We start from the raw sequence: 56,158 nt of genomic DNA on the forward strand, positions 1-56,158 counted from the left end.
GTCCAGAACACGACTGGCGGGCGGGAGCGGCTTGCCCACCTCTTCGAGCGGTTGGGACGCCTGCAGCAGTAGCTCGTTCAGCGTGACCATCTGCTGCGCAAGCTCTTTGGCGGCCGGGCCGAAGACACCGTTGAGCGCCTTTTCGATCTGGGGGTTCAACGGCCCGAGGGTGCTGCTGAGCGGAGCGCGCAGAGCGGTACTCACCGGCGCACGGTTGTTGGCGACGCCCAGGTTCGTGAGGGCCTCGCTGACCGGACCGTCGAGCGATTGTCCCCCAGGCGCGGTGCCCACCTGGGTGGTCGGCACCGTCGGAACACCGAACAAGGACGGGCCGGTGAGCCCTGCTCCGGAAGTGCCCGCGTTGACCGAACCGAGCGAGTACACGACGGGGACGGGTCCCAGCGACGTCAACAGCAGGCCGACGGTACTGCCGCTGTTGTAAGCGATGCCGTCCGTGCCGACATAGGTCGTCGACGGCGTGCTCTGGCGCGTGTACGACGCCAAGATCGGCGGGCTCACCACCGCCCCGGCAGGTGTGATCACCACCGGCATGGTGACGACTCCGAACGACGAGATACCGGACGGCAGTTCCGCGCCTTCGGCGGCGATCGGAACGGCGACCACGGTCTCGGACCCCAGGTTCGGCAGGCCCGCCGGGAGAGGAACTTTCGACAACGCATCGACCGGCCCGACGACCACGATCGGCGCCGCGGCCAGCAACCCGAGTGACCCGCCCAGCGCGCGGTAGGAACCGGACCCTGCGGGAATCCACGCCGTCAGGGTGGGTGTGGAGACGACGTCGTCGAGCGGCGCGAGGGTGTCGCCGACGAGCTTCTGCACCTCGGGAGGCGCGTCGGAGAGCGACACGCCGGCGACGGTGATCCGGTCGCTGATCCGAGCGACCAGACCGGCGGCGGTGTGGCTGGGCAGCTGGATGAAGGTGCTGCCGAGACTGGTCTTGCCGCTGGCCGCGAACAGCGGCCAGTTGAAGGTCGTCACGAACTCGGTTTGAGTCGCGGTCAAGCCGATCACGTCGAGCACGTCTTCGACCGTCGGGACGCCCGCGATCTGTCGGCCCACCCCTGGCGCCTGGTTGAGCGCGTTGAGCGCGTCGATCACGCTCTTGATGCCCGCGAGCGGCAACAACACGGTGTCGGCTACGGCCTCCACCTCGTCTCCGGCGCCCGGGCTCAGCGTTTCAGCGGTGGCGGCGATGACCATCACCGTGGCGTCCCCCGAAATACCGGGGACGACGTCCAGTCCCGTCGCCGAGGACGACGCCGCGAGCAGCCCCTCTGTGCTGGTGAGGTCTTTCTGCGTGGTGCGCGCGGTGAAGGTCGGCAGCCATCCGCCCGACCATCCCGCGATCGGGTTCCAGAACGCCGCCGCGGCGCCGCCGAAGGCGCCCGCGAAGACCAGGGCGCTGTCCATGGCCCGCGCCCCGTCGGTGACGGTCTGGGTGTAGGGACCGGTGGAGGCGGCAAGCGCGACATCCGCGCTGACAGGGGGTTTGGGTGCGGTCACGGCGACGGTCAAGGCCGTCGCCGCTACGGTGGCGGCGCCGGCGACGGCGAACTTCGAGGGGCGACCCATGTTCCGGTGGTTCCCAGTCATCTGACCAGTCCCTTCAAACCTACTTCACCGAACACCGCTATTGTCAAGATCGTTAATTCAGCCCGCCTACCCACTTTCTCGCGGCTTCAAACCCTGCTTGTGAAGTTCTTCGGATCGTCGGCGCCCGTGATGCGGGCAATCGAGTTAGCTAGGCCGCCACTGGATCACGATTGCGGGGTCTGCGATTCGACGACCGAACGCCGGTTGCGCGGATATCGTCGCGATCATGATCATCGGCCGCCGCGAGTTCATCTGCGGCGCAGGCATGATCACAGCGGCCACATTGCTGTCGGCGTGCGGCGACGGACGTCGAGCAGACGGCGAACATGTCGTGATCGTCGGTGCCGGGTTCGCCGGGCTTGCGGCCGCACGACGACTGGCGGACGCCGGCCGACGCGTCACGGTGCTCGAGGCACGCGACCGTATCGGCGGCCGCACCATGACCGACGCTTCACTGGGTGTGCCGATCGACATCGGCGCGTCGTGGATCCATGGCACGCAAGGGAATCCGGTCACCGAACTGGCCAACGACATCGGAGCCAAGACGGTCGAGACGGACTTCGACGATTTCGTGTTGTTCGACGATCGCGGCGAGGTGGATCCCAGCGCCGCAGCGGGCCTGTCAATGGAGTGGGACAAGATCGCAATCGGCCTGGACGGGCTCAGCGCGGATGCCGGCGACACCGCGTCGGTCGCCGATGGGCTGGCCGAGGTCGCCGACATGAACGACCCACTGATCTCGTGGATCGTGGGCTCCCAGATCACCGGCGAATATGCCGCTGATCCAGTCCAGTTGTCGCTGCGGTGGTTTGGCAGCGAAGGCGAGATGGACGGCCCCGACGTTCTGCTCCCCGGCGGCTACACACAACTGTCGCAGCACCTGGCCCGCGATCTCGATGTTCGACAGCACACCACGGTTCGCCGAATCACGTACGACGACCGCCAGGTGCGTGTCGACACCTCCGCCGGTCCGGTGATCGCCGACCGCGTCATCGTGACCGTACCGCTCGGTGTGCTCAAGGCCAACTCCATCGAGTTCGATCCTGAACTGCCACAACGGAAACGCGACGCCATCGGCCGCCTCGGCTTCGGGCTGCTCAACAAGGTCGTACTGGCGTTCGACCAACCGTTCTGGCCTCGCTCACATCCGATGATCGGACTCGTCGGCAACGATCAACCCGTCAGCGACCTGGTCAACGGTCTTCTGCTGTCGGAAAAGCCGATCCTGATTGGATTGCGCTCGGGTCAGGCCGCATGGTCACGCGAAGCCCTGTCGGACCGGGATGCGGTCGCGCAGGTCATCACCACACTGGGCGCCCCCGAACCGACGGGATCGATCGTCACCCGCTGGGGCACAGACCCGTACAGCCTCGGCGCCTACAGCTTCATCGCGGTCGGATCGGATCCGGACGACGTGAGCGCTCTCGGTGAGCCCGTCGGCGAACGACTCCTGTTCGCCGGAGAAGCCACGAATCCTGAGTTCTTCGGCACCGTCCATGGCGCCTATCTCAGCGGAATACGGGAAGCCGAACGGATTCTGGGTTAACCGCTTGTCCCGCGATCGTCACGGTGGCTGCGTAGGAGTTCGCGCTCGGCGTCCTCGAGTGCGGCGCGCGCCGACCGCAACCGCTCGAGAAGGTCATCGGTCTCGTGCTGGGCCCGGTCGACCGCCCGGGCTTCCTCCATCGACCCGAGCACGATGCCGATGAACAGGTTGAAGATCAGGAAACTCATCGTGACGGCATAACTGATGAAGAACAGGATCGTCCACTGCGAGACCTCCTGCCCCATCGCGATGTTGTCAGGCAGGTTCTCCAAGGTCAGCATCACGAACATCGTCAACATCGCCTGCCCGATGTTGCCGTAGTGCTCCGGATCGTGACCCGCAAACAGGACCCAACCGAGCATTCCGTACAAGAAGACCATCAGCACCGTGGCCGCTGCCAGCGATGCCACGCCGGGAACGCTTCTGCCGACGGCCCCCATGATGACGCGCAGATCCGGCAGGAACCGCACGATGCGAACGATCCGCAGGACCCGCACCAAGCGCAGCACCATGGCGGATTGGCGCAGCCACGGAATGAAAGAGGCGGCAACCACGATGAAATCGAAAACGTTCCACTTGTTCGCTACGTACGCACGGACGTTCCAACCCGCCGCCGTGAACCGGATCACGATCTCCACGACATAGACGGCGAGGATGACGTCGTAGGCGACATCGAACATCCCGTGGTATCCCGCCACCACGCTCTCGAAGGTCTCCAGTCCGAGCACCACCGCGTTGACGAGAATGACCACGGTGATCGCGAGATCGAATGCCGGATGGGCAACGAGGGCCCGGCAGCGTTCGACGATCGGCGGTGCATTCTTGGGCGGCGCGTCTGCCGCGATGCCGGATTCAGGCGAGACGATCTGCACGCTAACTGCATAACAAAAGCGGCTCTGCAAAGAGAGAAAATGGGCGGATCTATTGTCCGGATTGCGAATACTGACACCACGGGACAAGCCGCAATGTTGCAAAGAAAAGTACGTCAGATTCCAGCGGTATGACGCAGCATTCGCACCCCCGTACACCATCCTGAACAGTATGTTTGCTGGACGATCCAGCGCGAGATCAGCCGCGCGGAATCGCAGGGTTTTGTCGGGCGAATTCATTTCAAAACAGCGGCAGAAAATAACCGCCACCGTTACTCTTCCCGGGTGCAACCGACGACTCCTTCGCATTCCAAGAAGCCGGTGAATAGCCGGCGGGTTGCGACCGGCCTCGCCGTCGTGGCGGTGTTTCTGATCGCCTATCTCGGCACGGCGTTCGCCTACTGGTGGTTGTCGGCTTCATCGCAGGAGCTGGAGCCACCGGATCTGCAGAACCGGTCGGAGACGGTGGTGCTGTTCAGCGTGCAGTCACTGAAGACCGTCGACCGCAAGCTCGACGTGAAGGTGTCGGTGATTCCGCAGGACTCTCTGGTCGATTCGCGTCTGGACGTGTTGAACACCGATATCACGGTGCGCATCTTCCCGTTCAACACGTCGGGTGATCTTCGTTGGCCGGCCGGAGAGTCCCCCGGTGAGGAGACCACGAGCCTCGACCTCAGCGGCGAATCCGATATCTGGCCGTTCGACACGTACAGCACGGAGTTCATCAGTGCCGATGTGATGGTCGGCACCGGCGATGAACGTGAATTCGTTCCGGCGCGAGTGGAGTTCGAGGGCTGGGCCGACGGCTGGTCGCTCACACGCACCGATGGACCGCCGTCGGCGGATTCGGTGGGCGGCGGGGACTCGGTGAAGATCACCCTGAAACGGGCGCTCGGACCGCTGACCTTCGACATCGGGATCTGCCTCGTGTTGATCGCACTCCCTGCCCTTGCGGTCTTCACGACGTTCCAAGTGGTGACGGGGCGAAAAGAGTTTCAGCTGCCCTTGCTCACCTGGTATGCGGCAATGCTTTTCGCGGTCGTTCCGCTACGCAATATCCTGCCGGGCGCGCCGCCACCGGGCGCCTGGATCGATCAGCTTCTGGTGCTGTGGGTCATCGTCGCGCTCGTCTCGTCGATGGTCGCCTACGTCGTGCACTGGTATCGGAAGATCCCCTAGCCGGCTCAGATCGGCAGGCTGGTGCTGGTTTCCTTCTCGGCGAATTCCCAGAGCCTTCGGGCGTCGTCGTAATCGCAGGCGACGGCACCCCGGCCGCTCAACGTCGGCGCACCCTTCAGGCCGTACCTGCTGTCGATGCCGACATAACTGCCGGGTGGAATCGGCTCGGTGATGCAGTACAGCGTCGGCGCCGCGCCCGCGTCGAGGTCGTTGGCGAGCACTCGGGCCGCCGCCTTGACCACAGCGTGAAAGGCGGCCATCGCAGGCTTTTCGGAGACGTTCGACAGATTCGACGCCACCCAGCCGGGGTGCGTCAGGAAGCTGGTGATCGGCGAGCCGGCCTCACGCAGCCGGCGGTCGAGTTCGAGGCCCCACAGCATCACTGCCAGCTTCGAGCGGGCGTATGCCGGGAACGCCGACCATTTGCTGGAGCGCAGATGCGGGTCGTCGAAGTTGATGCTCGCCGACTTGTGCGCATCCGAGCCCACGTTGATGATCTTCGACCGCACCCGCCCAAAGAGCAGGTTGCTCAATGCGAACGGCCCCAGGAAGTTGGTGCCGAGCGTGGCTTCGAAGCCGTCCACGGTTTCGCCTCGATGCTGCGCGACCAGGCCCGCGTTGTTGATGAGAATGTCGACGTCGCCATCGAGCAGTTCGGGGAAGGCGCGCACCGACGATTGATCGGCCAGGTCGAGTTTGACCACCGACGTCTCGCCGCCCATCTCAGCGGCCCGCTGAGCGCCCAACTCGAGGTTGCGCACCGCGAGAATCACGTGCGCGCCCGCACCGACCAGCGCCCGCGCCGTCGCCAGGCCGACTCCATTGGTGGCCCCCGTGACGATGATCCGCTTTCCGCCCAGATTGCCGAGCCGGCTCGGCGACCAATTCGTAGCCACCGTGTGAGGTTAGGCGATGCGGCCGGGCCGCATGATCGTTGACACCACACATCGGTGCTGGTTGTCTACTCGCCGATGAGCGACTCCGCCCGCGAGATCGAGAATCTCGTCTACGCCTACGCCGAGCGAATCGATGCCGGCGATTTCGACGGTGTCGGCGCCCTGTTCGCCCACGGCCGGATCCTCGCTGTCGAGAACGGGCCGCCGGACACGGTTTTCGACGGCGCGACCCGGGTGCGGCAGATGTTCGAGATGGCGGTGCGCCTCTACGACGACGGCACCCCCAGGACCAAGCACTTCACCACGAACGTGACGGTCCACGTCGACGAGGACGCCGGGAGGGGCCGCGGCAGCGCCTACTACTGCGTCACGCAGGCCACACCCGAACTTCCCCTACAACTCGTCGTGACCGGCCGATACCGCGACACTTTCCACCGCGTCGACGGCACATGGTGGTTCGACAGTCGCACCATGTTCGTCGACCAGGTCGGCGACACCAGCAACCACCTCAGGTTCTAGAAGCGGGAACTACGTCACCACTTCCACGGCTTGTTCCAGTGCCCTGGGGGTGGGACACCGGGAATGTGGGCGATATGCCCGGGTGGTGGCGGCTTCGGAACGTGGATGTGCACAGGCGGGACCTTCGGAACGTGGACATGCACCGGGCCCGGCGGCTCCCACCACCAGTCGTCGTGCGCCATCGCCTGGCCCGCGCCCACACCGACGGACGCAAACGCCAGCGCACCGGCCATCACCGCTGTGGTCGCAATCTTCTTCGTCACTGTCATCGTCATCGTGATTCCTCTCGGCTGTCTGCCCCGCCGCTGCTTCCGACGCTCGACACTGAGGTCCAACGCGACACGGCCCTCACGACTTCCCCGACAGTCCCCCATCCTGCCACTGCGGCGAGTACGGCCGCCAACCGCCCTACGGCGCGAACTCGTCGACGACGTCAGCGGCCCTACGCAGCTGGTCGACGTCTGAACTGGTTGGGATCAGGTGTATCTCGTCGGTCCCGATGTCCTGGAACCGGCGCAAGACGTCGAGCAGCTCACGTTCACCTCCTGCCCAGCCGGTCGCAGGCGCCATCGCATCGACCACGTCGGCGGGAATCCAGTTCATGTAGCGCCGCAGATGCCGATGCACCTGCTCGCGCGGTTGGTCGCCCTCGCCGATCGCGAACCAGAACGACGTCGCCAGGTGCGGCGCGGGTTTGCCGGCCTGCGCCCAGGCGGTGCGGGCGACATCGAACAACTCGTTCTGCCGGTGGACGTCCAGATCCAGCGTGGTGCCCGCCAGCCCGTCGGCCCACTGGGCGGCGCTGCGCACGGTCTTGGGTCCGATCGTGCCGACCAACAGCCTCGGGCCGCCGGACTGCACCGGCCTCGGGCCGACCGGCAGGACGGATTCGGTGACTTTCTCGCCCGCCCAGACCCTGCGCATCACCGCGACGCGATCAGCCATCCCCCGCATCGTCTGGTCGGCCGGGTCCGCGCCGACCGCGCGGTAGTCCTCTTCCCTACCGCCGACGCCGAAACCGACCGTCAACCGTCCGCCGCACAGCATGTCGCCGGTGGCCAGCGCCTTGGCCAGCATCACGGGATCGTGCAACTGCGGGACCACCACGGTGGTCACGAGACGAACCCGATCCGTCCATGCGGCGACCGCGCCGAGCAACGTCAGCGAGTGCGGGTTGTCGAACGCGATGCGCTCCCCCCAGCACAGCGACGAGAAGGGCCCGTCGTCGATCACCCGGGCCCACGCCTGAAGCGTCTCCGCGTCAAGGTCGGCTTCCATGACTGGCAACGTCATCCCGATTTGCACGACGGCGATTCTGGCACGGCTGGCAGCATGGGGACATGGCGATCACCACTACGTCCGTCGCGCACATCCGCCTGACCGTGACCGACATCGAGCGGTCGCGCGAGTTCTACGAGGCCGTGTTCGGCTGGAGCGTGTTCATCGAACTTCCCGAGGGCGCCGACGCGGCAACCCGCCAGGCGCTCAGCTTCCTGTACGGGGGTGTCATCTACGACCTCGGTGGTGTGCTCGTGGGCCTGCGACCGGCGGGCACCGACTCATTCGACGAAGACCGCACGGGCCTCGACCACCTCGCCTTCCGGTTGACCAGCAAGGACGAACTCGACTCCGCGGAACGACATCTCGACGCTCTCGGCGTCGCGCACGAACCGATCAAGGACATCGGGCCGATGTACATCCTCGAATTCCGCGATCCGGACAACATCGCGTTGGAGCTGACCGCCCCGAAGTGACGCCTCAGGTTAGTCTGCGGATGATGTCGGCCACCGAACCCGGCGCGGCCGCGCGGAATCCGGTGCCCGCCCACACGTTCACCCCGTGCGGATCGCCCGCCCGCACCGCGGCCCCCCGCAGCGGGCTGGTCAGGTAGTGCACCTCGGGATAGCCCAGCGGCGCCTCGTGCTCGTGATCATCGACGAACCGGTTGCGCAGCCCGCGTGCGTACCGACCCGAGAACGCCTTCGTCACAACGGTTTCGGTGAACCCACCATCCTGCAACGCCGCACGGTGCACGGCGCTGCTGCCCGCCTCGTCGGCGAGTAGGAACGCGGTGCCCAGTTGTGCGGCCACCGCGCCCACGTGCCGGACCCGCGCGATGTCCTCGGCGGTCATGAGACCGCCCGCCGCGACGACGGGCACCTCGACGTGTGCGATCACCGACGCCAGCAGTTCCTCCAGCGGGACGCCTGACGGTGGCGCGGTCGGGTCGAACGTGCCGCGATGGCCTCCGGCGCCGGGTCCCTGCACGGCCACCGCATCGACACCGTGCGCGACCGCCTGCTGCGCTTCAGCGAGCGTGGTCACAGTGCCTACCGTGGTGATGCCGGCCGCGCGCAGCAGCCGTATCTCCTCGGCGCTGGGCAAGCCGAAGGTGAACGACGCCACCGCGGGCTTGAGCTCGAGCAGGACGGTGAGCTTGGCCGCCCAGGCATCGTCGTCGAACCGGGGCTCACCGAGCGAGGCGCCGTAACGTTCGGCGTCGCGGGTGAGCGCTTGCGCATAACGCGCGATCGCCTCGGGATCGGCCGCGCTGGGCTGCGATGCGAACAGGTTGGCGGCGACCGGACCGGTTGTCAGCCGCTGCGCTGCGGCGAGGCGTTCGCCGAACACTTCGGCGGTCAGGTAACCGGCGGCGACGAAACCCAGCCCGCCCGCATCGGTGCCTGCGGCGGCGAGTTCCGGTGTGGACGGGCCGCCCGCCATCGGCGCCACGACGACCGGATGTTCGAGGTCGGAAAAGTCGAACGTCACGGCACCATGGTGCATCGTTGTCGGTGCGCCGCCGCGGTGGTTGAGTGAATCGGTATGGCGATCACGTTCAACCACACCATCGTGGCCGCGAAGGACCGCGGGGCATCGGCCCGATTCTTCACCGACTTGTTCGGGTTGCCCGCTGCCAGAGAGTTCGGTCATTTCCTGGTCGTGGACCTGGCCCACGACGCCAGCCTCGACTACGCCCAAGTGGGCCCCGATGAGGAGATCCGCCCGCAGCACTACGCATTCCTGGTGTCCGAGGACGAGTTCTCCGAGATCTATGACCGCATCCTCGCGCAGGGCCTGCAGCACTGGGCGGACCCGCGCGGCATGCGCCCCGGCGAGATCAACCACAACGACGGCGGGCGCGGAGTCTACTTCCAGGACCCGTCGGGCCACTACCTCGAGATCATCACCCGCCCCTACGGATCCGGCGCGGGCTGACCCGCGACATCAGTCGAGTGAGTGGCCGCGCTTGGTCTCTTGTTCGCGGTAGTCGTCGGCGAGCCTGCGGACGTGCCTGGGCAGTGCGTCGGCGGCGACGTCGGCGACGCTCGTCTGCTCGAGCACCGAGCGCATGCTCGCGCGCAGCGCACGCCAGACGTCGGTCAGCGGCGTCGTCGGGCCCGTATAGGGCAGGTCTCCCAGCCCGATGTCTCTCACACTGGCCAGCGGACCGTCGATGCAGCGCAACACGTCGGCGATGCTGATGTCCTTGGCGGGGCGCGCCAACTCGTATCCGCCCTCGCGGCCGCGATGGCTGCGTACGAGACGGTCGGTGCGCAGGGCGGACAGGATGTCGACGAGGAACTGCGGAGGAATGCTCTGGGCCTTAGCCAGGTCGTCGGTGGTGACGAGGACGCCGTCGTCGGCGGTGGCCAGTTGCACCATCGCGCGGACGGCGTACTCCGCTTTGGCCGACATCCGCATTTCACGGATTCTGCCACTGTGTCGTCTCAACCCGGGACTGCGGCGAGCCCTCCGATGTGTCAGTCGCGTTGGGGAGCCGGTTGGTACGTTCGGCAGCTATGGCGGGCGACGGGTGGCTAGCTCTGGTCGACGGGATGCGCGTGGCGGGGGAAACGCTGACCGAATCCACCAAAGGGCTCGACCCGGACGAACAGGCCGACGGCCAGCGGGCACTGACCCGGGCCGTGAACAATCTGCTGAGCCGCCTCGAGGTCGACCGCGACCGGCCAGAACTGGTGCCGTTCAACGGGTGGCGACAGAAGTTCTTCATGGACAACCCCGACTTCCGGTACTGGATCACCGACATCCGCGACGACCGGACCTACCGGATCTCGGGCAACGTCGGGGACTCGGTGTACCAGTCGGTCACGGTGTACAGCGGGACCGGTGTCGCCGACGCGGCAGCGGTCGCGCGTGTGGAGACCGGCGATCTGGAGATCGACTCCGACGGGCACTTCACGGCCACGCTCGCGGACCTGCCGCCGGGGTCCTCGTCGGTGTGGGTGCGCTATGCGCACCTCAGTTCGGATCCGGCAAGCCCGGGTTGGTGCCACATCGATGTGCTCGACGCCGGTGACCCACCCCCCGCGCCCGCCGACCTGAACCGCGCGCTCTCGCGGCTGGGCACCGTGATCGCGAACGTGCCCAAGGTTTTCGAAATGTCGACAGCCGCCGACGTGCAAGCACCCAACGCCGTGCGGCACTGGTCGGCGATGGCCGGCGGTGCGGCCTTCACCGAGCCGGGCATCCACTACGTCCGAGGCGCGTGGCAGTTGGCCGATGGTGAGGCGCTGGTGCTCGAAGGCGAGGTACCGGCGTGCCGGCACTGGAACATTGTGCTGTACAACCGCTTCCTGAACTCGCTGGATCACCGCCACCGCACCGTCACCCGTACCGCGGCGTCGACGACGTTGCGCGACGGCAGGTTTCGGTACGTGCTGGCGGCCGAGGACCCGGGTGTCGACGGGTACGACTGGCTCGACACCGAGGGCCGGCCATTCGGCCTGTTCGTGCTGCGGTTCCTCCGCCCCGACCGAGACCCGGAACTGCCGGCGGTGCGCCGGATTCGACTGGAGGAGCTGCGATGACATGGCGATCGCCGCAGCGCACCGAGCTAGCCGAGAAGATCTACGCCGACGCCGAGAAGGACCGGGCCGAGAACCCGCATCGCTACCGTTTCGATGCGCAGCACGTCGTCGAACGGGCCTGCCGGCGCGGCGAATTCACACCTGAGCAGTTCGCCCCGGGATGGGCCGACGGATTGGATGCCTTTCTGGGCTCGGCCGAGCAGGACGGCAGGCTCAACGCCGTCGGTATCCGGATGGCGCTGCAGTCGGCGACGGGCAGGCTGCTCGCGGGTGCGCGGATCGCGCAATGCCGTGCTCAACGGCGCGATCTGTGTGACGTCGAGTTGAGCCCGCCCATCGTGATCATCGGCGGATGGCGCACCGGTACGACGTTCCTGTTCCGCCTGCTGGGCAACGACCCACGGCTGCACGCACCGCTGCCGGCCGAGCTAGTCGCGCCCTGGCTGTTCGCCGACCCCGACCATTCCGACCCCGCCGAGGTGAGCGCGCCGGCAAGCCAACTGCTGCATACGCTCAACCCGGACATGGCCATCGTTCATCCGTCCGGCCCGTCGCTGCCGGAGGAGTGCGTGCTGGCCATGGGCACCGACCTGCGCAACTGGGGCTTCACCTCGATGATGCGGCTGCCGAGCTACGCCGAATGGCTTGCCGCGCAAGACTTCACCGGCTCCTACGCGCGCTACCGCGAGATGCTGCAACTGCTGGTCCGCCACGACGAGCGCCGGTTCGTCCTCAAGGCTCCCGCCCACACCGCCGAGTTGGACCACTTGATCGAGACGTTTCCGGGGTTGGTGGTTGTGCAGATCCACCGTGACATCGTGTCGACGCTGACCTCGGGGGCAAGCCTGTTCGCGGTGTACCGCAGCACCTACAGCGACGACGTCGACGCGCTCGAGGTGGGCCGCCAGCAGGTCACACAGAGCGAACTGTGGTTCCGGCGAGCCCTCCAGGCGCGCGACCGGACGCCGGCACACGCCGCCACGTTCGTCGACATCGACTACCGCGAGCTGATCTCCTCACCGAAAAAGGCTCTGCAGCAGGTCTATACAGCCGCCGGAATGGAAGCGCCCGATGATCTCGACGCATTCATCGGTGAGTACAACCGCGTTCATCCACACGATGCGAAGGGCCGACACCGTTACACACCGGACGAGTTCGGCCTGGTACCCGATGAGATTCGGGAACGGTTCGCGTTCTGGGCGACGTTTTCGGACTAGCCGACCGCGGTGACCCGCAGCACCGCCTCGGCCAGTTCAGGCCGGCACACCACCAGATCGGGCAGTAGCGGGTCGGGCCGGTTGTATGACAGCGGCGACCCGTCGATTCGGGAGGTGTGCAGCCCGGCGGCGCGGGCGACGGCCACCGGGGCCGCCGAGTCCCACTCGTATTGGCCTCCTGCGTGCACGTACACATCCGAGCGTCCCTGAACGACGGAGGCGACCTTCGCTCCGGCCGAGCCCATCTCGACCAACGTGCCGCCCAGCGCGTCGCGCACCGCGAGCGCGATCGCCGGAGGGCGAGTGCGGGACACCACGATCCGCGCGGTATCGGGTTGCCGCGGCGGCGCCGTGACCGTCGGGGTGGCCAGCGTTATGCCCTGCCCCGGGAGAGCGACCGCTCCGGCCACCAGTTCCCCGGCCTGCCAGAGCGCGACGTGCACCGCCCAGTCGTCGCGTCCGAGTTCGGAGAATTCCCGGGTGCCGTCGAGGGGGTCGACGATCCAGACGCGCTCGGCCGACAACCGCACCGGGTCGTCGGCGCCCTCCTCCGAGAGCACCGCATCACCGGGCCGCTCGGCGGCCAGCGCTTCGGTCAGAAAGTCGTGAGACCGCTTGTCACCAGCTGCTTTCCGTTCGGCGGCCGAGGCGTCGGCGAGCTCTTCCCGGACATCGAGCAGGAGCTTTCCGGCCGCCGCGGCCAGGCGGGCGGCGAGCTCGTGGTCGCTCATCAGCGCAGACTTCTCTTCGCGCAAGCGCTCATCGCCTGGTTTCCAGCAGCTCGATGACCAAGTCGGCGAGTTCCTCTGGATCCCGGTCGGGAGTCAGCCTCAGGTCCGGGTTCTTCGGCCGCTGATACGGGCTGTCGATACCAGTGAAATGGGTGATCTCACCGGATCGCGCCTTGGCGTACAAGCCCTTCGGATCGCGTCGCTCGCAGTCCTCCAGCGGGGTGTCGCAGAACACCTCGAAGAAGTCGAGCCCGGCCTCGGTGGTGACCTTCCGCGCCAGGGCGCGGTGTTCCTCGAGTGGACTGATCGCCGGCACCAGCACAACCTGTCCGGAATCGGCCAGGATCGCCGCCACATGAGCCAGTCTGCGCTGGTTCTCGGCGCGGTCGGCCATCGAGAAGCCGAGATCGGCGTTCAGCCCGTGGCGCAGGTTGTCGCCGTCGAGAACATAGGCCGGAACGCCCTTTTCGATCAGTTTCTGCTCGACCAGCATCGCCACCGACGACTTGCCCGAGCCCGACAGGCCGGTGAACCACACGGTCCTGCCCTTGCTCAGCCGATCCTCGGCCTTGCACAGCGACTCGTGCCTGACGGTGTTGGGGCTCGCGGTGCGGGCGGTCACCTGGGGCAGGATCATTCCTGCGGCGACCGTGCCGTTGGTGTTCGGGTCGATCAGAATGAACGATCCGGTGGTCGCGTTGCGGCTGTACTCGTCGAGCAGCAACGGCTGTTGGGTGCGCAGCGAGATGCGGCCCAGCTCATTGAGTTTGAGCGCGGTGACTTCCTTGTCCCGGTGCAGCGTATTGACGTCGAGGCGGTAGTCCAGCGCCGTGACCCGCGCCCGCGTGGTGCGGGTGGTGTGCTTGACGACGTAGTCGCGGCCCGGTTCGAGGGCGGAGCCGTCGGCCATCCAGCAGACGGTGGCGTCGAACTCCTGGGTCACCCGCGGCTGGTTGTTCGGCCGGGCGATGAGATCGCCGCGCGAGATATCGATGTCGTCGGTGAGACTGATCGCCACCGCCATCGGGGGAAACGCTTCGTCGACCGGTCCGCTGGGCCCCTCGATCCCCGCGATCCGTGACGTCAACCCGGCAGGCAGCACGACGATGTCGTCGCCGACCTTCATCACGCCACTGGCGACCGTGCCCGCATAGCTGCGGTGGTCGTGATGCTCCAGCGACTGCGGGCGGATCACGTACTGCACCGGGAACCGCACGTCGACGAGGTTGCGATCACCGGCGATGTACACCTCTTCGAGATGGCTCAGCAGCGGCGGACCTTCATACCACGGCGTCTTGTCGGATTTGGTGACGACGTTGTCGCCGTTGAGCGCCGACAACGGAATCGTCGTCACGTCGTGGATGTCCAGGCGCGCGGCGAAGTCGTGGAAATCGTCGCGGATCTTCTCGAACCGCTCTCTGTCCCAACCGATCAGGTCCATCTTGTTCACCGCGAGCACGATGTGCCGGATGCCGAGCAGCGATGCCAGGAACGCGTGGCGGCGGGACTGCTCGAGCAACCCGTGGCGCGCATCGACCAGGACGATCGCCAACTGCGCGGTGGAGGTGCCCGTCACCATGTTGCGGGTGTACTGGATGTGGCCCGGGGTGTCGGCGATGATGAACTTGCGCTTGGGCGTTGCGAAGTAGCGGTAGGCCACGTCGATCGTGATGCCCTGTTCACGCTCGGCCCGCAGACCGTCGGTCACCAACGCCAGATCCGTGTAGTCGTGACCGCGTTCCTTGGAAGTCCGCTCGACCGAGGCCAGTTGGTCTTCCATGACGGCCTTGGAGTCGAAGAGCAGCCGTCCGATCAGGGTCGACTTACCGTCGTCGACGGATCCCGCGGTGGCGATCCGCAGCAGCGTCGCGGCGGGCCGGGTGGTGGCGCCGCGTTCGGCGGTGCGAGTCATCAGAAATAGCCCTCTCGCTTGCGGTCTTCCATTCCGGCCTCGGAGATGCGATCGTCGGCGCGAGTGGCGCCGCGTTCGGTGAGGCGCGACACCGCCGTCTCGGCGATCACCTCGGAAACCGTTGCGGCATGCGACTCCACGCAGCCGGTGCAGGTGACGTCGCCGACGGTGCGGAACCGCACGGTCTTCTCGACGATCTCTTCGTCCTTGCGCGGCTGCAGGTACTTGTGCACGGCCAGCAACATGCCGTCGCGCTCGAAGACCTTGCGGCGGTGGGCGTAGTAGATGGACGGCAGCTTGATCTTCTCGGCGCCGATGTAGGACCAGATGTCAAATTCGGTCCAGTTCGACAGGGGAAACACGCGGATGTGCTCGCCCTTGTGGTGGCGGCCGTTGTAGAGGTTCCACAGCTCGGGCCGCTGGGCCTTCGGATCCCATTGACCGAACTCGTCGCGGAAGGAGAACACCCGCTCCTTGGCGCGTGCCTTCTCCTCGTCGCGGCGAGCACCGCCGAACGCGGCGTCGAACTTGTTCTCGCGGATCGCGCGCAGCAGGGTCACCGTCTGCAGCGGGTTACGCGACGGAATCGTCTCGACCACGCGACCGGCGTCGATGTCGTCCTGCACCTTGGCCACGACCAGCCGGACGCCGAACTCCTCGACGAGCTCGTCACGGGTCTGCAACACCTCGTCGAAGTTGTGGCCCGTGTCGACGTGCATCACCGGAAACGGCAGCCGGCCCGGGCGGAACGCCTTGAGCGCCAAATGCAGCATGACGATCGAGTCCTTGCCGCCGGAGAACAACAGCACGGGCCGCTCGAACTCGGCGGCCACCTCGCGGATGATGTGAATGGCCTCGGCTTCCAGCGAACGCAGATGGCTGAGCTCGTAGCGGCCCGCGTTGACCTGCGCGGCCTGTTCGGCCTGTTCGGTACTGGTCATCATATCCTCGTAAAGTTGGTAGAAATGACCATATTTACGATCATTACCCGACATTAGACAACGCGGGCGCCGACGCTGTCAACGCACGTCGCCTTCCTCCGCGACGGTGCGTGTCTGCACACGACATGCCGCCAGAATTCGACGGCTTGCGCACGATCGAGGCTCCACGAACGTGCGCTCAGCGCTTACCCGCGAGGGCATGCTTCGCGTCGCCACGTGCCGTTACTCGACCCATGACCACCACTTCCCCGCCCCGGACGGGTGCCGATGTCATGGCGCGGTGCAATCACAGCCTCGAGCCGACGTCGCGGTAATCGCCGCGCCGTGGCACGAGTTGGTGAACAGAGAGGTCGATGTCGTGACCGTCGACGATGATGCCGTGGCGAAGCCGATCGTGACCGACAAAGTCGGTTAGCGCACACTCGCGGGCGTCGAGCGCGCGCAAAGTGTCGAAATATCGCGGCGTGTCGTGTGCAAACACGCACGCTCGCGGCACAAAGGAGCTGGAGCTACGGGGTGACCTCGGTCAGGCGGCCCGTCGCGACGTCGAAGATGAAGCCCCGCAACGACTCGTGCTTGGTGACGAACGGGCTCGCCTCGATGCGGCGCAACGACTGCCGCACGTCCACCTCCAAGTCGATGAACGACTCGGCCGCCCACTCGGGTTTGATACCGATCTCATCCTGGATCTGCTGCTTGAACCCATCGTCGGTGAAGGTCAGCATGCCGCAGTCGGTGTGGTGGATCAGGATGATCTCTCTGGTGCCGAGCAGCCGCTGGCTGATGGCCAGCGAGCGGATCTCGTCGTCGGTGATGACGCCGCCGGCATTGCGGATGACGTGCGCCTCGCCGTCGCCCAGACCGAGAATCCGGTAAACGTCGAGACGGGCGTCCATGCACGCCACCACCGCGACGTGCTTGCTCGGCGGCAGCGGCAGCGGACCGGAGAACGTCTTCGCGTACTCCTCGTTGTTCTTCAGATATTCGTCAGTCACGGACATTCGTCGACCCTATAACCGCGGCCCGAGCAAGAGGCCCAAGAAAATCAGCCCGATCGAATGAACGACCAGATCACCGGCCGGGCAGGGTCACAACGAAGCGCGTGTCGCCGGGAACGCTGTTCACCTCGATGGTGCCGCGGTGGGCCTTGACCACGGCGGCCACGATCGCCAACCCGAGGCCGGTCCCCCCGTCGCGACGTGACCGCGACGAGTCTCCACGGGCGAACCTCTCGAAGATCTCGGGCCGCAGCCATTCGGGGATGCCCGGCCCGTCGTCGGCCACGGTCAGAACCGCCGACCCGTCGTCGGCCACGCTCAACGACGTCGTCACCGACGTGCCGGGCGGGGTGTGGGTTCGCGCGTTGGCGAGCAGGTTCGCCAACACCTGGTGCAGGCGCGCCTGGTCGCCGACCACGACCACGGGCTCCTCGGGCAGGTCGAGCTGCCACCGATGGTCCGAACCGGCGACGCGAGCGTCGCTGACCGCGTCGAGGATCAACCGGGAAAGGTCGACCGGCTCGCTCTGCAGCGGCCGTCCTGTATCGAGCCTCGCCAACAACAGCATGTCTTCGACCAGCTCGGTCATGCGCCGCGTCTCGGACTCCACCCGGTTCATCGCGTGCGCGACGTCATCGGGGACGGCGTCGCGTTTGCGTTGCGCCAATTCGGTGTAGCCGCGGATAGCGGCCAGCGGAGTGCGGAGCTCGTGGCTGGCATCCGCGACGAACTGGCGCACGCGTGTTTCGCTGGCATGCCGCGCCGACAATGCCGACGCGATCCGGTCCAGCATCCGATTCAGCGCGGAGCCCAACTGCCCAACCTCGGTACGTTCGCTGCCCGGGTCGACTTTCACGATCGGTGTCGGGAGTCGCACCTCCCCGCGGTCGAGCTCGAGATCGGCCACTTGGCGGGCCGCATCGGAAACCCTTGCCAGCGGCGCGAGTTGGCGGCGAATGATCACGATGCCTGCTGTCGTCCCGCCGATCAGCGCGGTCGCCCCGACCACGCAGAAGATGATCGCGACGGTGACCAACGTGTCATCGACGTCGGAGGTGGGAAGGCCGATCACGATGATTTCGCCGCCCCGGGGTGTATTCATCGCGACCACCCGGTAGCGGCCGAGCCCGTCGAGGTCGATGGTCGTCGGCGCGTCTGGTACCACCCGCGCGAGTTGTCGCGCTGCGGCCGTGCTGATTTCGCTGCGGGTGCCGTCTGCGGTGATCACGCCCGCGTCGATCGGGGTGCCGCGCGAGACGACCGCCCCGACCGTGCCGGCGGCCTGCCCCGGCGCGTTGAGAAACGCCGGACCCGGTCCGGCATCGTCACGGATGATCATGCGATGACGTAAGCCCGGACGCGGGAATCCCGGCGGCCCCGGCGGCGGGCCGAACTCGAACAAGCCGGCCGAGCGACGCCCTGTCTCAGCCAAGCGCTCGTCCAGTTGGTTGACCAGAAAGTGTTGCAGCGCAAGGACGGTCCCCATACCGACGGCCGCGCACACCAGCGCAAGCAGCACGATCTGGGATGCGAGCAGCCGAGCGCGTAACGACCACGTCCGCGGCCAGCGCATCCGGGTCGACGGCCCGTCAGCGCGCGGGTTTGAGGACATACCCGGCACCGCGCAGGGTGTGAATCATCGGTTCTCGCCCGTTGTCGATCTTCTTTCTCAGGTACGAGACGTACAACTCGACGACGTTCGAGCGGCCACCGAAGTCGTAACGCCATACGCGGTCGAGGATCTGCGCCTTGCTCAGCACGCGTTTCGGATTGCGCATCATGAACCGCAGCAGCTCGAACTCGGTTGCGGTCAACGCGATCAGCTCACCTCCGCGCGTCACTTCGTGGCTGTCCTCGTCGAGCACCAGATCACCGACCACGATCTTCGCACCGTCGGCTTCTGTGGCCACGCCGGTGCGACGCAGCAGCGCCCGTAGCCGCAGGACCACTTCCTCGATGCTGAACGGTTTGGTGACGTAATCGTCCCCACCCGCGGTCAACCCGGCGATGCGGTCCTCCACCGAATCCTTGGCGGTCAGCAACAGCAGCGGCAACCCCGGGATCTGTTCGCGTAGTCTGCGCAGCACATCGAGGCCGCTCATATCAGGCAGCATCACGTCGAGCACGACCACGTCGGGCGGATTCTCACGCGCCGAGGCGATGGCCGAAGCGCCGTCGGCCGCGGTCGCGATGTCCCAGCCCTCGTACCGCAGGGCCATCGACATCAACTCGGCGAGTACCGGTTCGTCATCGACAACCAGCACGTGTACCGGCGTGCCATCGGCGCGACGCATGACAACCCGACCCGAGTCCTGCTCGTTCACGCCGGGGGTCGCCACGGCTCCATTATCGCGGCCGCCATGAGGACCGGCTGTGTGCTTCCTATGCGCCGGCTGTGAAACCGCCGGGTTCGGTTAGCCGGTCGGTGCGGGCTCCGCGGTGACCGGGGGCGTGGCCACCGACGTCGTCGGGGTTTCGGGAGCCTTGCTGTCGGTCACCGTCTCGCCGGTGGTGATCTCTGAGGTGGTCACCGGTCCCGGGGTCACGGGCGACTCGTCGTCCTGGGCGGCTGTGGTGGAGGCAACCGAGAACGCCCCCATCGCGAGCAACGCGCTGGTCCCGACCGCAGCCGAGGCAAGCTTGACCTGTTTCGTGTTCACTTCGACCTCTCCGTTTGTCCGGTAGGGCGCGATCGCTGTCGCGGCCCGTCTAGCAGCGCAAACAGGGTTTCGTCGTTGAACCCTTGCGGGAGGGATAACCGAACGGGAGACGCGTGAAACAGATAGCTGTGCTACTTGGCGGCTTCCTCTTCCGAGGGCAAAGGCGCCGGACCCTTGATCGCCGGCTTCGCCATGCCGACCGCGGGAGCCTTGGCCGGCGTGGTCTGCTTGGTCGTCGCACCGACCGTCATGGCGGGTTTGGCGGTGACCGAGCCGCCGGCCGAATGTTCAGCGGCCATCCCGGCCGCGGCCATCGCCACGATTGCACTGCCGCCGATGACTGCCGAGACCGCCCTGATTCCGGTGCTGCGTCGCGCCCTGTGATGTGCCATCCGAATTCCTCCATTTCGTGGTTGCCCGATCGCCCCATCGGCGCGGCCACCGGTGAAATCCCAGATGCCCCCGACTGAACCAGCGGTGACTGGGCGCGCGCTGCGACCCCGGTGAGAGTTCGCCAAACCGGCCGGCTCGGCGCGCTGCGACGGCCCGCATGACCGCCATCGGCGCCGTCATCTCCTAACCTGAGCGCATGCAGCCGACCGACGGACCTCCCGCATGACGCGGTTCCTGGCGCGCCGACTGCTCAACTACCTGGTGTTGCTGGCGTTGGCGTCGTTCCTCGTTTTCCTGCTTGCGTCGTGGCAGTTCGATCCCCTCGACAGCCTCGAGAGCCGCAACCCGCGTCCGCCCCAGGCCGTCATCGACGCCAAGCGCGTCGAGCTCGGTCTCGACAAGCCGGTGCTCGAGCAGTACGTCCACTGGGCATCCGGCGCCGTCCGCGGCGACTTCGGCGTGACGATCGGCGGGCAGCCGGTGACCGACGAGCTGTGGCGGCGGGTCGGGGTCAGCCTCCGGCTGCTGGTGATCGGCTCGGTCATCGGGACCGTGATCGGCGTGGCCGCCGGAGCGTGGGGTGCCATCAGGCAGTACCGGCTCAGCGACCGCGTCGTGACCGTGCTGTCCCTTCTGGTGATCAGCACGCCGACCTTCGTGCTGGCCAACCTGTTCATCCTTGCCGCTCTGGGCGTGAACAACGTGCTCGGCGTTCGGATATTCGAATACACCGGTGAGACTTCGCCGTTCCCCATCGAGGGCGCGTGGAACCAGTTCGTCGACCGGTTGCAGCACCTGGTGCTGCCCAGCATGACGCTGGCCATCTCCTCTATCGCGATCTACAGCCGCTATCAGCGCAACGCGATGCTCGACGTCCTGGGCCAGGACTTCATCCGCACCGCGAGGGCCAAGGGCCTGACGCGTCGGCGCGCGCTCGTCAAACACGGCCTGCGCACCGCGTTGATCCCGATGGCGACGCTGTTCGCCTACAGCGTCGCGGGATTGGTGACCGGTGCGGTGTTCACCGAGAAGATCTTCGGCTGGTACGGCGTCGGCGAATGGATCGTCACCGGCATCGGTAACCAGGACATCAACATCGTCGCGGCGATCACCGTGCTGTCCGCGGCGATGATCCTGTTGGCCGGCTTGCTGTCCGACGTGGTCTACGCCGCGCTCGATCCGAGGGTGCGGGTGTCATGACCGAACCCGTCACGAGTGAATCCTCGACCACCGCGCAGTCCGGTCTCGACGCGGCCGGCTTCGCGTCGCGACGGTCGCTGGTGTTCCGCCGCTTCCTGCGCAACAAGCCGGCCGTCGTCTCCCTTGTGCTGCTGCTGGTCCTGTTCGTCGGCTGTTACGCGTTGCCTCCCCTGTTGCCCTACAGCTACAACGATCTCGACTACTTCGCACTGCAGCAGCCGCCCAGCCCGGACCACTGGTTCGGCACCAACGCGCTGGGACAGGATCTGTTCGCCCAGACGCTGCGGGGGATGCAGAAGTCCATGCTGATCGGTGTCTGCGTCGCGTTCATCTCGACGATCATCGCGGCGACCGTGGGCACGATCTCGGGGTATTTCGCCGACTGGCGGGACCCGGCCCTGATGTGGCTGGTCGACCTGATGCTGGTGGTGCCGAGCTTCCTGCTGATCTCGATCGTCGTGCAGCGCACCAAAGGCGACATCGTCTGGATGATCGTGCTGCTGTCGTTGTTCAGCTGGATGATCAGCTCCCGGATCGTCCGCGGCATGACGATGAGCCTGCGCGACCGCGAATTCGTCGCCGCCGCACGCTATATGGGCGTCAGCAACTGGCGGATCATCATCCGTCACATACTGCCCAACGTCGCGTCGATCATCATCATCGACACGGCGCTCAACGTCGGCGTGGCGGTGCTGGCCGAAACCGGCCTGAGCTTCCTGGGTTTCGGCATCCAGCCGCCCGATGTGTCGCTCGGAACGCTGATCGCCGACGGTACGAAGTCGGCGACGACGTTCCCCTGGCTGTTCCTGTTCCCCGGCGGTGTGCTGGTGCTGATCATTCTGTGCGCCAACCTCGTCGGCGACGGCTTGCGCGACGCGCTCGATCCGAGTGCCCGTCAGCTCCGGGGGCGCAAGCGATGAGCCTGCTCGAGGTCCGCGACCTCACCGTCGAGTTCCCCACGGACTCGGTACCGGTGAAAGCGGTGCGCGGCATGAACTTCGACGTCGGCAAGGGCGAGGTGGTGGCGCTGGTCGGCGAATCCGGAGCGGGGAAATCGGCCAGCGCGATGGCCGTCGTCGGCCTGCTCCCCGAGTACGCCGAGGTGTCGGGTTCGATCCGGCTGCACGGCGACCAGCTGATCGGGCTGTCCGATCAGCGGATGTCGGCGATCCGCGGCAAGGCCATCGGAACCGTGTTCCAGGACCCGATGTCGGCGCTCACCCCCGTCTACACCGTCGGCGACCAGATCGCCGAAGCCATCGAGATCCACCAACGCGGTGTCGGCCGACAAGCCGCCAGGAAGCGCGCAGTCGAACTGCTCGAACTGGTCGGCATCGCCCAGCCCGACCGGCGGGCCAAGTCGTTCCCACACGAGTTGTCCGGGGGTGAACGCCAACGGGTCGTGATCGCCATCGCCATCGCCAACGATCCGGATCTGATCATCTGCGACGAGCCGACGACCGCCCTGGACGTCACGGTGCAGGCGCAGATCCTCGAGGTGCTCAAGACCGCCCGCGACGTGACCGGCGCCGGCGTCCTGATCATCACCCACGACCTGGGGGTGGTCGCCGAGTTCGCCGACCGCGCCCTGGTGATGTACGCGGGGCGCGCGGTCGAAGTGGCCGGCGTCGATCAGCTCTACCGGGACCGGCGCATGCCCTACACCGTCGGGCTGCTGGGCTCCGTGCCCCGCCTCGACGCCGCCCAGGGCGCGCGCCTGATCCCCATCCCGGGGGCACCGCCGTCGATGGCCGCGCTGCCGCCCGGGTGCCCCTTCGCGCCGCGCTGTCCGCTTGCCGTCGACGACTGCCGCGCCGCCGAGCCCGAGCTCCTACCCATGGATTCCGGGTCCGGCCATTCGGCCGCGTGCATCCGCACCGAACACGTCGTCGGCCGCAGCGCCGCCGAGATCTACGGCGTGTCGACGGCCCCGCCAGATACTCCGTCGGCGGCCGAGTCCCCCGTAGTCCTGCGCGTCGACGATCTGGTCAAAACCTACAAGCTGACCAAGGGCGTGGTGTTTCGACGCCAGGTCGGCGAGGTGCGGGCCGTGGACGGCATCAGCTTCGAACTGCATCAGGGCCGCACGTTGGGCATCGTCGGGGAGTCCGGGTCAGGCAAGTCGACCACCCTGCACCAGATCTTGCAGCTGACCGCCCCGGAAGGCGGCTCCATCGAGGTGCTCGGCAAGGATGTCGCCTCGCTGGACCGGCGCGCCCGCCGAGAGCTGCGCGGGGACCTGCAGGTCGTCTTCCAGGACCCGGTCGCCTCCCTGGACCCGCGCTTGCCGGTGTTCGAAGTGCTCGCCGAACCGTTGCAGGCCAACGGTTTCGACAAGCGGCAACGCGACGAACGGGTCGGCGAACTACTGGGCATCGTCGGGTTGCGCCGGGAAGACGCCACCCGCTATCCGGCCGAGTTCTCCGGCGGACAGAAGCAGCGCATCGGCATCGCGCGCGCGCTCGCGCTGCAGCCGAAAATCCTCGCGCTCGACGAGCCGGTGTCGGCCCTGGATGTCTCGATCCAGGCCGGCATCATCAACCTGCTGCTGGATCTGCAGCATCGGTTCGGGTTGTCCTACCTGTTCGTCTCGCACGACCTCTCGGTGGTGCGGCACCTCGCCCACCGGGTGGCCGTGATGTACAAGGGCACCGTCGTCGAACAGGGCGAGGGTGACCAGGTGTTCACCGACCCGCAGCACGACTACACCCGGCGGTTGCTGGCCGCGGTTCCGCAGCCGCAGGTGAATCGCCGCTAAAGTCGGAGCGCATGAGGACGCGAAGGCGAGCGCGAGTGAGGATCGCAGCGGAGCGAGGACCGGGGAGCGAGAGCCGAGCAATGAAGATCCGACGCCTCGCTGCGGTGTCCATGATCGCCGCGCTGACCCTGACCGCCTGCTCGGGCGGTTCCGACGAAGCCCCTTCCGCCGGCGGCGAGGCGACGGTGGGAACCACCAACGACATCAACCCGCAGGACGTCGCCAACCTGCAGCAAGGCGGCAACCTCCGGCTGGCGCTCAACGACTTCTCGCCGAACTTCAACCCCCTGCACATCGACGGCAACACCGGCGACAACAACTCGGTTCTGAAGCCGACGATGCCGCGCGCGTTCCGGATCGGGCCCGACGGCTCGGCCACCGTCAACACCGACTACTTCACCGACGTCGAGCTGACGAGCACCGACCCGCAGGTCGTCACGTACACGATCAACCCGGAGGCGACGTGGAGCGACGGCGCACCGATCACCTGGGAGGACATCCGGTCCCAGATCAACGCGACCAGCGGCAAGGACGACCGGTTCGCGATCGCCGCGACCAACGGCAGCGACCGGGTCGAGAAGGTCGAGCGGGGCGTCGACGACCGCCAGGCCGTCATCACCTTCGCCAAGCCGTGGTCCGACTGGCGCGGCATGTTCGCAGGTTCGAGCATGCTGCTGCCCAAGAGCTCGACGGAGAACCCGGAAATCTTCAACAAGGGCCAGCTCAACGGTCCCGGACCCTCTGCGGGACCGTTCATCGTCTCCAATCTCGACCGTGGCGCCAAACGAATCACGTTGACCCGCAACCCGAAATGGTGGGGCGAGCAGCCGCTGCTGGACAGCATCACGTTTCTCGTCCTCGACGATGCCGCGCGTATTCCCGCGCTGCAGAACAACACCATCGACGCGACCGGGCTGGCGACACTCGACGAGATGGAGATCGCGCGTCGCACGCAGGGTGTGAGCATCCGGCGGGCACCAGGTCTGGCCTGGTATCACTTCACATTCAACGGGTCTGAAGGTTCGATCCTGGCCGACCCCGCGTTGCGACGGGCGATCGCCAAGGGCATCGACCGCAAGACCATCGCCGAAGTCACCCAGCGCGGGCTCGCCGACAACCCCGCCCCGCTGAACAATCACATCTTCGTCGCGGGTCAGGACGGTTACCAGGACAACAGCGGTGAGATCGCCTTCGACCCGGAGAAGGCCAAGCAGGAACTCGACGCGCTGGGTTGGCGGCAGGGCGGCCAGTTCCGCGAGAAGGACGGGCGCCAACTGGTGATCCGCGACGTGCTGTTCGATTCCCTGAGCACTCGGCAGTACGGGCAGATCGCGCAGAACAACCTCGCCCAGATCGGGGTGAAGCTGGAGCTGGATGTCCGCCCGGCCGCCGGCTTCTTCACCGACTACGTCACCGTCGGCAACTTCGACATCGCCCAATTCTCCTGGAGCGGTGATGCTTTCCCACTCGCGAGCCTGACGCAGATCTACCGGACCGGCGCCGAGAGCAACTTCGGACAGATCGGCAGCCCCGAGATCGACGCGAAGATCGAGCAGACCGTCGGCGAGCTGGATCCAGCCAAGGCCCGCGTGCTGGCCAACGAGCTGGACAAGATGCTGTTCAACGAGGTGTTCAGCCTGCCGTTGACCCAGTCGCCCGGAAACATCGCGACGCGAAGCAATCTGGCGAACTTCGGTGCGTTCGGCCTGGCCGATGCGGACTACACCAAGATCGGCTTCATGAAGCCGTAACGCCCTCGGGCCCGAGGACCTTCGTCGACACCTCCGGGGGCTTAGGTCCTTTCGTGATAGCGGGAGCTTCGCCCAGCCGACATGGCGTCGTAGCGTGAGTGTCGGGAGTGACGATGACTGCATTCATGCGCAATACAGACGCCTTCACCTGGGCGATGGAAAGTGACCCGCGGTTGAGGTCGACCGTGGTGACGGTGATTCTGCTCGACGAGGTTCCGGACTGGACCGCGGTGCGTGACCGGTTCGACCGGATGAGTCACATGCTGCCGATGTTGCGGCAACGGGTCGTAGAGTCGCCGCCGCCGACACCGCCGAGGTGGGAGCCGGCACCCGACTTCGACCTCGACTTTCACATGCGGCGGGTGACCGCTCCGAGCCCGGGCACCGTGGACACCGTGCTGGAGATGGCGCGCCTCGCGCAGATGGCCGACTTCGACAGGGCTCGTCCGCTCTGGGAGGTCACGCTGGTCGACGGATTGTCGGCCGGGGCGGCGGCGGTGGTGTGCCGGTTCCACCACGCGTTGACCGACGGCGTCGGCGGCATCCAGATCGGCATGATCCTGTTCGACCTCGAACCGCATCCGAACGCCGACCCGCCCTGGCCCGAACCGCCGCCCGCGCCCACGACCGACTCGTGGCTCGGCGCTTACCGTGATGCATTGCGCTACAACGCGGGACTGGCCGGCGCCGCCGTGAGCATCGCAGCCAAATCGGCGCCGAGGTGGCTGCAGCGCGGGATTCGAAGTCCGCTCGCGGCGTTGGGTGCGACAACGGCGACGGCGGCGTCGGTCTACCGCACGGTCCGCCCGGTGAACAGCACCGGATCGCCACTGATCACGCGCCGCAGCCTTATCCGTCGCCTCGGGGTGCACGAGGTCTCGCTGCATCGCCTCCGCGAGGCGGCGCACCGGTGCGATTGCGCGCTCAACGACGCCTTCGTGGCCGGAGTCTCCGGCGGCTTGCGTCGTTACCACGAAGCGCACGGCATCGTCATCGGCGACCTGCACCTGACCATGCCGATCAACCTGCGGACCGACGGAGAGGAGATGGGCGGCAACCGGATAACGCTGATGCGCTTCGACGTCCCCGCGGGGCTGCCCGACCCGGCCAAGCGGATCCGTGAAATCCACTCCCGCACAGGCGATGTCCGCCATGAACGGTCGATTCCGTACACTCAGGCGATCGCCGGGGCCCTCAACCTCATGCCGCGCTGGTACATCGGCTCCATCCTGCGCCACGTGGACTTCGTCGCCAGCGACGTGCCGGGCATCCCGGTCACCGTGTACCTCGGTGGGGCCCGCGTCACCGCCCAGTACGCATTCGGCCCCACGATCGGCGCGGCCGTCAACGTGACGCTGTTGACCTACGCCGGCACCTGTCATCTCGGCCTGAACGTCGACACCGGCGCGATACCCGACTACGACCTCTTCCATTCATGCATGGTTGCGGGGTTCGACGAAGTCCTCGCGCTGGCGGACTGAGCCCCGTAGCCCTTCGGCTCTCGGTGAGCCAAAGCGGTGTTTGCGGTGGCGGCGGTCGGTAGAACAGACGCCATGACAACGGCCGATCTCCCCACACGCGCGCTCCCGGGAACTCCGGAGTGGACGCAGCTGCTCGCCCGCATCGCCGAAGGCGCCAGCGACCGAGACCTCAACGACGAGAACCCCTTCGACGCCGTCGCCGCGCTCAAACACGCGGGGTTTGGCACCCTGCGGCTGCCGACCGACGCCGGTGGTGCGGGATTCACCGTGCCGCAGTTGTTTTCCGCCGTGATCGACGTCGCGCACGCCGACCCGATCGTGGCGCACATCTTCCGGACTCACTTCTGGTTCGTCGAGGAACGGCTTCGCACGGCCGATCTGCCGACGTCGCGGGCGTGGCTGGACAAGGTCGCCGAGGGCAAGGTGTTCGGTAACGCGTTCAGCGAGAAGGGTTCGCTGGCAGTCGGCAGCCTGGTGTTCAAAACGCGTCTGCTGCCCGATTCCACCAATCCGGGGGCGTACCGGTTGGACGGCGAGAAGTTCTACAGCACAGGAACGTTGTTCTCCGACTACCTCACGGTGACCGCCACCACCGACCATGACTCCGTTGCCAACGTGGTCGTCCCCGCAGACCGCGAGGGGGTGCGCATCATCGACGACTGGGACGGTTTCGGCCAGCGGCGCACCGGCACGGGCACGACCATCTTCACCGACGTCGCGGTCGCGGCCGACGAGGTGCTCAGCGACACGCCCTACGACGCCGATCCGGTGCCGACGGTCCAGTACGCCGCGCTGCAGCTGTTCATCCACGCGGTGGTGGCGGGCATCCTCGAGTCCGTCGTCGACGACGGCATCGCGCTGCTGCGGTCCCGTGACCGCAGCTTCAGCCACGCGCTGACCGAGCGGCCCAGCGACGATCCGCTGTACCAGAAGCTGCTCGGTGAACTGGCCAGCACCGCCTACATCGCCAGGGCCGCGGTGCTCGACGCCGCCGCGGCCATCGGCGCCGCGACGGCGTCGGAGGTCGACGGCGTCCCCGATGCCGACCTCGCCGCGGAGGCCCAGCTGAAGGTGGCGAAGGTCAAGGTGCATCTGGACTCGGTGGCGCCGGAGGCCGCGACGCGCCTGCTCGAGCTCGGTGGGGCCAGCGCCGCGAGCCGCAAGCGCAACCTGGACCGGCACTGGCGCAATATCCGCACCATCACGTTGCACAACCCCGTCGTCTACAAGGCCAGGGTGATCGGGCAGAACCTGCTGCACGACACCCCGATTCCGTCGAACGCCTACTTCTGACCCCACCCACCCAAGCGATTTGTGCGTGATTTCGATCGCCCAGCGAGCGTTTTCACGCACAAATCGCGTTTCGAGGAGTGCTTCATGTCGCGTCAACTACACCTGGGTGGTTTCCAGATCGCCTCGCAGGTCACCCATTCGCATGCGGCGTGGCGTCATCCCGCCAGTGACACGGCGTTCACCACGCCGGAGTACTACCACCGCATCGGTCGCATCCTCGAACGCGGCAAGTTCGACTTCGTGTTCTTCGCCGACCTGCTCGCGGCGCCGATCCGCTTCGGTGACGACATCACCGAACCGCTGCGCCGCGGTACGCAGGCTACCGCGACCCTGGACCCGTCGATCGTCGCGGCAAGCATCGGCGCGGTGACCTCCAAGCTGGGTGTCGCGATCACCAAGTCCGCCACCTACTTTCACCCCTACGAGCTGGCACGCATCTTCGCCAGCCTCGACCACATCACCCGCGGCCGGGTGGCGTGGAACATCGTCACATCGCTGACACAGAGCGAGGCGCGAAACTTCGGTCATGACGATCATCTCGACCACGAGTTCCGCTATGAGCGCGCCGACGAGTTCGTCCGGACCGCACTGGAATTGTGGTCGAGTTGGGATTCCGATGCGCTGGTGCTCGACAAGAAGGGCGGGGTGTTCGCCGACCCGTCGCGGGTCCGCGCCGTCGAGCACGACGGCCGGTTCTTCAAAACGCGCGGCCCGCTGAACGTCCCACGCTCACCGCAAGGCAGGCCGGTGCTGATTCAGGCCGGCTCGTCGAACACGGGGAAGGACTTCGCCGCGCGGTGGGCGGAGGCCATCTTCGAAATCGACCCCACACCCGAGGGCAGGCGGGCTTACTACGACGACATCAAGTCGCGCGCATCGGATTTGGGCCGCGATCCGGACAAGGTGCTGATCTTCCCGGCGTTCATTCCGTTCATCGGGGAGACCGAGTCGATCGCCCGCGAGAAGCAGGCGTTCCACAACGAGTTGGCCGATCCGATCTCTGGGCTGATCACGTTGTCCGTGCACACCGACCACGACTTCTCGGTCTACGACCTCGACGCTCCGGTCGAAGACGTCCGCGTCAGCGGGACGCAGGGCCTGTTCGACACGGCGCGACGGGTCGCCAACCGCGACAACCTGACCCTGCGCGACATCGGTAAGTGGTACGCCCAGGGTGTGCTCCTGCCCCAGTTCGTCGGTACCGCGGAGCAGGTCGCCGACCAGATCGAGGAGTCGTTCACCGCCGGTGAGGCCGACGGGTTCATGGTGTCGGCGGCGCAGACGCCGGGCACCTTCAACGACTTCGTCGACGCGGTCGTCCCCGAACTGCAGCGGCGCGGGCTGTTCCGCACCGAGTACACGGGCGACACGCTGCGCGAGCACCTCGGGCTCGGCGACGTCACGTTCGGGCCCGCGCAGCGGCTGCAGTCGGCGAGCTAGGCGGTCGACAGGCGCGGCCGCAGCCGTTGCGGGTCGACCTCCGCTCCCGCTTCGAGATCGTCGATGAGCGTCTGGGCGTAGTCGACGAGCCCCGTGACGTCGACGCCGTGGGTGACCGAGGTTTCGTCGGCCAGACCGGCGCGGGCGCGGCTCAACACCCCGAGTGCCCCCTTGGTGTTACCGCGTTGCACGTGGGTGATGCCGACGGCGAGCTGGGCGAGGCTCTGCCACAGCGTGCGTTCGACGTCCGGGCCGTTCTTCCACGCCGCTTCCAACACCTCGTGCGCGTGGAACGCCATTCCCTTGTCGAGCAGTTCCTGGGCGTAGGCGAGGGTCTCGGCCGGCGGCAGGTCGAGGTCGTCGGGGATCCGCGCGACGCCCTCACTGCCGTGGGGCAGCGGCCGTCCCAGCGCATCGCGGGGGCGGGTGTTGCGCGGACGCCCGGCTTCGTCGCGGTCCCGCTCGGCCATGGAACCCATCTTGGCACTGCTCAGGCGCGGAGCAGCTCGGCGGCCTTCTCACCGATGAGCACGCTGGGCGCGTGGGTGTGCCCGCGGATGATGGTCGGCATCACCGACGCGTCGGCGACGCGCAGTCCCTCGACGCCGCGGACGCGCAGTTGCGGGTCGACCACGCTCGCGTCGTCGCGGCCCATCCGGCAGGTGCCGACCGGGTGGTACAGGGTGTGCGAGAACGTGGCCAGTGCGCGTTCGATCGTCGCGTCATCGAGGGCGCCCGAGTCGAGGGGACGTGCGATCTTGCCGATGACCCCCTTGAGCGCCGAGGCCTGGGAGATGGTCGCGCAGATGCGCAGCCCGGCCATCATCGCCGCTCGGTCGGCGCCGTCGGGGTCGCTGAGATAGCGCGGGTCGATGATCGGTTTGTCGGCCGGGTCGGGTGAGCGCAGTTCGATGGTGCCGCTGCTGGACGGCTTGAGCAGGATCGCGCCCAGTACGACGGCGTGCTTGTCGTAGGGATCGCCGATGCCCTCGTCGAAGAACGGCGCAGGGGCGAAGATCAGCTCCAGATCGGGCAGCGCGAGGTCCGGGCGGCTCCAGACAAAGCCGTAGGCCTCTCCCACGTTCGAGGTGAGCATCCCGCGACGCCGCAGCAGGTAGTTGAGCAGCTGAAGCGGCTTCTCGGCGGCGAACAGGCTGTCGTGGGGAACGTCGAAGCCGAGCGCCGCGATGAAGTGGTCGAGCAGATTGGCGCCCACGCTCGGGGCGTGGACCAGCGTCCGGATGCCGTGCTCGGCCAACCGTTCGCCGTCACCGATGCCCGACAGCATCAACAGCTGAGGGCTGTTGATCGCGCCGCCGCACAACACGACCTCGCGCCGGGCTCTGATGACCCGGCGGGTCCCGTTCTGCTCGATCTCGACGCCGACGGCGCGGCGGCCGTCGAACACCACGCTGGTCGCCAGCGCCTCCGTCTCGAGGGTGAGGTTTTCGCGTTTGAGGGCGGGCTTGAGGTAGGCGTCGGCGGCGCTCCACCGCGCACCGCGGCGCTGGGTGACCAGCGTTTCGCAGAACCCTTCCGGCGCCGCCTGGTTCGGCTTCTCGATGCGGTAGCCGCACTCCTCGGCGGCGGCGAGCCATTTGGCGGTGGCGCTGCGCGGGCTGCGCTGCTTGCTGATGGACAACGGGCCCGCTTCGATGCGGCGCAGGTACGGCTCGAGGTGCGCGTAGTTCCACTGCTCGCCGGCCGCCTCGCCCCACTCGTCGTAGTCTGCGGCGAATCCACGTACCCACATCATCGCGTTCATCGACGACGACCCGCCAACCATCTTGCCTCGCGGCCAATAGATTTCGCGGCCGTCGAGCTCTTTCTGCGGTTCGGTCAGGTAGTCCCAGTCCATCGGGCCGCGGAACAGTTTGACGAAGCCGGCGGGGATGCGGATGAACTTGTCCTTGTCGTGCGGCCCGGCTTCCAGCGCGACGACCCGGACGGACGGATCGTCGCTCAGTCGGGCGGCCACCACCGAACCGGCCGAGCCGGTTCCCACGACGATGTAATCGGCTTCCATCCGCCGGAGTCTAGATTTTGCGCGGCGGACAAACGCGCAAGTGCGGGAAACCCGCCCGGAAGTTCGGCGTCGCCGGCCGGTCGCCGCGCAGGAACGCGGCTACGCCGTGAGCGCGATGTGCTGGGCTACGTCGACGGCCGCGTACCGCTGTGGGCTGCACGTCAGCACGATCACCTGCCCGTCGCCGCCCACCGCGTTGAACACCGCACCCATCTTGACCAGCCGGTCGGGATCGGTGAATCCGAGCGCGTCGTCGATGACCACCGGAACGCTGTCCTCCTTGGCCACCAACGCCGCGCTGGCCAGTCGCGCCACGATGCCGAGTTGTTCCTTGGCCCCACCGGACAGCGATTCGTACGGCACGGTGCGCCCCGACACCGTGCGGGCGCAGATCCGCAGCGCGCTGTCCACCTCCACCTCGAAGCTTTCTCCGAACACCATGCGGCCCAACCGTTCCACTTCGGCGCGGAACGGTTCGACGTAACGCAGCCGGGTGGAGTCGCGGTGCCGTGCGATCACCGATCGCAAGAGCTCGGCGGCCCGCGCACGGCGCTGCACCCTCGAGTACTCGGCGAGGGCGTGCTCCCGCTCCGTTTCCGCCTCGTCGAGCGTGCCCTTGCGGCCTTCGGTGCCGTACACCGTCAACCGCGTCCTGACCTCCCGCAGCTCATCAGTCACCTGCTCCCGCTCTGCCGTCAGCCCGTCGGCCCGAAGCGTCGCCTCGTGTAGGGCCGCGGCCACGGCGTCGGGCGCCGCGCCGGTCAGTTCCGCGCTCAGCTCATCGACCAGGGCCGTGGCGCGCAGCGCGTCGTCGGCGTGTGCCTGGGCCTTGAGCGCCAGCTCGTCGTCGCCGATGGTGGCGCGCTGCCCTTCCAACCGTTCGCGGGCCAGCGCAAGCTCGGACTGCGCGCCGGCCAACTTCGCGCGCAGCTCGGTCAACCGGGTGTCGCACTCCCCCAGGCGCTTAGCGGCCTCCTCGGCGACCTTGCGCTGCTTCTCGCACTCGGCGATCGCCTGTTTCTGCGCGGCTGTCGCGGCGTCGAGCTCGCCACGAGCGGCGCAGGCGTCGACCTCGAACAGTTCGGCCACCTCTGGCTGCCGCGTCTTGAGCTCAGCCAGCCGCGCCCTGAGCCGGTCGGCCGACTCGTCGCCCGTCAGCGCCTCGACCCTCGCGCTCAGCCGGTCCGCCGTGGCAACCAGCTGCTGCCGCCGCTGATCGAGGACACGCGCCTCGGCGACATCGTGCACCCCGCACGCAGTCAGCGCCGACGCGAGCACATCGTGTGCCGCATCGAGTTTGGCTTGAGTGTCCGAGGCCGGCGCACCGGGCACCAGCCGGGCGGTCAGCAGGTCGGGCACTTCGATGGCGGTCTCCGCGCTGATGCCGGCCGTCCACGCCTCACCCGCGCACAACGAGACCGTCTCGCCCCCGACGCGGAGCTCGACGGCGGCCGTCGCGACCAACTCGATGTGCGCCGAGACCAACTCCACCTGTGTGGTCACGGCGTCGACCGTCGCCTTGGCCGACTCGATGGCCCGCATCCTCTCGCCGGTCAACCGGATCTCGGCGAGTTCGTTGTGCACGCGTTCGAGGTCACGCTGCGCGGTCTCGACCTTCGACAGTTGCGCCGCGATACGGTCGGCCTCGTCGCGATCGGCAAGCCGTTGAACGGTACTCCGCGCGGCTTCGACTCGAGCTTGGGTGTTCTCCAACGCTTTTCGCGCCTGCTCGGCTGCTGCCTCGGCGAGTTCGGCCACCTCGGCCGCCGTGGACCGGTTCTCGCCCGCCTCGGCCGCGGCAGTGTCGAGGTCGGCGATCGTGGCGGCCCGCTGCTCGATGTCGGCACGCAGGCGCCGCCGCTCTTCGACCGCGGCGCGTGAGCTGTCGTGGTTGGTCTGGGCCACCGCGAGAACCAGCTCCGCTTCCTTGAGCTGCGCCCTCAACGCGGCCACCTCGTCCGCGGCCTTCTGAGCGACGGCGACCCGCTGCGCCGCATCGGTGCACTGTGCGGTCAGCCGGGCCAGTTCATCGGTGAGGGTGGCGTGCCTGCGGACCGCGTCGTCGACCTGCGCGACGGCGGAAGCCGCCTCGGCCAACGCCTCGTCGGCCGCGCGTAACCGGTTGGTGGCAGCGGCCCATTCACCTGTGGGCCTGCCGGTGCGGGTGAAGTAACGCAGGTATTCGGCTTCGACCCGGTCGACCAGCAGCGGTTCTGCATCCGAAAGCTGCACGGCCTCACCGGCAGCGACGTCGAGCGCGCGTGACAGTGCGTCGCATCCGGACAGGTCCACCGCCGCCGTCGACCCGGACTGCAACACCCGCTGCGCCTGCCACAGGCAGGTGTCGACGGTCTCGTCGAGCATGGCCCGAACGCGGTCGTGCGCCTCGTCGCCGGTGAGCTGTTCGCGCCGCGGCTCCACAATCGTCAATTCGGTCTCGAAGCGCTTGTGGAAGCGCTTGCGGTACACGAATCGATATGGGCCGGTGGAGATCTCGGCCTCGACCTCGGCGCCGACGTCGGCGTGCGTCGGCTTGACCTCCTTGACCTCTTTCTTGGCCGACCGGTCCTTGGCCTCGATCAACAGGTCCAGCGCCTCGATCATCGACGACTTGCCGATCTCGTTCGCGCCGCTGACGATCACCACGCCGTGGTCTGGGAATTCGATCTCGCGACGGGTGATGCCGCGGTAGTTGGCGAGAACCAACCGATGCAGTTTCACGCCACACCCCGATCCGACAGCCGCAGAAGCAGCGCCAGGGCGGCCCTGGCGTCGTCGGCGGCCTCGCCGTCCGACCGCGCGGTCGCGACCAACTCGTCGACGGCGGATGCGGCGAAACCGCCGATACCGAGGTCGTCGAACTCGCCGTCGGCGGGAGTGACCGCGATGTCGCTCTGTTTCTCGTCCACCCTCAGCGCGGCGAAGAGCCGCGCGAACTTGTCCAGGCACGCGTCGAGCGCGGCCTTGTCGGTGACCGTCAGCGATCCGGTCAACACGAGACGGACCACGGTACGTTCCTTGTCCGGCAACAGATCCAGGTTGATGTCCAGGTCGGCGACGTCGCGGTCGCTGTCCACCCCGCGGCGCAGCGTGACGAACCGCCAGCGGCCCACCTTCCGCGGTTCGACGCGCACCGGATGCCCCGGGTCGTCCTCGTCGATGTCGACGATCAGCACATGCCCCGGGTCCGCCTCGATGTCGTCGTAGTTGGTGACCTCCGGCGACCCGGAGTACCAGATCCGCCCGGTGGACCCCACCTGCATACGAGAGTGCTTGTCACCCAACGCCACATAGTGCACCGCGCCCCGGTTGACGGCCGCCTCCAGCGCCTCCAGCCGGATGAGCGACGGCCGGTCCTTGTCCGGCACGAAGATGTCCACACCACCGTGGCCCACGACCACCCGCGTCACGCCGTCGGCGCAAAGACCCTCGAGCACGCCCGCCACGGGGTCCGACAACGGCGCCTTCGAGGTCCACGGCGCGGCGACCAGTTCGAGCCCGCGCCGCACCTCGTGCACACCCGCACGGTCCAGCACCGACACGTTGTCCGGGCACTCGGCGACGAACAACGGGCTGGTGTAGACCGACGAGGCGTCGAGCGGATCGTGGTTGCCCGGCAGTAGGTAGACGGGGACACCGACGGCGCGCATGGCCTCGAGCGACAGGCTGACGTCACGCGGCGCCAGTTGGTTGTGCTCGAAGACGTCGCCGGCGACGACAACGAACTCCGCGCCCGCGTCGGCGGCCACCCGCCCCAGCTCGGCCACCGCGTCGCGGCGCGCTGCCGAATAACGGGGCTGCGCCTCACCATTGAGGAAGTACCGCGTCATGCCGAGCTGCCAGTCCGCGGTGTGCACGAATCGCATCTCAGCGCCCCCTTCCCCTGGTGTGTTTGTCGGGCACCGCGAGTGTAGGGCGGCACGCCGACAAGTCCCGGGAGGTGCGACGGCATGCCTTACCGTTGGTCCGGTGACCGACCGGTACCGCACGCTGTTGTTGCTCCGGCACGCCAAGTCGGACTACCCGCCGGGGGTCGACGACCACGACCGTCCACTGGCGCCCAGGGGCGTGCGCGAGGCCGGGTTGGCCGGCGACTGGCTGCGTGCCCACGCGCCCGCCGTCGACGCCGTGCTGTGTTCCACCGCCACCCGCACCCGCGAGACGCTGGCCCGCACCCGCATCGCCGCGCCCGTCCAGTACCGCGACCGCCTCTATGACGCGACTCCGGGAACGGTGATCGACGAGATCAACCGTGTGCAGTCACACTTCGACTTCGAGGTCCGCACCCTGCTGGTGATCGGCCACGAACCGGCGATGTCGGGTGTCGCGCTCGGCCTGGCCACCGCCGACGGCACCAACCCCGCTGCAGCCGAACAGATCTCGCTGAAGTTTCCGACATCGTCCATCGCGGTGCTGCGGACGCGGCAAACGTGGGCCGACTTGGCGCTCGACGGCGCCGCGCTGATCACCTTCCACGTCGCGCGCTAGCGGCGTGTGTGGTCAGGCGCGGGTCGCCAGCGTCAGCTCCATCAACTTGATCGCCATTCCGCAGGCGTCCATCCCCGGCGACTGGGGGTTGACCCACCAGCCGACGACACCGGCCGCGTCGCTGGCCACACCGCACGCCCCGTTCGGATCGTTCGGCCGCATCACGATGGACTGGATCCCGGCGACCCTGCGGTCCTCGATCCGATAGTCCAACCGCTGGGCCACCTCGCGCTCGTGGTCCAGATCGCCCTGTTCGAACCAGAACCTGGTGATGTCGATGAGGCCGCCCGGGTTGGCCGCCTGCCAGCGGCACACGGCACCGACGAACGTGCTCTGGATGTCGAGAGGGTCGGCGCCCACGGTCTCGGCGAGGATGTCCTCGGTCAGCACCTCGCACTCCTTGAGCAGGTTCGGGTACTGCCGCTCGGAGTCTTCGTTGCGCGGTCCCCCACCGGACCCCGACTTGGCCGCCGTGCCTTCGACCGTCTGGGTGCAACCGGTGAGCACGGACAACGAAGCGAGCACGGCGAAGGCGCCCGCGATCAGCCGACGAGCGGACGCGGTTCTCATTCGGAGTTCACAATCGATTGACGGGTCAGTTCCTTGGCCACCTCGCACGGATCCGGGAACGGCTTGCTGGCGTAGCTGACCGACCACTCGATGAAGTCATCGTCGAACTGGATGCCGATCTCGCAGAGGTTGACGCCGTTGATCGGGTCCTCGCTGTACCCGATGAACCCGTCGTGGCCTTCGATGCTGATGTCTTCGACGGCGGTGCGGGACAGTTCCATGGTCTTGCGCTCACGCCCGATGGGGCTGCCGCGGAACCAGGTGAACGAGAAATGCGGGCCGAGGATACTGCCGCCGGCCAGCCACTGGCACCCGACGGAGGTCTTGGCGGTGTTGATCAGCCCCGGAATTCGGGTCTGCTTGATGACTTCCTGGTCACTGATACCGCCGCACTCGGGAAAGAACGGGCCGTGCGAGACGTTCTCGGTGGGAGTCGAGGTGTCCTCGGGCACCTGCGGGCCCGCGGGTTCGGAATCCGAGCATGCGGACAGCGGGATGACCACGGCGGCCGCGAGGGCCAGGCAGCGGATCACGCGCGTGCTGTGAGTCACGCCATGCACTGTAGCGGCAGCTTGTGAGGTCAACCACCGACATGCCGGTTGACCTGCCCATATATCGGATGTGCGACAGTATCGGGATGTTATGGGCGCTGCTGCGACAGTACGCGCGGCCATATCGGGCGTTGCTCGCCACCGTCGCCACCCTGCAGTTGGTCAGCACGCTCGCCTCGTTGTACCTGCCGACGGTGAACGCGGCGATCATCGACGACGGCGTCGCGGTCGGGAACCTGCGCCGCATCGTCGAACTGGGCGGTGTGATGCTGGCGGTCACCGCGCTGCAGGTGGTCTGCGCGGTGGGGGCGGTGTACTTCGGGTCGCGGGCGGGCATGGGCGTCGGCCGCGATCTGCGCGCGGCGATGTTCAACCATGTGACCGGGTTCTCCGCCGAGGACGCGGCACGGTTCGGTGCTCCCTCGCTGCTGACCCGCACCACCAACGACGTTCAGCAGATCCAACTGCTGGTCCAGCTGACCTGCACCATGCTGGTCACCGCGCCGATCATGTCGATCGGCGGAATCTTCATGGCGCTGCATCAGGACGCCGGGTTGTCCTGGCTGCTGCTGGTGAGCGTGCCGATCCTGGCCCTGACCAACTACTGGATCGTGCGTCACCTGCTCCCGATCTTCCGGCGCATGCAGCGACTGGTCGACGGCATCAACCGCGTGATGCGCGACCAACTCGCGGGCCTGCGCGTGATCCGCGCGTTCGCCCGGGAACCGTTCGAACGCAACCGGTTCGCCGAAGCCAACCAGTCGCTGGCCGACACCGCGCTCGAAGCCGGACGGTGGCAGGCGCTGATGTTGCCCACCACGACGCTGGTGATCAACGTCTCGAGCGTCGCGTTGATCTGGTTCGGCGGGTTGCGGATCGACGCCGGACAGATGCAGGTGGGCTCGTTGATCGCGTTCCTGGCCTACTTCATGCAGATACTGATGGCGGTCCTGCTGGCCACGTTCATCCTCGTCATCATCCCGCGGGCGTCGGTGTGCGCCGAGCGGATCTCGGAGGTGCTGTCCGTCGCGCCGCAGATCGTCAGCCCAGAACACCCGGTGCGGCCGTCGAGAATCCGCGGTGAGGTCCGGTTGGACGCCGCGACGTTCTGCTACCCCGGCGCTGAACGACCTGTGCTGCAGGATATTTCGTTGACGGCACGACCGGGTACGACGACGGCGGTGGTCGGCTCCACCGGGTCGGGTAAGTCGACGCTGGTGTCGCTGATCTGCCGGATGTACGACCCGACGAGCGGTTCGGTGTATCTCGACGGCGTCGACGTGCGCGACTACGACCCCGAACAGCTGTGGTCGGTGCTCGGGCTGGTGCCGCAGCGCGGATACCTGTTCTCGGGCACCGTCGCCGACAATCTGCAGTACGGCAACGCGGACGCCACCGACGACGAGATGTGGGACGCGCTGCGGGTGGCCGCGGCCGACGATTTCGTGCGCGCGCACCCCGACGGCCTGGCGATGAGAGTCGCGCAGGGCGGGGCGAATTTCTCGGGTGGACAGCGGCAGCGGTTGGCGATCGCCCGAGCGGTGATCCGCCGGCCCGCCGTGTATCTGTTCGACGACGCGTTCTCCGCACTCGACGTGCATACCGACGCCCGCGTGCGCTCGGCGCTGCGCGAGGTGTCCGCGGAAGCGACCGTCATCGTTGTCGCTCAGCGCATCTCGACGGTGAGCCAGGCAGATCAGATCGTGGTCATCGACGACGGCCGGATCGTCGGCATCGGCACCCACGAAGCCCTGCTGACGGACTGCCCGCAGTATGCCGAATTCGCCGACTCCCAGTCGCTCGCCATCGTCGGGGACGCCCAGTGAGCGGCCCGATGGCCCGCCCGATCCGTGGCATGGTGCAGGCGCCGACCCAACGTTCGCGTGACTTCACCGGCTCGGCGATCCGCTTGGTCAAGCGACTGACACCGCAGCGCGGCCTGACCGCGTGGGTGATACTTTTGGGCGTCGCGGGCATTGCGATCAGTGTCATCGGACCGCGAATCCTGGGGCATGCCACCGATCTTCTGTTCAACGGGGTGGTCGGCCGTCAGCTGCCCGCGGGGATGACCAAGGAACAGGCCATCGACGCCGCCCGCGCCCGCGGCGACGGCACTTTCGCCGATCTGCTGTCGGGGATGAACGTCGTCCCCGGCCGAGGGGTGGACTTCGAGGCGGTCGGCCGCACACTGTTACTCGCGTTGGGCCTGTATCTCGTCGCTGCGCTGATGGTGTGGTTGCAGGCCCGCCTCCTCAACGTGGCGGTGCAGCGCACCATCGCGACACTGCGCTCCGACGTCGAAGACAAGCTGCATCGAATGCCGCTGTCGTACTTCGACTCTCGTCAGCGCGGCGAGGTGCTCAGCAGAGTCACCAACGATGTCGACAACATCCAGGGCTCGTTGTCGATGACGATCAGTCAGCTGTTGACGTCCGTGCTGACCGTGCTGTCGGTGCTGGTGATGATGCTGACCATCTCACCGCTGCTCACGCTGCTGACCGTGGTGACGGTGCCGCTGTCACTGTGGGCGACCCGGGTCATCGCGCGCCGGTCGCAGCGCCTGTTCGCCGCCCAGTGGGCCAACACCGGCAGGCTCAACGCCCACATCGAGGAGACCTACAGCGGCTTCACCATCGTCAAGACCTTCGGACACCGTGCCGCGGCTCAGGAGCGGTTCCGCCAGTGCAACGAGGACGTCTACGACGCCGCCTTCGGCGCACAGTTCTTCTCGGGCCTCGTCGGACCGGCCACCACGTTCATCGGCAACCTGAGCTATGTCGCGGTCGCCGTCGTGGGCGGATTGCAGGTGGCCACCGGCCAGATCACGCTCGGCAGCATTCAGGCGTTCATCCAGTACGTCCGTCAGTTCAACCAGCCGCTGACGCAGGTCGCGGGTATGTACAACACGCTGCAGTCCGGCGTGGCCAGTGCGGAGCGGGTTTTCGACCTGCTCGACGCGGAGGAGGAGGCACCCGATCCTCCCTCTTCCGCCCCACGACCGGGAGGCGATCGACGTTCACGCGGACGGGAGCCCGGCCGGGTGGAGTTCGAGGACGTCACGTTCGGCTACCACCCCGACACACCGGTCATCCGGAATCTGTCGCTGGTCGCCGAACCCGGCAGCACCGTGGCGATCGTCGGGCCGACGGGCGCGGGTAAGACCACGCTGGTCAACCTGCTGATGCGGTTCTACGCCGTCGACTCCGGCCGGATCCTGATCGATGGCGTGGACATCTCGACGGTCAGCAGGGACTCGCTGCGGTCCCGCATCGGGATGGTGCTCCAGGACACCTGGTTGTTCGCGGGCACCATCTTCGAGAACATCGCCTACGGCAGGCCCGACGCCTCCGAGGACGACGTGATCGCGGCGGCCAAGGCCGCATACGTCGACCGGTTCGTGCACATGCTCCCCCACGGCTATCAGACCCACGTCACCGACGACGGCGCCTCGATCAGCGCCGGCGAGAAGCAGCTCATCACGATCGCGCGCGCGGTGCTGGCCCGGCCCAGCCTGCTGATCCTCGACGAGGCGACCAGCTCGGTGGACACCCGCACCGAGCTGCTGATTCAGCAGGCGATGGCCGAGTTGCGCCGCGACCGAACGAGTTTCATCATCGCCCACCGGCTGTCGACCATCCGCGACGCCGACCAAATCGTGGTGATGGACGAAGGTCAGATCATCGAACGCGGCACCCATGCCGAGTTGATCGCTAAGCATGGCGCTTATTGGTCCATGACGCGGGCGTGAGCGCCGTACGCTCGAGGTGATGAGCGAAACGGTCTACACGTTCTGCCGGATCTGCCTGGCCTCCTGCGGGCTGGAGGTGACGGTCGAGGACAACCGCGTCACCAAGATCGCCGCCGACAAACAGAACCCGCACAGCTGGCGGGACTTCTGCGCCAAGGGCCGCACCGCACACCGGCTCGTCGAGCACCCCCGCCGGATCCTCAACCCGATGCGCCGGGTCGGCGATTCCTATGTCGAGGCCACCTGGGACGAGGCCATCGCCGACATCGCGGCCAGGATGAACGCCGCGATCGACGCGGGCGGAGCCGACGCGGTCGGCGTCTACTACGGCAACCCGGCGGGCTTCTCCTCGTCCAACGTGATCTTCATGAACGGCTGGCTGGACGCGCTCGGGACCCAGAACCGCTACGCCGTGGGCTCGGTCGACCAGAACGCGATGCACGTCGTCGCCGACGCGATGTACGGCTCGATCCTGATGGTGCCGGTCTCCGACATCGACAACTGCGATTACTTTCTCCTAATCGGCACCAACCCCGCTGTGAGCGCATGGAATTGGCTCGAGAGCGTGCCCGGTGGGTGGCGCCGTGCCCTGGCACGTCAGCAACAGGGCGCGACGATCGTGGTGGTCGATCCGTTGCGCACCGAATCCGCCGAGAAGGCGGACCTGCACCTTGCTGTGCGCCCGGGCCAGGATTGGGCGCTGCTGCTGGCGCTGGTGAAGGTCATCCTCGACGAGCACCTCGAACATCGGCAGGACTGCGCGGAACTGGCCACCGGTGTGGACGAACTGCGCGCGCTGGTCGCCGACGCCGATCTCGACGATCTCGCCGCCCGCTGCGACATCACCCGCGACCAGATCGAAAGGGTCGCACGCGACTTCGCCGCGGCGCGCGGGGCCATGGTGGTGACCCGCACCGGGGTGTCGCTGCACATGGCGGGCACCGTCGCCGAATGGTTGGGCCATGTGCTCAACGTGATCACCGGCCGGATGGACCGCCCAGGCGGACGGCGCTTTGAACCCGGCTACGTCGACGCCATCCGAATGTCGGCGATGGTCAAGGCCAAGCCGCACTACAGTCGACTGCTGGGCCGCGAAATGGTCGCGGGCGCACACGCACTCAGCGAGTTACCCGACGAGATCACCACACCTGGCCGGGGTCAGATACGCGCGCTACTGATCAACTGTGGCAACCCCGTGGTCTCCGGGCCCGACGGCGACAAGCTCGACCGCGCGCTGGCCGACCTGGATCTGCTCGTCGCGATCGACTTCGTCCAGCGGGAGAGCCACCGCCATGCCCACTGGCTGCTGCCCGCCGCCCACTGGCTGGAGCGCAACGACCTGCTCGCGTTCACCAGCAACATGCACGACGAGCCGTATCTGCAGTACGGCGCCAAGGTCGTCGAACCGCCGCCGGGTGTCCGGCAGGAGTGGCGCATCTTCACCGACCTGGCGATCGCGATGCGCAGACCGCTGTTCCGCGCCAAGGGCCTCAACGGATTCATCAAGGCCACGCGCGCCGCGGCGCGCGTGACGCGCAAGCCGGCCTTGGAGTTCGGACCGCACTGGATCGACCGCCTGGTGGTGGCGACCTCACGAAAGGTCAACGGGCGCAAGATCAAATGGCGAGACGTCATGTCGCGCCCGCACGGCTGGGTGTTGGGGCCGCGGGAGTTCGGGCATTTCCGCGACGCGCTGCGGACCGACGACAAGAAGGTGCACGCCGCACCGCCCGAGTTCCTCGCACGGACCCGCGAACTGCTCGGCGACCCGCTGCCCGCGGCGCCCGTCGGGTATCCGTTCCAACTGGCCAACCGCAGGCACCGGCACTCGATGAACTCGTGGCTGAACGACTTACCCGGACTCCATCCCGCCGGTAAGGGCAACGACGTGATCATCCATCCGAAGGACGCGGCCGATCTCGGGGTGGACCAGGGCGACCTCGTCAGGGTCTTCTCCCCGGTCGGCGAGGTCGAGTTGACGGCGGTGGTGGATGACCGTCCGCGTCAGGGGGTGATCATCGTCGACCACGGTTGGGGCTCACGTGTATTCGACCCACGTGGCGACGTCGCGCCGGTGTCCTACGGTGTCAACCGCAACCTGTTGGTCGAGGGTGCGCCGGTGGACCCACTGTCTCAGACCGCGGCGTTGAGTTCGCAATACGTTGGCGTGGAGCTGATTTCGTCGGGCGACGATCAAGCGGCGAGGCACGAGCCGCGTTGAGGAGGCCGACGCGAAATCCACGTCGGGCGACGATCAAGCGGCGAGGCACGAGCCGCGTTGAGGAGGCCGACGCGACGAGCTAGAGCTTCGGCCCTTCGGCCCGCAGTTCATCGACGTTGCGCATCGCCTCGCGCAGCTTGCCCAGCCACTCCTCGGCGTGCTCACCGACCAGACGAACCGACCACACCAGCGCATCCGAGCGTGACCGTGCCACACCCGCGTCGACGAGCGTGTCGAGCACCTGGCGTTCGGGTTGACGCAGTCGCGTCATCACCGGAACGGCCATGTTGGTGAACATGATCCGCTCATGGTTCTCGGTGCCTGGTGTCCCGATCTCGACGCCCCAGGCGACCTTGCGGCCGTAGCGCGCCTCGGCCTCGTCGGCGATGTGCATGCGTTCGGAGCGGGTCTCCTCACGGAACCGCGCGGCCCGTCCGGATGCGCGGGCTTCGCTCTCGCCCCCTTTGGCTTCCGCAAGGCGGCCGATGACGGTGATCTCCTCGCGGTCGACGATCACCGTCGGGTCCGCTTCGAACCAGCTCTGGGGAAGCCGGCCGGCGAACCAGTCGGCGGCGTCGCCCGCATCGGGCTGCTGCGCCTGTTGCCAGCCGCCCTGGCGGCGCCGGCCGTGGATGTTATGTCGCATGATTACATGCTTACACCGTTACATGGTTAATAGTTGCCCGTTCGCCGAGGGCGAACGCGCCAGGTCAGACGACTCGCACGGCGCACCCATGACGTACGAGGCCCGGTCGCTGCACGGCCGCGCCGCGGTCATCGACATGCAGCGGCTCATCCGGGATGGCGCCTGCGCTTAGCCGCGCACACGCAGCAACAGCGCACCGCCGCCCACCACCGCACCGATCAACAGCAGCACGGCCAGGGTGGGGCTGACCAACCACCACACCAGGCCGACCGCGATGAGGGCCGGCGAGGCGACGAAGAGCACCATGCCCGGATGTTGCTTGATGACCGCGAAGGCGCTCTTCGCCCGCACCCGGTCGATTTCCTTTGCCATGGCACAAGAATGCCAGTGGTCGCGTGGTTCCGGGCGGGATGTCTCAGTGCGAAAAGTACCTCACCACATGATGGCCGTCCGGTTACTTTGTAGCCATGACAGCACCGAACAACGGCAGCTGGCGACCCGATCCCGAAGGTCGCTACGAGTACCGCTGGTGGGACGGGCACAACTGGACCGACCAGGTGTCGCATCAGGGTCAGGTCGGCAGGGCGCCGCTGACCTCACTCGGCGGACCTGCCCCGGTACCCCAGGCACCACCACAGCAGGGCGCTCCTCCGCAGGCGATGGCGGTCGGACAGCCCGCAGGCGATGGTTTCGCAGGCATCAGCGGCGATCTGGTGGACGGCCGGTTCAGCGAGAAAGAGGCCAAGGCCATCGCCAACCAGAACACCAAGATGTTGCGGGTGCGTCTCGGGGAGCCGTTCATGGCGCGGCAAGGCTCGATGGTGGCCTACCAGGGCAACGTCGACTTCGCGTTCGAGGGCGGCGGCGCCTCGAAGTTCATCAAGAAGGCGCTGACCGGTGAAGGGCTGCCGCTGATGCGCTGCCAGGGGCAGGGCGATGTCTTCCTCGCCGAGCGGGGTTACGACGTCCATCTACTGCAGCTATCCAACTCCGGCTTGTCGATCAGCGGGAAGAACGTGTTGGCGTTCTCGGCGAACCTGAACTGGAACATCGAGCGGGTGCGGGGCGGCAGCATCGCGACCGGCGGCCTGTTCAACACGACGTTGCGCGGGACCGGCTGGGTGGCGCTGACGACCGACGGGCCACCGGTTGTGCTCAACGCCGCTGAGGCGCCGACGTTCGCCGACACCAATGCGGTGGTGGCGTGGTCGGCAAATCTGCAGACACAGCTCAAGACGAGCTTCAAGGCCGGCGCGCTGATCGGCCGCGGTTCCGGCGAAGCGATCCAGGTCGCGTTCCACGGGCAGGGGTTCGTGATCGTGCAGCCATCGGAGGGCACGCCACCGGTCGCAACAACATAGTCAGCTCATGATCACAGCTCGAGCAGCACGGTAACCGGGCCGTCGTTGACCAGCTGAACCTGCATGTGAGCGCCGAAAACGCCGGTCGCCACCGTCGCGCCCAGGTCACCCAGCGCGTCGGCGAACGCGGTGACCAGGGGCTCGGCGGTCGTGCGCGGTGCGGCCGCGTTCCACGCCGGGCGCCGTCCCTTGGCCGTGTTCGCGTACAAGGTGAACTGGCTGACCACCAAGATGGGGGCGCCGATGTCAGAGGCGGACCTCTCGTCGTCGAGAATCCGCAGCTGCCAGAGCTTTTCGGCCATCCGCCGCGCCTTGGCCGCGTCGTCGTCGTGCGTCACGCCGACCAGTGCGAGCAGGCCCTGACCCTCGGGCTGGATCGCCCCGACGACCTCGCCGTCCACGGTGACGGCTGCTGAAGTGACCCGTTGGGCGAGAACACGCATGTTCGCCGATGCTGCCATGGTGGTCGCACCGAAGTCGGGCGCACACCCGGCCTAGATACCCCTAGGGGGTATCAGGTACTCTGGCTCCATGGCTACCACCACTGTCACAGTCACCGGAATGACCTGCGAACACTGCGCCGCATCGGTGCGAGAGGAACTCGGGGAGATCCCGGGCGTGAAGACGGTCGACGTGGATGTCGCCAGCGGAGCCGTGACCATCGACAGTTCCGAACCCGTGGGAGCCGCCGCCATCAGGGCCGCCGTGGAAGAGGCCGGCTACCAGCTGGCGAGCTGATGAAGACCGCCCCTCGAATCGCCGCGTTCATCGCCGCACTCGCGGTGGTGTTCGCAGCATCGATGTGGGTTGGCCGCTCGTTCGGTCCCGAGAGTGATGCCGCTGCACAGCACCACTCCGCCGCACCCGAGGATCTCGAGCAGCCCACCCGGTCCCCCGGCGGCTTACAGGTCACCGAAAGCGGCTACACGCTGGACGTGACCCACCCGCTCCCGCCGGCCAACGCAGACTCGCCGCTGGAGTTCAGGATCCTCGACCAAAGCGGTGCTCCCGTGAGGCAATTCGATGAAACTCACGAGAAGCTGTTGCACCTGATCGTGGTCCGCAACGACTTGGCCGCATTCCAGCATCTTCACCCCGTGCTCGACGACCGCGGCACGTGGCGCACTTCGGTGGATTTCAGCCGCGCGGGCGACTACCGCGTATTCGCCGACTTCGTGCCCACCGGCGGTCCCGCGCTCACCCTCGGCGCCAATGTGCATGTCCCCGGGCCGTATTCGCCCATCCCGCTGCCTGCGGCCGACTCGTCGTCATCCGTCGACGACTACACCGTCAGGCTCAGCGGAACCCCGAAAGCCGGTGAAGCGTCGGCTCTTACGCTGACGGTCAACCGCGACGGCGTTCCGGTGGACGACCTGCAGCCGTACCTGGGCTCCTACGGTCATCTCGTCGCGCTGCGCGCCGCCGACCTCGCATACCTGCACGTACATCCGATGGGCGTGCCCGGCGACGCAACCACGCGGCCGGGGCCGGCGATCGAGTTCCACACGACCTTCCCCAGCGCCGGGCAGTATCGCCTCTTCCTCGATTTCCGACACCGCGACGTCGTGCGCACGGCCGAATTCACCGTGTCGGTCGATCCCTCCGCGCAGCAGGGCGTCCCCACGCACGACCCTGGTGAGGCCGGCCATGGCCACTGACACGATCGAGCTGTCCATCGACGGTATGACGTGTGCTTCGTGCGCGAACCGAATCGAGCGCAAGCTCAACAAGATCGACGGCGTGACGGCCACCGTCAACTTCGCCACCGAGAAGGCGCGCGTCGAATACAGCGCAGGCGTGACGCCGCAGGCACTGGTGGCCACCGTCGAGGACGCCGGCTATCAAGCCCACCTGCCCACCGATCAGGCGACAGTCGCCGAAGAGGATCCGACCGCCACACTGCGGCACCGGCTCCTGGTCTCCCTCGCCTTGAGCGTTCCGGTGATCGCGATGGCGATGATCCCCGCCCTGCAGTTCACGAATTGGCAGTGGCTCTCGCTGACGCTGACGGCGCCGGTGGTGGTGTGGGGGGCGTGGCCGTTCCACCGTGCGGCGTGGGCGAACCTGCGCCACGGCAGCGCCACCATGGACACGCTGATTTCGATGGGCACGCTCGCAGCGCTGGGATGGTCGGTCTACGCGTTGTTCTGGGGCACCGCGGGAACTCCGGGGATGACGCACGGCTTCGAGCTGACGCTGTCGCGCACCGACGGTGCGGGCAGCGTGTACTTCGAGGTCGCTGCGGGGGTCACGACGTTCATCCTGGCCGGGCGATATTTCGAAGCTCGCTCCAAGCGGCGTGCCGGTGCGGCCCTGCGCGCACTTCTGGAACTGGGCGCCAAAGACGTCGTGGTCCGCAGAGATACCGGCGAACAACAGATCCCGATCGACCAGCTCGCCGTCGGCGACGAGTTCGTGGTGCGTCCCGGCGAGAAGATCGCCGCCGACGGAGTGGTGGTCGAGGGCGCCTCAGCGGTGGATGCCTCGATGCTGACCGGCGAATCGGTTCCGGTGGACGTCGGTCCCGGCGACGAGGTCGTGGGTGCGACTGTCAACGTCGACGGCCGACTCGTGGTGCGGGCCACGCGGATCGGCGCCGACACGCAGCTTGCCCAGATGGCCCGGATGGTCGAGGCCGCCCAGAGCGGCAAGGCGGACGCACAGCGACTTGCCGACAGGATCTCGGGTGTGTTCGTGCCGATTGTGATCGCCCTATCGGTTGCGACTCTGGGGTTCTGGTTGGGCACCGGCGGATCCGTCGCGACCGCTTTCACCGCCGCGGTGGCGGTGCTGATCATCGCGTGCCCGTGCGCGCTGGGGCTGGCGACGCCGACCGCGCTGATGGTCGGCACCGGACGCGGCGCGCAGCTGGGCATCTTGATCAAGGGGCCGGAGGTGTTGGAGTCGACCCGGCGGATCGACACCATCGTGTTGGACAAGACGGGGACCATCACCACCGGCAGGATGACGTTGATCGATGTCGTCCCCGCCGACGGCGAACGGCCCGACGACGTGCTGCGGATGGCCGGCGCGGTCGAGGACGGTTCCGAGCACCCGATCGCCAGGGCGATCGTGACCGGTGCGCGGGAGAAGCTGGGTGAGCTGCCGAGGGTGGAGGAATTCACCAACCTGCGCGGCCTCGGGGTGCGCGGGCGGATCGATGGCCGCGACGTGACGGTCGGACGGCAACGGTTGCTGTCGTCGCACGAGCTGCCCGCCTCGTTGAAAACCACGGTGCGGCAGGAGGAGTCCCAGGGGCGCACCGCGGTCATCGTCGGGTGGGACGGCGTGGCGCGTGGTGTGTTGGTGGTGGCGGATGCGATCAAACCCACGTCACCGGAAGCGATCTCGCGACTTCGTGCGCTGGGCTTGAAACCGATCATGGTAACCGGCGACAACGAAGCGGCGGCGCGCACGATCGCCGCGCAGGTGGGTATCGAAGATGTCGTCGCCGAAGTACTGCCGCAGGACAAGGTGGATGCCGTCCAGCGCCTGCAGGCCGACGGCAAGGTGGTCGCGATGGTCGGCGACGGCGTCAACGACGCGGCGGCGCTGGCCCAGGCCGACCTCGGACTCGCAATGGGCAGTGGCACCGACGTCGCGATCGAAGCGAGCGACCTGACCCTGGTGCGCGATGACCTGAATGCGGTCCCCGACGCGATACGCCTGTCTCGTCGGACGCTGGCGACGATCAAGGGAAACCTGTTCTGGGCGTTCGCTTATAACGTCGCGGCGTTGCCGTTGGCGGCGGCCGGGTTGTTGAACCCGATGATCGCCGGTGCGGCGATGGCGTTCAGTTCGGTGTTCGTCGTCAGCAACAGCCTTCGGCTGCGCCGGTTCACCGCTGCCGCGTCGCGCTGAGCTACAGCGTGACGTTGATCGGGCCGAGCATGTCGCAGTTCGGTTCGAGCGCGTCCGCAAAGACCTTGCCGCAGCCGCGCCCGCTCGCGATGTACTGAGCGCCCGGCTGGTACGGCTCGAAGAACACCTGCGCAACCCCGGGTCCCCGCGCCTGGGTGCACTGCCCCTGAGAGTCGTGACCGGCGCGGTGGACGCACGCGACGCTGTACGCCGGCTGGAACGGCGCACCGCAGGCGATGAACGAGACCGTCGCGGTCACCTTGCTCACGGCACCGGTATTCACGACCTGCGGCGGCGACAGCGTGTATCCGCACGCCGGCTGCGGCGGCTGCGCGCTCGCCGTACCCGCACCCAGCAGACCGGACGATGCGACGAACAGTGTGACCAGCACGGCTTTTGCGACCCGGCTCATGCCTGGATCGTAGATCACCCCACCGGCGGCCGTTTCGAATTGCGGGCGGTCGTCTCACGGGGCTTCGCTGTCTTTGGGTGGTTTTCTGGGCCGGCGGGACAGAGCCGAACGATTGTTCGCCCGGCCGGCAGGTCAGTCCGCGCGTCGCACACGGAACAACTTCACGTCGGACTTGATCCCCTTCAGATGCCGGGAGCCCGCGAACGAGAACGAGAACCGCTCGTCGTCCCCGATCGCCTCGTGCGTCGATCCCGAGACCAGGACGGAGCCGGGCCGAGCGGCGCCGGTGACACGGCTCGCGAGGTTTACCGCCCCTCCGAACCAGTCGCCGGTCCGGCTCACGGCCATCCCCGTCGCGAGGCCGACGCGGAGCCGTGGAAAGTCGTCGTCGTCGTTGGTCTTCTCGACGAGGGTCAGCGCCGCTTCCAGCAGCGGCACCGGCTCCTGGCTGACGAGCATCACCTCATCCCCGATCGTCTTGACGAACCGCACGGGCGGGACGGACACCTCGTGCGCGAGATCGAAGAGTCGGTGCGCGAGCCGCTCCAGATCCTCGGGCGGCACCGCCTCACCGAGCCGGGTGAAGCCGACGAGATCGGCGAACGCGATCGTCACGAGTCGCGCGCCCGGCAGCCGTTGCCCCTTCGCGCGTTCGGAGGCGGTGATCGCCTCGGTCTCCATCAGATGCCGCAGCTGCAGCCGCAGCATGTCCTGAATCATGGGGCCGAGCAGCGGGTTTGCGGTGCGCACCAACGCCTCGGCGTTCTTGGCGATGACGAGCTCCGAAGCGCCCGGGTTGAGCACCGAAGCGAGCCCGGCGTAGCGCATCACCTCGGCGGCCTTCGACAGCCCCTCGGCGAGCACCCGCGTGATCTGAATGATCTGATCCGGCAGGATCCCGATCTCGATGAACCGCTGCGCATAAGCTGCGGCTTCGGCGTCCGCGCGCAGGTGGACCTTGGCATCGGGATCGTCGACGGTGGGCAACCCCATCGCGCGCTGAATACGCTGCAGAAGTTCGAGGTCGATGCCTGTCTTCTCGCTGGTCTCCCGGGCGGAGACGTAGACGCCATCGTCGCCGAGTTCCTGACGCGCGGCGAGCAGCATCGGCAGGTACGCGTTGCGGATCACCTCGACGTCGATGTCTCTGCTCACCAACCACGAAACCAGTTCGGCGCGTTCGGCGCGTTCCGCACCTTCGAGCCCGTCGAGCAGACCGGACCCTTCGACGTCGAAGTCATCGGCCACCGGCCCAACCTATACCCCGTGCGATAGTCGAAACATGGGTTCTGAGGTGCTGTACGGGTTCGCGCCGATTCTCGGCGCACGACCCCACACGTTGATCCTCGGCAACATGCCCAGCGTCATGTCACTCGAAGCGCACCAGTACTACGGCAACCCTCGCAATGCCTTCTGGCGCATCGCAGCCGACATCTTCGGATTCGGGGCAGACGCGCCGTACGAGCAGCGTTGCGCCGCACTCACCGACCATGGATTCGCAGTCTGGGATGTGCTGCGATCGTGCCGGCGCGAGGGCAGCCTGGATTCCGCGGTGAAGCCGGAAAGCATGGTGGCGAACGACTTTCAGCGGTTCTTCGACGAGCATCCCACCATTGCGTTGGTGTTGTTCAACGGTGCCGCGGCGGAGAAGAACTACATACGACTCGGCTCCGTCGCAAAAGATTTGCGCTATCGACGCCTGCCGTCGACCAGCCCGGCGCAGACCATGCCGTTCGTCGAGAAGCTCGCGATCTGGCGCACGGCCCTGTCCGAGGCGATGGTCTAGGACGCCGGCGGACGGCGGTGCGCCCATGGGCGCGCACGCTCGATCTGCCCGGCAAGCGAGAGCAGCGTCGCCTCATCGAAAGGCTTGCCCACCAACTGCACGGACGTCGGAACGCCGTTGCCGTCGAAGCCCCACGGCACGACCGCCGCCGGCTGACCCGTCACGTTGAACAAGGCCTGGAACGGCACCCGCGAGGCGACCGACAGTAGCGTCGGCAGCATGCCCCGGCGCTGATACGCCCCGATGCGCGACGGCCCCCGCGCCGTTCCCGGGGTGACCAGCACGTCGACGTCGTCGAAGATGGACTGAACCCTTTCGGCGGTACGGGCTTCCGCGTCACGGATGGTTGCCATTCGCCGATCGGAGATCATTCCGCCGATCCGCGCGAAGCTGCGCGTCCTGGCGTCCAACCGCTCCGGATGCGGCAGTGTCCGGACATCGTCGTAGCAACCCCGGAAATACCGCGGCAGTGCCTGATCGAACATCACCGATGCCGGGTAATCCGGATCGCGGTCAACCACCTCGTGACCGAGTTCCCGCAGCAGCTCACCCGACTCGGTCATTGCCGCTCGCTGCACACATCCCACGTAACTCACCAGCAGCGGAGGTAACCTGTCGCTCAACGCGATTCGGAGACGTCGAGGCTCCGTGGCGGCGGCCGCGACGAAGCTGGACTCCCCCGTCGTCGCCGCTAAGAACAATGCCGCGTCCTCGACCGTCCTGGTGATCGGACCGTTAACGCTCAGGCCGTTCCACGCGTCGTCATGCGGAGCGATCGGCACCCTGCCTCGCTGTGGTTTGAGGCCGAACAGCCCGCACCACGTCGCCGGAATGCGAATGGAACCCATCCCGTCGGAACCGAGCGCGATCGGCGCCAGACCCGCGGCCACCGCCGCTGCGCTTCCACCGCTGCTTCCGCCGGGGGCGAAGTCGACGTTCCACGGATTGCGGGTCGCGCCGAATGTCACCGTCTCGGTGAACGGCCACAGCATCATTTCCGGCACCGTGGTCTTGCCGATGATCACCGCGCCCGCGTCGCGAAGCCGTCGGACCACCTCGGCGTCGCGGGTCCTGGCGGGACCGTGTGCCGCGCTGCCGTACGTCGTCGTCTCGCCCTCGACGTCGACGTCGTCCTTGATCGCGATCGGCACGCCCAACAGCGGTGACCGCTCCCCCGCGTTCAGCCGCTCCTGCGCGAGCTCGGCTTCGCGTCTCGCGCTGTCGTGTAGCACCGCACGATAGGACCGAAGCGTCGCGTCGAGACGCGCGATGCGCTCGAGATAGTGACCCAGCAGTTCCGGAGCGGTGATGACCCCGGACGCGAGCAACCGTGCCTGCTGCGCGGCGCCCGCGAAGACAAGCTCGCTGGTGTCCACGGCGGCAGCGTAGCCGCGAGGCGCGCGATCCGATCGGCGAACAGTGGGATCCAGACGCGCAACGGAGAACCGTTACGGTGGCGAACATGTCCTGTGTGTTCTGCGCCATCGTCGCCGGCGAGGCCCCGGCCATCCGCATCCACGAAGACGACGACGTTCTCGCCGTCCTCGACATCCGCCCGTTCAGCCGCGGCCACACCCTGGTGATCCCGAAACGGCACACGGTGGACCTGACCGACACGCCGCCGGAGACCGTCGCCACCCTGGCACGGGTGGGTCAGCGGATCGCGCGCGCCGCACGCCGGTCCGGACTGCACGCCGACGGTAACAACGTGGTGATCAACGACGGCAAGGCCGCGTTTCAGACGGTGTTCCACATCCACCTGCACGTGCTGCCCCGGCAGGAGGGCGACAAGCTCTCGTTCGCCAAGAACATGCTTCTTCGCCGCGATCCGGACCGGGAGGAGTCGGGACGGCTGCTGCGCGAGGCCCTGGCGGAACTCGACTCGGCTGCGCAAGACTGAGCCCCATGAGCATGCCCTGGTACGAGAAATACATCGGTTACCCGATGCTGTTGCTGCACGACAAGCTCTACAAGGGCACCAACGGCCGCATCGGCCACATCATCCCCGGCGCGCCACCGATGCTGATCCTGCACACGGTCGGCGCGAAAACCGGTCTGCAGCGGTCCAATTCGCTCGCGTACGCCCGTGACGGGGACGATTACCTGGTGGTCGCGTCCAAAGGCGGCGAGCCGAAAGCACCCGGTTGGTATCACAACCTCAAGGCCGATCCCAACGTCGAGATCAACGTCGGGCCCAAGCGCATCAAGGTCGCGGCGACCCCCGTCACCCAGGACGATCCCGATTTCCCGAGACTGTGGCGGATCGTCAACGACATGCGCAATAACAAAGATCGCTACATCGGCTACCAGAAGCGGACGTCACGCCCGATCCCGGTGGTCAAGCTGACGCCGTCCTCCTAGAAGAGTTCCTTGGCCAGCAGTTCCAGCGTCTTGTCGCGGGCCGGCGCGGTCGCCGGATCGGTGCCGCGGCGGGCCGAGGCCACCGGGTTGATCATGACCTCGTCGACGCCGAACCGGTCGGCCAGCGTGCGCACCTGTTCGGCCGCCTCGGTCGGATCGCCGACGACGGCGCGCCCGAAGGCGGCTTCGGCGATGCGCTGAGCCTGCGGCGCGAGCTCCTGCTGTTGGGCGTCCTCGACCAGATCCAGCGGCCCCAACGGCTGACCGGTGCGCAGCCGCGCCATCATCTGCAGGTTGGGCAACGCCAAAGCCTCTGCCTCATCGCGTGTTTCGGCGACGACCGCGTTGACGGTGAGGAAGGTGACGGGTTCGGGCGCCAGTTCGCTGGGCCGGAATTCCGAGCGATACACCTCAAGGGCTTCCGCGGTGCCCTGGCCGGAGAAGTGGTGGGCGAACACGTATGGCAGGCCCTTCGCGGCGGCCAGGTGCGCCGAGTACATCGACGACCCCAGCAACCACAGCTTCGGTTCGGTCACCGCGGCGGGTGTGGCCTTCAGGACGTAACGCTGGTTCGGGATCGGTACGCGCGCACCGCGCGCGCTCATCAGCGCGACGACGTCGTCGAGATAATCCGGGAAGGCCTCGATGTCACGGTCGTCGCGACCGGCCGCACCGCGCAGCGCCATCGACGTCACCGGGTCCGAGCCCGGCGCGCGGCCGATACCGAGGTCGATGCGTCCCGGATGGACCGCCTCCAACAGTGCGAACTGCTCGGCGACGGCCAGGGGCGCGTGATTGGGCAGCATCACGCCACCGGATCCCACCCGCAGGTGTTCGGTGTGCGCCGCCAGGTGCGCGATCAGCACGGGCGGGCTGGTCGCCGCCACCGAGGGCATGTTGTGGTGCTCGGCGACCCACAGACGCGTGTAGCCGAGGCGGTCGGCGGTCTGCGCGAGCCGCGTCGACGCCGCCAGCGCGTCGGAGGTCGACTGGTCGGTGCGCACCGGTACGAGATCGAGGACTGAGAGACGCATGGCCGTCACAACGCATTCGACCGCGTTGACGTTCCCCGTACCGCGTCCACCAGCGCTTCCGGGTCGGGCTGCTGCGCCAGGAGGCGCTGAATGGGACGCAGAGCGCGTTCGACGCTCATCACGCGCATCGCGAGTTCACGGGCGACGGCGAGCGTCCGGCTGCGGCGGAACATCACCTTCGCGAGCTGGCGCGAGTTGTCCTGGGCTGCCTCGACGCGAGGCCGCTGTGCGCGTTCGTAGGCGCGCAGGAGCTCACCGAGGGCAAGCCGGGGCGCGTGGCGGAGCACCCGGCTGAGCACCCAGGCCGACTCGATGGCCATACCCGCTCCCACCCCGGCGGTCGGCAGGAACCCGGCCGCCGCGTCACCGAGCAGGACGGTGTGCCCGGTGGTCCAGCGCGGCGCTCGGCAGTCGGTCAACGACCAGTAGTACGGATCGGGGTCGGTGGCCACGGCCGCCATCGCTCGATTCAGGCGGGGGTTGACGGTCTTCAGGTCACGGCGCATCGACGTGACGAAGGGCGCAGGACCCGTCGCGGTGTCCTCCCGCGGACCGCCGAGGAACACCCCGAGCGCATCGGCCACCGGATACATCGCGACCATGCCGCCGGCCCCCCACAGCTCCTCACCGAGATCGGAATCACCCACGTCGGGCGCCCAGACCACCCAGCCGCCCCAACCGGTGTCCACCCACTCCACCGGTTGATTTTCGAGCACGAAATCGCGTGTCTTCGAGTGCATTCCGTCGGCGATCACGACGAGATCGAAATGCAGGCGGTGATCGGTGCGGCGGCTGTTCACGCGGACGTCGACGCCGGACGACGTCTCCGCCAGGTTGGCGACGACCGAGTCGTAGCTCACCGG

Annotated in this window: 55 protein-coding genes (1 of these 55 cut by a window edge); 26 read left to right on the plus strand and 29 right to left on the minus strand. The window is 67.3% G+C overall.

The genetic code is table 11. The features are described from left to right. Positions 1-1,614 (minus strand): hypothetical protein (locus AU197_RS08555; RefSeq protein ID WP_156434356.1); only part of this gene is annotated, 1,614 nt, incomplete at its 3' end. A gap of 226 nt (positions 1,615-1,840) precedes the next feature. Here AU197_RS08555 and AU197_RS08560 point away from each other — a divergent pair. Further along, entirely contained in the window at positions 1,841-3,160 is a 1,320-nt protein-coding gene (locus tag AU197_RS08560; protein WP_064402118.1) for a flavin monoamine oxidase family protein, read from the plus strand. Here AU197_RS08560 and AU197_RS08565 read toward each other — a convergent pair. Further along, entirely contained in the window at positions 3,157-4,299 is a 1,143-nt protein-coding gene (locus AU197_RS08565; RefSeq protein WP_231744868.1) for an ion transporter, read from the minus strand. The two genes, AU197_RS08560 and AU197_RS08565, sit on opposite strands and share 4 nt — an antisense overlap. A gap of 51 nt (positions 4,300-4,350) precedes the next feature. Between AU197_RS08565 and AU197_RS08570 the strand changes: the two genes are divergently transcribed. Then, complete coding sequence (locus tag AU197_RS08570) at positions 4,351-5,208, plus strand: DUF4436 domain-containing protein (RefSeq protein ID WP_064402119.1); 858 nt, start codon at positions 4,351-4,353, stop codon at positions 5,206-5,208. 5 nt (positions 5,209-5,213) lie between these two features. On the opposite strand, the gene AU197_RS08575 is transcribed toward AU197_RS08570, so the two are convergent. Beyond that, on the minus strand, positions 5,214-6,104 hold the full coding sequence (locus AU197_RS08575) for an SDR family NAD(P)-dependent oxidoreductase (RefSeq protein WP_064402120.1): 891 nt from the start codon (positions 6,102-6,104) through the stop codon (positions 5,214-5,216). Between the two features lie 75 nt (positions 6,105-6,179). Between AU197_RS08575 and AU197_RS08580 the strand changes: the two genes are divergently transcribed. Then, complete coding sequence (locus AU197_RS08580) at positions 6,180-6,623, plus strand: nuclear transport factor 2 family protein (protein WP_064402184.1); 444 nt, start codon at positions 6,180-6,182, stop codon at positions 6,621-6,623. Positions 6,624-6,637: 14 nt separating this feature from the next. Here the strand turns inward: AU197_RS08580 and AU197_RS08585 are convergent, their stop codons facing one another. Together AU197_RS08585 and AU197_RS08590 are read right to left on the minus strand one after the other, a co-directional pair. After that, positions 6,638-6,898 (minus strand): hypothetical protein, encoded by a 261-nt coding sequence (locus AU197_RS08585; protein ID WP_231744869.1) that lies wholly within the window; start codon positions 6,896-6,898, stop codon positions 6,638-6,640. A 133-nt stretch (positions 6,899-7,031) separates the two neighbouring features. After that, positions 7,032-7,916: an LLM class flavin-dependent oxidoreductase gene (locus tag AU197_RS08590; RefSeq protein WP_064402121.1), complete on the minus strand. Its 885-nt coding sequence runs from the start codon at positions 7,914-7,916 to the stop codon at positions 7,032-7,034. Positions 7,917-7,963: 47 nt separating this feature from the next. Here AU197_RS08590 and AU197_RS08595 point away from each other — a divergent pair, with 47 nt between their 5' ends. Continuing rightward, on the plus strand, positions 7,964-8,377 hold the full coding sequence (locus AU197_RS08595) for a VOC family protein (protein ID WP_064402122.1): 414 nt from the start codon (positions 7,964-7,966) through the stop codon (positions 8,375-8,377). 4 nt (positions 8,378-8,381) lie between these two features. On the opposite strand, the gene AU197_RS08600 is transcribed toward AU197_RS08595, so the two are convergent. Continuing rightward, positions 8,382-9,410, minus strand: coding sequence for a nitronate monooxygenase (locus AU197_RS08600; RefSeq protein WP_156434358.1), 1,029 nt, complete (start codon positions 9,408-9,410; stop codon positions 8,382-8,384). A 39-nt stretch (positions 9,411-9,449) separates the two neighbouring features. Here AU197_RS08600 and AU197_RS08605 point away from each other — a divergent pair, with 39 nt between their 5' ends. Beyond that, entirely contained in the window at positions 9,450-9,842 is a 393-nt protein-coding gene (locus AU197_RS08605; protein WP_064402123.1) for a VOC family protein, read from the plus strand. Positions 9,843-9,851: 9 nt separating this feature from the next. On the opposite strand, the gene AU197_RS08610 is transcribed toward AU197_RS08605, so the two are convergent. After that, positions 9,852-10,328, minus strand: a complete 477-nt coding sequence (locus AU197_RS08610) for an Rrf2 family transcriptional regulator (protein ID WP_064402124.1) — start codon at positions 10,326-10,328, stop codon at positions 9,852-9,854. 98 nt (positions 10,329-10,426) lie between these two features. Here AU197_RS08610 and AU197_RS08615 point away from each other — a divergent pair, with 98 nt between their 5' ends. Next, on the plus strand, positions 10,427-11,455 hold the full coding sequence (locus AU197_RS08615; RefSeq protein ID WP_064402125.1) for a DUF1214 domain-containing protein: 1,029 nt from the start codon (positions 10,427-10,429) through the stop codon (positions 11,453-11,455). Beyond that, entirely contained in the window at positions 11,452-12,672 is a 1,221-nt protein-coding gene (locus AU197_RS08620; protein ID WP_064402126.1) for a sulfotransferase family protein, read from the plus strand. The genes AU197_RS08615 and AU197_RS08620 overlap by 4 nt, the downstream gene beginning before the upstream one ends. Here the strand turns inward: AU197_RS08620 and AU197_RS08625 are convergent. Genes AU197_RS08625 through cysD form a run of 3 tightly spaced genes read right to left on the minus strand, consistent with a single transcriptional unit; the run spans position 12,669 to position 16,256 of the window. Then, positions 12,669-13,403, minus strand: coding sequence for a 3'(2'),5'-bisphosphate nucleotidase CysQ (locus AU197_RS08625; RefSeq protein WP_064402127.1), 735 nt, complete (start codon positions 13,401-13,403; stop codon positions 12,669-12,671). The two genes, AU197_RS08620 and AU197_RS08625, sit on opposite strands and share 4 nt — an antisense overlap. Positions 13,404-13,431: 28 nt before the next feature. Next, positions 13,432-15,315: a sulfate adenylyltransferase subunit CysN gene (gene cysN, locus AU197_RS08630; protein WP_064402128.1), complete on the minus strand. Its 1,884-nt coding sequence runs from the start codon at positions 15,313-15,315 to the stop codon at positions 13,432-13,434. Further along, positions 15,315-16,256 (minus strand): sulfate adenylyltransferase subunit CysD, encoded by a 942-nt coding sequence (gene cysD, locus AU197_RS08635; protein ID WP_064402187.1) that lies wholly within the window; start codon positions 16,254-16,256, stop codon positions 15,315-15,317. Before cysD ends, cysN begins: the two co-directional genes overlap by 1 nt. A 280-nt stretch (positions 16,257-16,536) precedes the next feature. Here cysD and AU197_RS26765 point away from each other — a divergent pair, with 280 nt between their 5' ends. Continuing rightward, on the plus strand, positions 16,537-16,671 hold the full coding sequence (locus AU197_RS26765) for a hypothetical protein (RefSeq protein WP_286145556.1): 135 nt from the start codon (positions 16,537-16,539) through the stop codon (positions 16,669-16,671). A 94-nt stretch (positions 16,672-16,765) separates the two neighbouring features. Here AU197_RS26765 and AU197_RS08640 read toward each other — a convergent pair whose 3' ends face one another. The 5 genes from AU197_RS08640 to AU197_RS26240 all read right to left on the minus strand — a co-directional run bounded on the left by AU197_RS08640 (position 16,766) and on the right by AU197_RS26240 (position 20,306). After that, entirely contained in the window at positions 16,766-17,257 is a 492-nt protein-coding gene (locus AU197_RS08640) for a beta-class carbonic anhydrase (RefSeq protein ID WP_064402129.1), read from the minus strand. 70 nt (positions 17,258-17,327) lie between these two features. Beyond that, on the minus strand, positions 17,328-18,866 hold the full coding sequence (locus AU197_RS08645; RefSeq protein WP_064402130.1) for a sensor histidine kinase: 1,539 nt from the start codon (positions 18,864-18,866) through the stop codon (positions 17,328-17,330). Then, a complete protein-coding gene (locus AU197_RS08650; RefSeq protein ID WP_064402188.1) occupies positions 18,844-19,548 on the minus strand; it encodes a response regulator transcription factor in 705 nt (234 codons plus the stop codon). Before AU197_RS08650 ends, AU197_RS08645 begins: the two co-directional genes overlap by 23 nt. 120 nt (positions 19,549-19,668) lie before the next feature. Then, complete coding sequence (locus tag AU197_RS08655) at positions 19,669-19,914, minus strand: hypothetical protein (protein ID WP_064402131.1); 246 nt, start codon at positions 19,912-19,914, stop codon at positions 19,669-19,671. A gap of 131 nt (positions 19,915-20,045) precedes the next feature. Next, on the minus strand, positions 20,046-20,306 hold the full coding sequence (locus tag AU197_RS26240) for a hypothetical protein (RefSeq protein WP_064402132.1): 261 nt from the start codon (positions 20,304-20,306) through the stop codon (positions 20,046-20,048). A 223-nt stretch (positions 20,307-20,529) separates the two neighbouring features. On the opposite strand from AU197_RS26240, the gene AU197_RS08665 reads away from it, so the two are divergent. The 7 genes from AU197_RS08665 to AU197_RS08695 all read left to right on the plus strand — a co-directional run bounded on the left by AU197_RS08665 (position 20,530) and on the right by AU197_RS08695 (position 30,230). After that, positions 20,530-21,507: an ABC transporter permease gene (locus AU197_RS08665; RefSeq protein WP_064402133.1), complete on the plus strand. Its 978-nt coding sequence runs from the start codon at positions 20,530-20,532 to the stop codon at positions 21,505-21,507. Next, on the plus strand, positions 21,504-22,427 hold the full coding sequence (locus AU197_RS08670) for an ABC transporter permease (RefSeq protein WP_064402134.1): 924 nt from the start codon (positions 21,504-21,506) through the stop codon (positions 22,425-22,427). Before AU197_RS08665 ends, AU197_RS08670 begins: the two co-directional genes overlap by 4 nt. Then, on the plus strand, positions 22,424-24,265 hold the full coding sequence (locus AU197_RS08675) for a dipeptide ABC transporter ATP-binding protein (protein WP_064402135.1): 1,842 nt from the start codon (positions 22,424-22,426) through the stop codon (positions 24,263-24,265). Before AU197_RS08670 ends, AU197_RS08675 begins: the two co-directional genes overlap by 4 nt. A gap of 80 nt (positions 24,266-24,345) precedes the next feature. Next, positions 24,346-26,016, plus strand: coding sequence for an ABC transporter family substrate-binding protein (locus AU197_RS08680; protein ID WP_064402136.1), 1,671 nt, complete (start codon positions 24,346-24,348; stop codon positions 26,014-26,016). A gap of 113 nt (positions 26,017-26,129) precedes the next feature. Next, positions 26,130-27,497 (plus strand): wax ester/triacylglycerol synthase domain-containing protein, encoded by a 1,368-nt coding sequence (locus AU197_RS08685; RefSeq protein ID WP_064402189.1) that lies wholly within the window; start codon positions 26,130-26,132, stop codon positions 27,495-27,497. A 72-nt stretch (positions 27,498-27,569) separates the two neighbouring features. Continuing rightward, the gene (locus AU197_RS08690; RefSeq protein ID WP_064402137.1) at positions 27,570-28,790 is read left to right on the plus strand and encodes an acyl-CoA dehydrogenase family protein; all 1,221 of its coding nucleotides are present in this window, start codon (positions 27,570-27,572) and stop codon (positions 28,788-28,790) included. Positions 28,791-28,874: 84 nt separating this feature from the next. Continuing rightward, positions 28,875-30,230 (plus strand): LLM class flavin-dependent oxidoreductase, encoded by a 1,356-nt coding sequence (locus AU197_RS08695; protein WP_064402190.1) that lies wholly within the window; start codon positions 28,875-28,877, stop codon positions 30,228-30,230. On the opposite strand, the gene AU197_RS08700 is transcribed toward AU197_RS08695, so the two are convergent. From AU197_RS08700 to AU197_RS08715, 4 genes are all read right to left on the minus strand, one after another. After that, on the minus strand, positions 30,227-30,700 hold the full coding sequence (locus tag AU197_RS08700; protein ID WP_064402191.1) for a DUF309 domain-containing protein: 474 nt from the start codon (positions 30,698-30,700) through the stop codon (positions 30,227-30,229). The genes AU197_RS08695 and AU197_RS08700 overlap by 4 nt on opposite strands. A gap of 20 nt (positions 30,701-30,720) precedes the next feature. After that, positions 30,721-32,256, minus strand: coding sequence for a GMC family oxidoreductase (locus tag AU197_RS08705; RefSeq protein WP_064402138.1), 1,536 nt, complete (start codon positions 32,254-32,256; stop codon positions 30,721-30,723). 99 nt (positions 32,257-32,355) lie between these two features. Then, positions 32,356-34,977 carry an AAA family ATPase gene (locus tag AU197_RS08710; protein ID WP_064402139.1) on the minus strand — a complete coding sequence of 874 codons (2,622 nt, stop codon included), beginning with the start codon at positions 34,975-34,977 and terminating at the stop codon, positions 32,356-32,358. Next, positions 34,974-36,122 (minus strand): metallophosphoesterase family protein, encoded by a 1,149-nt coding sequence (locus AU197_RS08715; RefSeq protein ID WP_064402140.1) that lies wholly within the window; start codon positions 36,120-36,122, stop codon positions 34,974-34,976. The genes AU197_RS08710 and AU197_RS08715 overlap by 4 nt, the downstream gene beginning before the upstream one ends. A gap of 103 nt (positions 36,123-36,225) precedes the next feature. On the opposite strand from AU197_RS08715, the gene AU197_RS08720 reads away from it, so the two are divergent. Beyond that, the gene (locus tag AU197_RS08720) at positions 36,226-36,744 is read left to right on the plus strand and encodes a SixA phosphatase family protein (RefSeq protein WP_064402141.1); all 519 of its coding nucleotides are present in this window, start codon (positions 36,226-36,228) and stop codon (positions 36,742-36,744) included. A 12-nt stretch (positions 36,745-36,756) separates the two neighbouring features. On the opposite strand, the gene AU197_RS08725 is transcribed toward AU197_RS08720, so the two are convergent. Together AU197_RS08725 and AU197_RS08730 are read right to left on the minus strand one after the other, a co-directional pair. Beyond that, entirely contained in the window at positions 36,757-37,314 is a 558-nt protein-coding gene (locus AU197_RS08725) for a DUF3558 domain-containing protein (RefSeq protein ID WP_064402142.1), read from the minus strand. Beyond that, positions 37,311-37,874 carry a DUF3558 domain-containing protein gene (locus AU197_RS08730; RefSeq protein ID WP_064402143.1) on the minus strand — a complete coding sequence of 188 codons (564 nt, stop codon included), beginning with the start codon at positions 37,872-37,874 and terminating at the stop codon, positions 37,311-37,313. The genes AU197_RS08725 and AU197_RS08730 overlap by 4 nt, the downstream gene beginning before the upstream one ends. 77 nt (positions 37,875-37,951) lie before the next feature. On the opposite strand from AU197_RS08730, the gene AU197_RS08735 reads away from it, so the two are divergent. From AU197_RS08735 to AU197_RS08745, 3 genes are read left to right on the plus strand one after another with little or no spacing between them, the layout of a single operon-like run. Continuing rightward, on the plus strand, positions 37,952-39,691 hold the full coding sequence (locus AU197_RS08735; RefSeq protein ID WP_064402192.1) for an ABC transporter ATP-binding protein: 1,740 nt from the start codon (positions 37,952-37,954) through the stop codon (positions 39,689-39,691). Positions 39,692-39,699: 8 nt separating this feature from the next. Then, positions 39,700-41,613: an ABC transporter ATP-binding protein gene (locus AU197_RS08740; RefSeq protein WP_064402144.1), complete on the plus strand. Its 1,914-nt coding sequence runs from the start codon at positions 39,700-39,702 to the stop codon at positions 41,611-41,613. A gap of 19 nt (positions 41,614-41,632) precedes the next feature. Next, the gene (locus AU197_RS08745) at positions 41,633-43,834 is read left to right on the plus strand and encodes a molybdopterin-containing oxidoreductase family protein (protein WP_064402193.1); all 2,202 of its coding nucleotides are present in this window, start codon (positions 41,633-41,635) and stop codon (positions 43,832-43,834) included. Between the two features lie 79 nt (positions 43,835-43,913). On the opposite strand, the gene abmR is transcribed toward AU197_RS08745, so the two are convergent. Further along, positions 43,914-44,480, minus strand: a complete 567-nt coding sequence (abmR, locus tag AU197_RS08750) for an ATP-binding transcription factor AbmR (protein ID WP_064402145.1) — start codon at positions 44,478-44,480, stop codon at positions 43,914-43,916. 168 nt (positions 44,481-44,648) lie between these two features. Then, on the minus strand, positions 44,649-44,852 hold the full coding sequence (locus AU197_RS08755) for a hypothetical protein (protein WP_064402146.1): 204 nt from the start codon (positions 44,850-44,852) through the stop codon (positions 44,649-44,651). Between the two features lie 95 nt (positions 44,853-44,947). On the opposite strand from AU197_RS08755, the gene AU197_RS08760 reads away from it, so the two are divergent. Continuing rightward, positions 44,948-45,841, plus strand: a complete 894-nt coding sequence (locus tag AU197_RS08760) for an AIM24 family protein (RefSeq protein WP_064402147.1) — start codon at positions 44,948-44,950, stop codon at positions 45,839-45,841. A gap of 11 nt (positions 45,842-45,852) precedes the next feature. Here the strand turns inward: AU197_RS08760 and dtd are convergent, their stop codons facing one another. Then, a complete protein-coding gene (gene dtd, locus AU197_RS08765; protein WP_064402148.1) occupies positions 45,853-46,284 on the minus strand; it encodes a D-aminoacyl-tRNA deacylase in 432 nt (143 codons plus the stop codon). Between the two features lie 88 nt (positions 46,285-46,372). On the opposite strand from dtd, the gene AU197_RS08770 reads away from it, so the two are divergent. From AU197_RS08770 to AU197_RS08780, 3 genes are read left to right on the plus strand one after another with little or no spacing between them, the layout of a single operon-like run. Then, complete coding sequence (locus AU197_RS08770; RefSeq protein ID WP_064402149.1) at positions 46,373-46,579, plus strand: heavy-metal-associated domain-containing protein; 207 nt, start codon at positions 46,373-46,375, stop codon at positions 46,577-46,579. Further along, positions 46,579-47,499 carry a DUF8832 domain-containing protein gene (locus AU197_RS08775; protein WP_064402150.1) on the plus strand — a complete coding sequence of 307 codons (921 nt, stop codon included), beginning with the start codon at positions 46,579-46,581 and terminating at the stop codon, positions 47,497-47,499. Before AU197_RS08770 ends, AU197_RS08775 begins: the two co-directional genes overlap by 1 nt. Beyond that, positions 47,489-49,702: a heavy metal translocating P-type ATPase gene (locus AU197_RS08780; protein ID WP_064402151.1), complete on the plus strand. Its 2,214-nt coding sequence runs from the start codon at positions 47,489-47,491 to the stop codon at positions 49,700-49,702. The genes AU197_RS08775 and AU197_RS08780 overlap by 11 nt, the downstream gene beginning before the upstream one ends. Before the next feature lies 1 nt (position 49,703). Here AU197_RS08780 and AU197_RS08785 read toward each other — a convergent pair whose 3' ends face one another. Both AU197_RS08785 and AU197_RS08790 read right to left on the minus strand, forming a co-directional pair. Further along, positions 49,704-50,114, minus strand: a complete 411-nt coding sequence (locus tag AU197_RS08785; RefSeq protein ID WP_064402194.1) for a hypothetical protein — start codon at positions 50,112-50,114, stop codon at positions 49,704-49,706. Between the two features lie 132 nt (positions 50,115-50,246). Next, a complete protein-coding gene (locus AU197_RS08790) occupies positions 50,247-51,362 on the minus strand; it encodes an adenylate/guanylate cyclase domain-containing protein (RefSeq protein WP_064402152.1) in 1,116 nt (371 codons plus the stop codon). Between the two features lie 34 nt (positions 51,363-51,396). Between AU197_RS08790 and AU197_RS08795 the strand changes: the two genes are divergently transcribed. Further along, on the plus strand, positions 51,397-51,900 hold the full coding sequence (locus AU197_RS08795) for a DNA-deoxyinosine glycosylase (RefSeq protein ID WP_064402153.1): 504 nt from the start codon (positions 51,397-51,399) through the stop codon (positions 51,898-51,900). Here AU197_RS08795 and AU197_RS08800 read toward each other — a convergent pair. Next, complete coding sequence (locus AU197_RS08800) at positions 51,897-53,276, minus strand: amidase (protein WP_064402154.1); 1,380 nt, start codon at positions 53,274-53,276, stop codon at positions 51,897-51,899. The genes AU197_RS08795 and AU197_RS08800 overlap by 4 nt on opposite strands. Positions 53,277-53,362: 86 nt before the next feature. Here AU197_RS08800 and AU197_RS08805 point away from each other — a divergent pair, with 86 nt between their 5' ends. Beyond that, on the plus strand, positions 53,363-53,800 hold the full coding sequence (locus AU197_RS08805) for an HIT family protein (protein ID WP_064402195.1): 438 nt from the start codon (positions 53,363-53,365) through the stop codon (positions 53,798-53,800). A gap of 11 nt (positions 53,801-53,811) precedes the next feature. Continuing rightward, entirely contained in the window at positions 53,812-54,261 is a 450-nt protein-coding gene (locus AU197_RS08810; RefSeq protein ID WP_064402196.1) for a nitroreductase family deazaflavin-dependent oxidoreductase, read from the plus strand. Here AU197_RS08810 and AU197_RS08815 read toward each other — a convergent pair. Together AU197_RS08815 and AU197_RS08820 are read right to left on the minus strand one after the other, a co-directional pair. Beyond that, positions 54,258-55,295 carry an LLM class flavin-dependent oxidoreductase gene (locus AU197_RS08815; protein WP_064402197.1) on the minus strand — a complete coding sequence of 346 codons (1,038 nt, stop codon included), beginning with the start codon at positions 55,293-55,295 and terminating at the stop codon, positions 54,258-54,260. The two genes, AU197_RS08810 and AU197_RS08815, sit on opposite strands and share 4 nt — an antisense overlap. A gap of 5 nt (positions 55,296-55,300) precedes the next feature. Next, positions 55,301-56,158 carry the 3' portion of an FAD-dependent oxidoreductase gene (locus tag AU197_RS08820; protein WP_064402155.1) on the minus strand. 393 nt of this gene lie beyond the right edge of the window, so the window shows 858 of its 1,251 coding nt (coding positions 394-1,251); its start codon lies off the right edge, out of view — the gene reads right to left on this strand; it ends in the stop codon at positions 55,301-55,303.

The sequence above is a fragment of the Mycobacterium sp. IS-1590 genome (assembly GCF_001500025.1).
Taxonomy (GTDB): Bacteria; Actinomycetota; Actinomycetes; order Mycobacteriales; family Mycobacteriaceae; genus Mycobacterium.

Coding starts and splice junctions, on each gene's coding strand:
- AU197_RS08600 (WP_156434358.1), bottom strand. CDS start 9,410: ATGCACCATGGTGCCGTGACGTTCGACTTTTCCGACCTCGAACATCCG.
- AU197_RS08780 (WP_064402151.1), top strand. CDS start 47,489: ATGGCCACTGACACGATCGAGCTGTCCATCGACGGTATGACGTGTGCT.
- AU197_RS08685 (WP_064402189.1), top strand. CDS start 26,130: ATGACTGCATTCATGCGCAATACAGACGCCTTCACCTGGGCGATGGAA.
- AU197_RS08755 (WP_064402146.1), bottom strand. CDS start 44,852: ATGGCAAAGGAAATCGACCGGGTGCGGGCGAAGAGCGCCTTCGCGGTC.
- AU197_RS08585 (WP_231744869.1), bottom strand. CDS start 6,898: ATGACGATGACAGTGACGAAGAAGATTGCGACCACAGCGGTGATGGCC.
- AU197_RS08670 (WP_064402134.1), top strand. CDS start 21,504: ATGACCGAACCCGTCACGAGTGAATCCTCGACCACCGCGCAGTCCGGT.
- AU197_RS08620 (WP_064402126.1), top strand. CDS start 11,452: ATGACATGGCGATCGCCGCAGCGCACCGAGCTAGCCGAGAAGATCTAC.
- AU197_RS08625 (WP_064402127.1), bottom strand. CDS start 13,403: ATGAGCGACCACGAGCTCGCCGCCCGCCTGGCCGCGGCGGCCGGAAAG.
- AU197_RS08615 (WP_064402125.1), top strand. CDS start 10,427: ATGGCGGGCGACGGGTGGCTAGCTCTGGTCGACGGGATGCGCGTGGCG.
- AU197_RS08645 (WP_064402130.1), bottom strand. CDS start 18,866: ATGTCCTCAAACCCGCGCGCTGACGGGCCGTCGACCCGGATGCGCTGG.
- AU197_RS08795 (WP_064402153.1), top strand. CDS start 51,397: ATGGGTTCTGAGGTGCTGTACGGGTTCGCGCCGATTCTCGGCGCACGA.
- cysD (WP_064402187.1), bottom strand. CDS start 16,256: ATGACCAGTACCGAACAGGCCGAACAGGCCGCGCAGGTCAACGCGGGC.
- AU197_RS08590 (WP_064402121.1), bottom strand. CDS start 7,916: ATGACGTTGCCAGTCATGGAAGCCGACCTTGACGCGGAGACGCTTCAG.
- AU197_RS08605 (WP_064402123.1), top strand. CDS start 9,450: ATGGCGATCACGTTCAACCACACCATCGTGGCCGCGAAGGACCGCGGG.
- AU197_RS08725 (WP_064402142.1), bottom strand. CDS start 37,314: ATGAGAACCGCGTCCGCTCGTCGGCTGATCGCGGGCGCCTTCGCCGTG.
- AU197_RS08665 (WP_064402133.1), top strand. CDS start 20,530: ATGACGCGGTTCCTGGCGCGCCGACTGCTCAACTACCTGGTGTTGCTG.
- AU197_RS08740 (WP_064402144.1), top strand. CDS start 39,700: ATGGCCCGCCCGATCCGTGGCATGGTGCAGGCGCCGACCCAACGTTCG.
- AU197_RS08770 (WP_064402149.1), top strand. CDS start 46,373: ATGGCTACCACCACTGTCACAGTCACCGGAATGACCTGCGAACACTGC.
- AU197_RS08775 (WP_064402150.1), top strand. CDS start 46,579: ATGAAGACCGCCCCTCGAATCGCCGCGTTCATCGCCGCACTCGCGGTG.
- AU197_RS08760 (WP_064402147.1), top strand. CDS start 44,948: ATGACAGCACCGAACAACGGCAGCTGGCGACCCGATCCCGAAGGTCGC.
- AU197_RS08715 (WP_064402140.1), bottom strand. CDS start 36,122: ATGCGATTCGTGCACACCGCGGACTGGCAGCTCGGCATGACGCGGTAC.
- AU197_RS08675 (WP_064402135.1), top strand. CDS start 22,424: ATGAGCCTGCTCGAGGTCCGCGACCTCACCGTCGAGTTCCCCACGGAC.
- AU197_RS08690 (WP_064402137.1), top strand. CDS start 27,570: ATGACAACGGCCGATCTCCCCACACGCGCGCTCCCGGGAACTCCGGAG.
- AU197_RS08650 (WP_064402188.1), bottom strand. CDS start 19,548: ATGCGTCGCGCCGATGGCACGCCGGTACACGTGCTGGTTGTCGATGAC.
- AU197_RS26240 (WP_064402132.1), bottom strand. CDS start 20,306: ATGGCACATCACAGGGCGCGACGCAGCACCGGAATCAGGGCGGTCTCG.
- AU197_RS08695 (WP_064402190.1), top strand. CDS start 28,875: ATGTCGCGTCAACTACACCTGGGTGGTTTCCAGATCGCCTCGCAGGTC.
- dtd (WP_064402148.1), bottom strand. CDS start 46,284: ATGCGTGTTCTCGCCCAACGGGTCACTTCAGCAGCCGTCACCGTGGAC.
- cysN (WP_064402128.1), bottom strand. CDS start 15,315: ATGACTCGCACCGCCGAACGCGGCGCCACCACCCGGCCCGCCGCGACG.
- AU197_RS08680 (WP_064402136.1), top strand. CDS start 24,346: ATGAAGATCCGACGCCTCGCTGCGGTGTCCATGATCGCCGCGCTGACC.
- AU197_RS08705 (WP_064402138.1), bottom strand. CDS start 32,256: ATGGAAGCCGATTACATCGTCGTGGGAACCGGCTCGGCCGGTTCGGTG.
- AU197_RS08745 (WP_064402193.1), top strand. CDS start 41,633: ATGAGCGAAACGGTCTACACGTTCTGCCGGATCTGCCTGGCCTCCTGC.
- AU197_RS08785 (WP_064402194.1), bottom strand. CDS start 50,114: ATGAGCCGGGTCGCAAAAGCCGTGCTGGTCACACTGTTCGTCGCATCG.
- AU197_RS08580 (WP_064402184.1), top strand. CDS start 6,180: ATGAGCGACTCCGCCCGCGAGATCGAGAATCTCGTCTACGCCTACGCC.
- AU197_RS08595 (WP_064402122.1), top strand. CDS start 7,964: ATGGCGATCACCACTACGTCCGTCGCGCACATCCGCCTGACCGTGACC.
- abmR (WP_064402145.1), bottom strand. CDS start 44,480: ATGCGACATAACATCCACGGCCGGCGCCGCCAGGGCGGCTGGCAACAG.
- AU197_RS08805 (WP_064402195.1), top strand. CDS start 53,363: ATGTCCTGTGTGTTCTGCGCCATCGTCGCCGGCGAGGCCCCGGCCATC.
- AU197_RS08815 (WP_064402197.1), bottom strand. CDS start 55,295: ATGCGTCTCTCAGTCCTCGATCTCGTACCGGTGCGCACCGACCAGTCG.
- AU197_RS08610 (WP_064402124.1), bottom strand. CDS start 10,328: ATGCGGATGTCGGCCAAAGCGGAGTACGCCGTCCGCGCGATGGTGCAA.
- AU197_RS08560 (WP_064402118.1), top strand. CDS start 1,841: ATGATCATCGGCCGCCGCGAGTTCATCTGCGGCGCAGGCATGATCACA.
- AU197_RS08810 (WP_064402196.1), top strand. CDS start 53,812: ATGCCCTGGTACGAGAAATACATCGGTTACCCGATGCTGTTGCTGCAC.
- AU197_RS08640 (WP_064402129.1), bottom strand. CDS start 17,257: ATGTCCGTGACTGACGAATATCTGAAGAACAACGAGGAGTACGCGAAG.
- AU197_RS08735 (WP_064402192.1), top strand. CDS start 37,952: ATGTTATGGGCGCTGCTGCGACAGTACGCGCGGCCATATCGGGCGTTG.
- AU197_RS08700 (WP_064402191.1), bottom strand. CDS start 30,700: ATGGCCGAGCGGGACCGCGACGAAGCCGGGCGTCCGCGCAACACCCGC.